The 57,671-nt window shown below is 68.1% G+C and carries 54 protein-coding genes (2 of these 54 cut by a window edge); 24 read left to right on the forward strand and 30 right to left on the reverse strand.

The window, feature by feature from the left end; all coding sequences use genetic code 11:
• Positions 1–793 carry the end of a discoidin domain-containing protein gene (locus Aple_RS13340; protein ID WP_155344860.1) on the forward strand. Its footprint begins 2,441 nt before the window's first position, so 793 of the gene's 3,234 nt are visible here — the last part of the coding sequence; the start codon falls outside the window, past its left edge; its stop codon occupies positions 791–793.
• Positions 794–835: 42 nt separating this feature from the next.
• Here the strand turns inward: Aple_RS13340 and Aple_RS13345 are convergent, their stop codons facing one another.
• From Aple_RS13345 to Aple_RS13375, 6 genes are all read right to left on the reverse strand, one after another.
• Positions 836–1,504, reverse strand: a complete 669-nt coding sequence (locus tag Aple_RS13345) for a response regulator (RefSeq protein WP_155344861.1) — start codon at positions 1,502–1,504, stop codon at positions 836–838.
• Positions 1,501–4,026 carry a DUF4118 domain-containing protein gene (locus Aple_RS13350; RefSeq protein WP_155344862.1) on the reverse strand — a complete coding sequence of 842 codons (2,526 nt, stop codon included), beginning with the start codon at positions 4,024–4,026 and terminating at the stop codon, positions 1,501–1,503. Before Aple_RS13350 ends, Aple_RS13345 begins: the two co-directional genes overlap by 4 nt.
• A 5-nt stretch (positions 4,027–4,031) precedes the next feature.
• A complete protein-coding gene (locus Aple_RS54395) occupies positions 4,032–5,015 on the reverse strand; it encodes a potassium-transporting ATPase subunit C (protein ID WP_170321449.1) in 984 nt (327 codons plus the stop codon).
• Positions 5,016–5,147: 132 nt separating this feature from the next.
• Entirely contained in the window at positions 5,148–7,205 is a 2,058-nt protein-coding gene (gene kdpB, locus Aple_RS13365) for a potassium-transporting ATPase subunit KdpB (protein ID WP_155344863.1), read from the reverse strand.
• Positions 7,205–8,839, reverse strand: coding sequence for a potassium-transporting ATPase subunit KdpA (gene kdpA / locus Aple_RS13370; RefSeq protein WP_155344864.1), 1,635 nt, complete (start codon positions 8,837–8,839; stop codon positions 7,205–7,207). Before kdpA ends, kdpB begins: the two co-directional genes overlap by 1 nt.
• Positions 8,840–8,929: a potassium-transporting ATPase subunit F gene (locus Aple_RS13375; RefSeq protein WP_155344865.1), complete on the reverse strand. Its 90-nt coding sequence runs from the start codon at positions 8,927–8,929 to the stop codon at positions 8,840–8,842.
• 202 nt (positions 8,930–9,131) lie between these two features.
• On the opposite strand from Aple_RS13375, the gene Aple_RS13380 reads away from it, so the two are divergent.
• The 3 genes from Aple_RS13380 to Aple_RS13390 all read left to right on the forward strand — a co-directional run bounded on the left by Aple_RS13380 (position 9,132) and on the right by Aple_RS13390 (position 11,880).
• Entirely contained in the window at positions 9,132–9,611 is a 480-nt protein-coding gene (locus Aple_RS13380; RefSeq protein WP_246264431.1) for an NUDIX domain-containing protein, read from the forward strand.
• A 71-nt stretch (positions 9,612–9,682) separates the two neighbouring features.
• The gene (locus Aple_RS13385) at positions 9,683–10,132 is read left to right on the forward strand and encodes a hypothetical protein (RefSeq protein WP_155344867.1); all 450 of its coding nucleotides are present in this window, start codon (positions 9,683–9,685) and stop codon (positions 10,130–10,132) included.
• 2 nt (positions 10,133–10,134) lie between these two features.
• Entirely contained in the window at positions 10,135–11,880 is a 1,746-nt protein-coding gene (locus Aple_RS13390) for a cytochrome c oxidase assembly protein (RefSeq protein WP_155344868.1), read from the forward strand.
• Between the two features lie 108 nt (positions 11,881–11,988).
• Here Aple_RS13390 and Aple_RS13395 read toward each other — a convergent pair whose 3' ends face one another.
• From Aple_RS13395 to Aple_RS13415, 5 genes are all read right to left on the reverse strand, one after another.
• Positions 11,989–13,794 (reverse strand): alkyl/aryl-sulfatase, encoded by a 1,806-nt coding sequence (locus tag Aple_RS13395; protein ID WP_155344869.1) that lies wholly within the window; start codon positions 13,792–13,794, stop codon positions 11,989–11,991.
• A gap of 436 nt (positions 13,795–14,230) precedes the next feature.
• Positions 14,231–14,845 (reverse strand): TetR/AcrR family transcriptional regulator, encoded by a 615-nt coding sequence (locus Aple_RS13400; RefSeq protein WP_155344870.1) that lies wholly within the window; start codon positions 14,843–14,845, stop codon positions 14,231–14,233.
• 47 nt (positions 14,846–14,892) lie between these two features.
• A complete protein-coding gene (locus Aple_RS13405) occupies positions 14,893–15,765 on the reverse strand; it encodes a helix-turn-helix domain-containing protein (protein ID WP_170321450.1) in 873 nt (290 codons plus the stop codon).
• Positions 15,746–16,273: a DUF6879 family protein gene (locus tag Aple_RS13410; protein ID WP_155344872.1), complete on the reverse strand. Its 528-nt coding sequence runs from the start codon at positions 16,271–16,273 to the stop codon at positions 15,746–15,748. Before Aple_RS13410 ends, Aple_RS13405 begins: the two co-directional genes overlap by 20 nt.
• Positions 16,274–16,278: 5 nt before the next feature.
• Positions 16,279–16,470, reverse strand: a complete 192-nt coding sequence (locus tag Aple_RS13415) for a hypothetical protein (RefSeq protein ID WP_155344873.1) — start codon at positions 16,468–16,470, stop codon at positions 16,279–16,281.
• A 522-nt stretch (positions 16,471–16,992) separates the two neighbouring features.
• Here Aple_RS13415 and Aple_RS13420 point away from each other — a divergent pair.
• From Aple_RS13420 to Aple_RS53225, 6 genes are all read left to right on the forward strand, one after another.
• Positions 16,993–18,021 (forward strand): hypothetical protein, encoded by a 1,029-nt coding sequence (locus tag Aple_RS13420; protein WP_155344874.1) that lies wholly within the window; start codon positions 16,993–16,995, stop codon positions 18,019–18,021.
• A gap of 21 nt (positions 18,022–18,042) precedes the next feature.
• Complete coding sequence (locus tag Aple_RS13425) at positions 18,043–18,987, forward strand: DNA polymerase domain-containing protein (RefSeq protein WP_155344875.1); 945 nt, start codon at positions 18,043–18,045, stop codon at positions 18,985–18,987.
• Positions 18,988–19,215: 228 nt separating this feature from the next.
• Positions 19,216–20,229 (forward strand): zinc-dependent alcohol dehydrogenase, encoded by a 1,014-nt coding sequence (locus Aple_RS13430; RefSeq protein ID WP_155344876.1) that lies wholly within the window; start codon positions 19,216–19,218, stop codon positions 20,227–20,229.
• A gap of 99 nt (positions 20,230–20,328) precedes the next feature.
• Positions 20,329–20,646 carry an antitoxin VbhA family protein gene (locus Aple_RS13435; protein ID WP_155344877.1) on the forward strand — a complete coding sequence of 106 codons (318 nt, stop codon included), beginning with the start codon at positions 20,329–20,331 and terminating at the stop codon, positions 20,644–20,646.
• Positions 20,643–20,798 (forward strand): hypothetical protein, encoded by a 156-nt coding sequence (locus Aple_RS53220; RefSeq protein WP_218038307.1) that lies wholly within the window; start codon positions 20,643–20,645, stop codon positions 20,796–20,798. Before Aple_RS13435 ends, Aple_RS53220 begins: the two co-directional genes overlap by 4 nt.
• Positions 20,795–21,022: a Fic family protein gene (locus Aple_RS53225; RefSeq protein WP_218038308.1), complete on the forward strand. Its 228-nt coding sequence runs from the start codon at positions 20,795–20,797 to the stop codon at positions 21,020–21,022. Before Aple_RS53220 ends, Aple_RS53225 begins: the two co-directional genes overlap by 4 nt.
• A 34-nt stretch (positions 21,023–21,056) precedes the next feature.
• Here Aple_RS53225 and Aple_RS13445 read toward each other — a convergent pair whose 3' ends face one another.
• Positions 21,057–21,272 (reverse strand): RNA-binding S4 domain-containing protein, encoded by a 216-nt coding sequence (locus Aple_RS13445; protein WP_155344879.1) that lies wholly within the window; start codon positions 21,270–21,272, stop codon positions 21,057–21,059.
• 16 nt (positions 21,273–21,288) lie between these two features.
• A complete protein-coding gene (locus Aple_RS13450; RefSeq protein WP_155344880.1) occupies positions 21,289–21,774 on the reverse strand; it encodes an anthrone oxygenase family protein in 486 nt (161 codons plus the stop codon).
• A gap of 100 nt (positions 21,775–21,874) precedes the next feature.
• On the opposite strand from Aple_RS13450, the gene Aple_RS13455 reads away from it, so the two are divergent.
• The 6 genes from Aple_RS13455 to Aple_RS13480 all read left to right on the forward strand — a co-directional run bounded on the left by Aple_RS13455 (position 21,875) and on the right by Aple_RS13480 (position 29,196).
• Positions 21,875–23,587, forward strand: coding sequence for a phosphatidylglycerol lysyltransferase domain-containing protein (locus tag Aple_RS13455; protein WP_155344881.1), 1,713 nt, complete (start codon positions 21,875–21,877; stop codon positions 23,585–23,587).
• Positions 23,588–23,596: 9 nt separating this feature from the next.
• Positions 23,597–24,409, forward strand: a complete 813-nt coding sequence (locus Aple_RS13460; protein WP_155344882.1) for a PIG-L family deacetylase — start codon at positions 23,597–23,599, stop codon at positions 24,407–24,409.
• Between the two features lie 41 nt (positions 24,410–24,450).
• A complete protein-coding gene (locus tag Aple_RS13465; RefSeq protein WP_155344883.1) occupies positions 24,451–26,340 on the forward strand; it encodes an ABC transporter permease in 1,890 nt (629 codons plus the stop codon).
• 137 nt (positions 26,341–26,477) lie between these two features.
• Positions 26,478–27,032 carry a carboxymuconolactone decarboxylase family protein gene (locus tag Aple_RS13470; RefSeq protein WP_155344884.1) on the forward strand — a complete coding sequence of 185 codons (555 nt, stop codon included), beginning with the start codon at positions 26,478–26,480 and terminating at the stop codon, positions 27,030–27,032.
• Between the two features lie 98 nt (positions 27,033–27,130).
• Positions 27,131–27,673, forward strand: coding sequence for a carboxymuconolactone decarboxylase family protein (locus Aple_RS13475; RefSeq protein ID WP_155344885.1), 543 nt, complete (start codon positions 27,131–27,133; stop codon positions 27,671–27,673).
• On the forward strand, positions 27,673–29,196 hold the full coding sequence (locus Aple_RS13480) for an NAD(P)-binding domain-containing protein (RefSeq protein ID WP_155344886.1): 1,524 nt from the start codon (positions 27,673–27,675) through the stop codon (positions 29,194–29,196). Before Aple_RS13475 ends, Aple_RS13480 begins: the two co-directional genes overlap by 1 nt.
• Here Aple_RS13480 and Aple_RS13485 read toward each other — a convergent pair.
• On the reverse strand, positions 29,176–30,324 hold the full coding sequence (locus Aple_RS13485) for a carboxylate-amine ligase (RefSeq protein ID WP_155344887.1): 1,149 nt from the start codon (positions 30,322–30,324) through the stop codon (positions 29,176–29,178). The genes Aple_RS13480 and Aple_RS13485 overlap by 21 nt on opposite strands.
• Positions 30,325–30,470: 146 nt before the next feature.
• Here Aple_RS13485 and Aple_RS13490 point away from each other — a divergent pair, with 146 nt between their 5' ends.
• Entirely contained in the window at positions 30,471–31,352 is an 882-nt protein-coding gene (locus Aple_RS13490) for a DMT family transporter (protein WP_246264433.1), read from the forward strand.
• On the opposite strand, the gene Aple_RS13495 is transcribed toward Aple_RS13490, so the two are convergent.
• The 3 genes from Aple_RS13495 to Aple_RS13505 are packed head-to-tail and all read right to left on the reverse strand — an operon-like array spanning position 31,347 to position 35,058.
• Positions 31,347–33,599 (reverse strand): xanthine dehydrogenase family protein molybdopterin-binding subunit, encoded by a 2,253-nt coding sequence (locus Aple_RS13495; RefSeq protein ID WP_155344888.1) that lies wholly within the window; start codon positions 33,597–33,599, stop codon positions 31,347–31,349. The two genes, Aple_RS13490 and Aple_RS13495, sit on opposite strands and share 6 nt — an antisense overlap.
• Complete coding sequence (locus Aple_RS13500; protein WP_155344889.1) at positions 33,596–34,588, reverse strand: FAD binding domain-containing protein; 993 nt, start codon at positions 34,586–34,588, stop codon at positions 33,596–33,598. Before Aple_RS13500 ends, Aple_RS13495 begins: the two co-directional genes overlap by 4 nt.
• A complete protein-coding gene (locus Aple_RS13505; RefSeq protein ID WP_174889821.1) occupies positions 34,585–35,058 on the reverse strand; it encodes a 2Fe-2S iron-sulfur cluster-binding protein in 474 nt (157 codons plus the stop codon). Before Aple_RS13505 ends, Aple_RS13500 begins: the two co-directional genes overlap by 4 nt.
• A 126-nt stretch (positions 35,059–35,184) precedes the next feature.
• Between Aple_RS13505 and Aple_RS13510 the strand changes: the two genes are divergently transcribed.
• On the forward strand, positions 35,185–35,829 hold the full coding sequence (locus tag Aple_RS13510) for a TetR/AcrR family transcriptional regulator (RefSeq protein ID WP_155344891.1): 645 nt from the start codon (positions 35,185–35,187) through the stop codon (positions 35,827–35,829).
• Here the strand turns inward: Aple_RS13510 and Aple_RS13515 are convergent.
• The 13 genes from Aple_RS13515 to Aple_RS13575 all read right to left on the reverse strand — a co-directional run bounded on the left by Aple_RS13515 (position 35,826) and on the right by Aple_RS13575 (position 50,722).
• Positions 35,826–36,488 carry a potassium channel family protein gene (locus tag Aple_RS13515; RefSeq protein ID WP_155344892.1) on the reverse strand — a complete coding sequence of 221 codons (663 nt, stop codon included), beginning with the start codon at positions 36,486–36,488 and terminating at the stop codon, positions 35,826–35,828. The genes Aple_RS13510 and Aple_RS13515 overlap by 4 nt on opposite strands.
• Positions 36,481–37,839, reverse strand: a complete 1,359-nt coding sequence (locus tag Aple_RS13520; protein WP_344317388.1) for a TrkH family potassium uptake protein — start codon at positions 37,837–37,839, stop codon at positions 36,481–36,483. The genes Aple_RS13515 and Aple_RS13520 overlap by 8 nt, the downstream gene beginning before the upstream one ends.
• A gap of 100 nt (positions 37,840–37,939) precedes the next feature.
• A complete protein-coding gene (locus tag Aple_RS13525) occupies positions 37,940–38,302 on the reverse strand; it encodes a fluoride efflux transporter FluC (protein ID WP_155344894.1) in 363 nt (120 codons plus the stop codon).
• Positions 38,299–38,745, reverse strand: coding sequence for a FluC/FEX family fluoride channel (locus Aple_RS13530; protein WP_155344895.1), 447 nt, complete (start codon positions 38,743–38,745; stop codon positions 38,299–38,301). Before Aple_RS13530 ends, Aple_RS13525 begins: the two co-directional genes overlap by 4 nt.
• A gap of 16 nt (positions 38,746–38,761) precedes the next feature.
• Positions 38,762–39,856, reverse strand: a complete 1,095-nt coding sequence (manA, locus tag Aple_RS13535; RefSeq protein WP_155344896.1) for a mannose-6-phosphate isomerase, class I — start codon at positions 39,854–39,856, stop codon at positions 38,762–38,764.
• A gap of 24 nt (positions 39,857–39,880) precedes the next feature.
• Positions 39,881–41,824: a cellulase family glycosylhydrolase gene (locus Aple_RS13540; RefSeq protein ID WP_155344897.1), complete on the reverse strand. Its 1,944-nt coding sequence runs from the start codon at positions 41,822–41,824 to the stop codon at positions 39,881–39,883.
• Between the two features lie 11 nt (positions 41,825–41,835).
• Positions 41,836–42,792, reverse strand: a complete 957-nt coding sequence (locus tag Aple_RS13545) for an ROK family protein (RefSeq protein WP_155344898.1) — start codon at positions 42,790–42,792, stop codon at positions 41,836–41,838.
• A gap of 59 nt (positions 42,793–42,851) precedes the next feature.
• On the reverse strand, positions 42,852–45,254 hold the full coding sequence (locus Aple_RS13550) for a glycoside hydrolase family 2 protein (protein WP_155345004.1): 2,403 nt from the start codon (positions 45,252–45,254) through the stop codon (positions 42,852–42,854).
• Between the two features lie 5 nt (positions 45,255–45,259).
• Positions 45,260–46,039, reverse strand: a complete 780-nt coding sequence (locus Aple_RS13555) for an ABC transporter ATP-binding protein (RefSeq protein ID WP_155345005.1) — start codon at positions 46,037–46,039, stop codon at positions 45,260–45,262.
• Positions 46,039–46,980, reverse strand: a complete 942-nt coding sequence (locus Aple_RS13560) for an ABC transporter ATP-binding protein (RefSeq protein WP_155344899.1) — start codon at positions 46,978–46,980, stop codon at positions 46,039–46,041. The genes Aple_RS13555 and Aple_RS13560 overlap by 1 nt, the downstream gene beginning before the upstream one ends.
• Positions 46,981–47,886 (reverse strand): ABC transporter permease, encoded by a 906-nt coding sequence (locus tag Aple_RS13565; RefSeq protein WP_155344900.1) that lies wholly within the window; start codon positions 47,884–47,886, stop codon positions 46,981–46,983.
• On the reverse strand, positions 47,883–48,878 hold the full coding sequence (locus Aple_RS13570; protein ID WP_155344901.1) for an ABC transporter permease: 996 nt from the start codon (positions 48,876–48,878) through the stop codon (positions 47,883–47,885). The genes Aple_RS13565 and Aple_RS13570 overlap by 4 nt, the downstream gene beginning before the upstream one ends.
• Positions 48,879–48,967: 89 nt before the next feature.
• A complete protein-coding gene (locus Aple_RS13575; RefSeq protein WP_155344902.1) occupies positions 48,968–50,722 on the reverse strand; it encodes an ABC transporter substrate-binding protein in 1,755 nt (584 codons plus the stop codon).
• A 354-nt stretch (positions 50,723–51,076) separates the two neighbouring features.
• On the opposite strand from Aple_RS13575, the gene Aple_RS13580 reads away from it, so the two are divergent.
• The 6 genes from Aple_RS13580 to Aple_RS13605 form a co-directional block, all read left to right on the forward strand.
• Positions 51,077–52,087 carry a LacI family DNA-binding transcriptional regulator gene (locus tag Aple_RS13580; RefSeq protein ID WP_155344903.1) on the forward strand — a complete coding sequence of 337 codons (1,011 nt, stop codon included), beginning with the start codon at positions 51,077–51,079 and terminating at the stop codon, positions 52,085–52,087.
• Between the two features lie 121 nt (positions 52,088–52,208).
• Entirely contained in the window at positions 52,209–53,576 is a 1,368-nt protein-coding gene (locus tag Aple_RS13585; protein ID WP_155344904.1) for an LCP family protein, read from the forward strand.
• Between the two features lie 88 nt (positions 53,577–53,664).
• Positions 53,665–55,032: an LCP family protein gene (locus Aple_RS13590; RefSeq protein ID WP_155344905.1), complete on the forward strand. Its 1,368-nt coding sequence runs from the start codon at positions 53,665–53,667 to the stop codon at positions 55,030–55,032.
• A 133-nt stretch (positions 55,033–55,165) separates the two neighbouring features.
• Entirely contained in the window at positions 55,166–56,245 is a 1,080-nt protein-coding gene (locus Aple_RS13595) for an ABC transporter substrate-binding protein (protein ID WP_155344906.1), read from the forward strand.
• Positions 56,242–57,033: an ABC transporter ATP-binding protein gene (locus tag Aple_RS13600; protein ID WP_155344907.1), complete on the forward strand. Its 792-nt coding sequence runs from the start codon at positions 56,242–56,244 to the stop codon at positions 57,031–57,033. Before Aple_RS13595 ends, Aple_RS13600 begins: the two co-directional genes overlap by 4 nt.
• On the forward strand, positions 57,023–57,671 hold the 5' portion of the coding sequence (locus Aple_RS13605; RefSeq protein WP_155344908.1) for an ABC transporter permease. The gene runs 221 nt beyond the window's last position; only the first 649 of its 870 coding nucleotides appear in the window; its start codon is at positions 57,023–57,025; the stop codon falls past the right edge of the window. Before Aple_RS13600 ends, Aple_RS13605 begins: the two co-directional genes overlap by 11 nt.

A 57,671-nucleotide genomic window follows, 5' to 3' on the forward strand; every position in this document is an offset into this window, starting at 1 on the left:
CGGGTTCCCCACCAACGAACCGTTCTGGGGCGGCAACACTTCCGCCTCCGACTGGTACGAGGTGAACTTCGGGGCCGCGCGGACGTTCAACGAGGTGCGCGTGCACTTCAAGGACAGCCGTCCGGCCAATGCCACCTATCGGGCGCCCGCGTCGTACAACATCCAGTACCTCAACGGCAGCACCTGGACGAACGTGCCAGGTCAGAACAAGACCCCGGCCGCGCCGCGGGCCAACTACAACCTGGTGCAGTTCCCGGCGATCAGCGCGCAGCGGGTGCGGATCGTGACCACCAACGCCTCCGGGTCGCGGAGCGGGCTCACCGAGGTGAAGATCTTCAACCGGGGCGGAGTGGTGCAGCCGCCGAGCAATCTGGCGCAGATCGCCACGCCGACGGCGTCGTTCACGTCTTCGTGGGAGAGCGTGGCGGCGGTCAACGACGGGATCCAGCCTCCGTCGTCGAACGACACGGTCAATCCGCGCTGGGGTTGCTGGCCGAACACCGGCGAGCAATGGGTGGATCTGACCTGGCCGTCGGCGCAGACGCTGAACCGGGCCGAGGTGTACTTCTTCGACGACGAGCAGGGGATCGACATGCCCGCGTCGTGGAAGTTGCAGTCCTGGAACGGCAGCGCGTATGTGGACGTGCCCGGGGCTTCCGGATACACGCTGACCAAGAACGCGTTCAACAACGTGACGTTCACGGCCACCAGCACGACCCGGTTGCGGGTGCTGCTCACCGGTAACGGGAGCAACTCCGTCGGGTTGCTGGAGGTCAGAGCGTACGCGCCCTGACCGAACCGAGCAGGGGGCGTGCCCGACCCCGGCACGCCCCCGTCACGGCAGGTAGCGGTAGCCCATGCCCAGTTCGGTGATCAGATGGACCGGGTGGGCGGGGTCGCGTTCGAGTTTGCGGCGCAGTTGCACCATGTACTGCCGCAGGTAGTGGGTTTCCTTCAGGTATTTCGTGCCCCAGACCTCGGTCAGCAGCTGGCGCTGGCTGACCAGGCGGCCGGGGTTGCGCAGCAGGATCTCGAGGATGTGCCATTCGGTGGGCGTGAGCCGTACGCCGCCGGAGACGGTCTTGTTGGTCAGGTCGATGGTGTGGTCGCCGAGCTGGACGGCGGCCAGTTCGGCCTCCTGGGCGCGTGTCCTGCGGGTCACGGCGCGGACCCGGGCCAGGAGCTCCTCGATGTTGAAGGGCTTGGTGACGTAGTCGTCGGCCCCCGCGTCCAGGGCCTCGATCTTGTCCTGGTTCCCGGCCCGGCCGGACAGGACCACGATCGGCACCGTGGTCCAGCCGCGCAGGCCGTGGATGACGTCCACCCCGTCGAGATCGGGCAGGCCCAGGTCCAGGAGCACCAGGTCGGGGTGCCACTGGGCGGCCTCCCGCAGGGCGGCGCTTCCGTCGGCGGCGAGGGCCACCTCGTACTGCCGGGCGACCAGGTTGATCCGGAGCGCGCGGAGGATCTGCGGCTCGTCGTCGACGATCAGGATGCGGGTCATGCGGCCGCCATCGGCATGGTCACGATCATAGTAAGACCCCCGCCGGGGGTTTCATCCGGATTCAGCGCGCCACCCATGGCCTCGGTCAGCCCGCGGGCCAGCGCCAGGCCGAGGCCGACTCCCGAGTGGTTGTCCCGATCGCCGAGGCGCTGGAACGGCAGGAAGACACGCTCGTGGGAGTCGGCCGGAATGCCGGGCCCCCGGTCGATGACGCGGATCTCCACATGCTCCTCGTGCCAGCTGCCGGAGACGAGCACCTTGACGCCCGGCGGGCTGTGCCGGATCGCGTTGGAGATCAGGTTGACCAGCACCCGTTCCAGCAGGCCGGGATCGGCCATGATCTCCGGCAGGTCGATCGACACGTCCGTCTCCACCTGGTCGCTCAGCGGTCCCAGGTCGTCGATCGCCCGGGGCACCACCTCGTCCAGGGCCACCCGCTGGAGCGAGACGCCCAGCGCGCCGGCCTGCAGGCGGCTCATGTCGAGCAGGTTGGCGATCAGCCGGTCCAGCTTGGCGAGCGACTCGTCGGCGGTGGCGAGCAGCTCCTTACGATCCTCGGGCGACCAGTCGATGGCCGTGTTGCCCAGGCTCTCCACCGCCGCCTTGGCGGAGGCCAGCGGGGTGCGCAGATCATGGCTGACGGCGGCCAGCAGCGCGGTGCGCATGCGGTCGGCCTCGGCCAGCGGCTTGGCCCGCTCGGCCTGCTCGGCCAGCCGCTGCTGCCGCAGCGCGACCGCCGCCTCGGCCGCGAACGCCTCCAGGATCCGCCGGTCGGAGGCGTCCAGCAGCCGCCCGCGCGCGGCCAGCACCAGCTCCTCGTCGATGACCACATCGGTCTCGGCCACCGCCGGGCAGGTGGCGGGCTCCCCGCCGGAGGTCGCGACGATCCGCCAGGCCGCCGGATCGCTCTGATCGTCTGGGGTCGCCGCCGCGCCGCGCTCCAGCAGGGTGACCGAGGTCAGGCCGAACATCTCGCGGAGCCGGCCCAGCAGCGACGGCAGCGCGGCCTCGCCCCGCAGCACGTATCCGGCCAGGGCCGAGAGCGTCTCGGCGTCGGCGCCGGCCCGCGCCGCCTCCCTGGTACGGCGTGCCGCGACGTCCACCACCATGCTGACCATGATCGCGACCAGCACGTAGACGCAGAGCGCGAACACGTTCTCCGGATCGGCGACGGTGAGCTGATTCGTCGGCGGCGTGAAGAAATAGTTCAGCAGCAGGAACCCCACCACCGCCGCCGTCACCGCGGGCAGCATGCCGCCGACCAGCGCGACCGCCACCACCAGCACCAGGAACAGCAGGATCTCGCTTGGCAGTGTGATCATGTCCCGGACCGGGAGCAGGGCGGCGCTGAGCAGGGGCAGGCCGAGCAGGGCCAGCGCCCAGCCGCCGATCCGCCGCGTGCGGGTCAGCGCCGCCCGCTGCCGCGCGCCGGATTTGCCCTTCTTGATGTGCGGGTGGGTGACCATGTGCACGTCGATGGAGCCGGAGCGCGAGGTGGTCTCCATGCCCACGCCTCGGGCGAGCAGCTGGGCGAACCGACCGCGCCGGGACGCGCCCAGGACCAGCTGGGTGGCGTTGACCCCCTTGGCGAAGTCGATCAGCGCGCCGGGCACGTCGTCGCCGACCACCTGGTGGTAGGTGCCGCCGACGCTCTCCACCAGGGCGCGCTGCCGCACCAGGTTGGCCGGGTCGGCGTCGGCCAGGCCGTCGGCCCTGGTCACGTGCACGGCGAGCAGGTCGGCGCCCTTGGAGCGGTCGGCGATCCTGGCCGCCCTGCGGATGAGCACGTCACCCTCCGGGCCGCCGGTGAGCGCGACGACGACCCGCTCGCGCGCCTCCCACGTGCCGGCGATGCCGTGTTCGGCGCGGTAACGGTCGAGTTGTTCGTCGACCTTTCCGGCGACCCAGAGCAGGGCGAGTTCCCGCAATGCGGTCAGGTTGCCGACGCGGAAGTAGTTGGCGAGGGCGGCGTCCACCTTCTCGGGGGCGTACACGTTGCCGTGGGCCATCCTGCGGCGCAGCGCCTCGGGGGCCATGTCCACGAGTTCCACCTGGTCGGCGCGGCGGACCACCTCGTCGGGGACGGTTTCCCGCTGCGGCACGCCGGTGATGGCCTGGACCACGTCGTTGATGGACTCCAAGTGCTGGATGTTGACCGTGGAGACGACGTCGATCCCGGCTTCGAGGATCTCCTCGATGTCCTGCCAGCGTTTGGCGTTGCGGGAGCCCGGCACGTTGGTGTGGGCGAGCTCGTCGATCAGGGCGAGCCGGGGGGCGCGGCGGATGACCGCGTCCACGTCGAGTTCGGTGAAGGCCGCGCCGCGGTGGATCATGGCGCGGCGCGGGATGATCTCCAGTCCGTCCAGGAGGGCGGCGGTACGAGGGCGGTCGTGGGTTTCGACCAGGCCCACGACCACGTCCCGGCCGCGTTCGACGGCGCGGCGGCCCTCGTCGAGCATGGCGTAGGTCTTGCCGACGCCGGGGGCCGAGCCGAGGTAGACGCGCAGGCGCCCGCGGAGCATGGCCATCACCTGGCCTGGTCGAGGGCCAGGTTGAGTTCGAGCACGTGCACGGCGGGTTCGCCCAGGAATCCGAGGGCGGGGCCGGTGGTGTGCGCGGCGATCAGGGCGAGGACCTTTTCGACGGAGGTACGGCGTTCGCGGGCGATCCGGGGAGCCTGGAGGCGGGCGTATTCGACGGAAATATCGGGATCCAGTCCGGAGCCGCTGGCAGTGACCGCGTCCGGGGGCACGGCAGCACCGCTGAGGTTGCCGCCGAGCTTGCCACCGACGTCGCCACTGACGTCGCCGCTGCCACTGCCGCTGCCGCTGCCACTGCCGGTGACGTTGCCGCTGCCGCTGCCGGTGCCGGTGACGTTGCCGCTGCCGCTGCCGGTGCCGGTGACGTTGCCGCTGCCGCGAACCGGAACCGTGCGTCCAGCCGCGTAATCCTCGCCCGGCCGGGCACACTCCACCGCCATACCCCGATATTTCGGAATAAAGGGGGTGGTGGGGCAGGGCTGGTTGACACTCACCACCCGGTGGGGAAAGACCTTAAGCACCGCACCCACCCCCTCGTCCGTGCAGTACGGCCGTGCGCCGGACACCCCTTCGAGCTCCCCCGCCGCCCTGCTCCGGGCGCAAACCTGAGTCAGCAGGCTCTTTCGGCCCGCATGACCTGGCACGGGAAGGGCGTCCACAATGTCCTCAGGGCCCAGATTACTGGCCGCGGTGGACAGCATGTCGTACCCCTCCCCGGCCTCCGACGGGCGAGTCTGAAAGTAGCGGGCGAGCGGTTTGCCGTCCTTGCCGGTGAAAAGTTGCCCAACGAGCGCACTGCCAACGGTCTTGCCCTCTTTCCGGACAAGCGACCCGTTGGCCTGATGGTGGAAAAGGACCTGGCCGACGCCCATCACGAGCAAGGGGTAGATCACTCCGGTGAGCACGGTCAGCACCACGATCGCGCGAATGGCAACCAGATGCGAGCGGGTCCAGTGGGGCAGGCGTTCCATTCACGACATCCCTGGAAGTCGGCTGGGGCTCGGGCAGTTCGAACGGCGCGGGCGTGGGCGTTGCATTCACGTCGTCCCTGAAAGTCAGCTCAGGCTCGGACAGTTCGAACGGCGCGGATGTGGGCGTTGCATTCACGACATCCCCGGGAGGTGCTGGAGCATGAGGTCGATGAGTTTGATGCCGATAAAGGGGGCGATGACGCCGCCGAGGCCGTACCGGTAGAGGTTGCGGGAGAGGAGGTCGGCGGCGCTGGATGGGCGGTAGCGGACGCCGCGTAGGGCGAGCGGGATGAGGGCGACGATGATGATCGCGTTGAAGACGACCGCGGAGAGGACGGCCGACTGGGGGGTGGCCAGGCGCATGATGTTCAGGGCGTCGAGGCCGGGATAGACGGCTGCGAAGATGGCCGGAATTATCGCGAAATACTTGGCGATGTCGTTGGCGATGGAGAACGTGGTCAGCGCGCCTCGGGTGATCAGGAGTTGCTTGCCGATCTCGACGATCTCGATGAGTTTGGTGGGGTTGGAGTCGAGGTCGACCATGTTTCCTGCCTCCTTGGCCGCCGAGGTGCCGGTGTTCATGGCGACTCCGACGTCGGCCTGGGCCAGCGCGGGGGCGTCGTTGGTGCCGTCGCCGGTCATCGCGACCAGTCGCCCGCCCGCCTGCTCCTTCCTGATCAGGGTGAGTTTGTCCTCGGGGGTGGCCTCAGCCAGGAAGTCGTCGACCCCGGCCTCGTCGGCGATGGCCTTGGCGGTCAGCGGGTTGTCGCCGGTGATCATCACGGTTCTGATGCCCATCCGGCGCATCTCGTCGAAACGTTCGCGCATGCCCTGCTTGACGACGTCCTTCAGGTGGATGACGCCCAGCACGCGGGCCTTGCCACCGGTGATCTCGCCGACGACCAGCGGGGTGCCGCCGGTGGCGGAGATGCCGTCCACCAGGTGACCGACCGCCTCGGTGGGACGGCCGCCGTTGTCGCGGACCCATTTCATGACCGCCGCCGCCGCGCCCTTGCGGATCTGCCGGTCGGCGACGTCCACGCCGGACATCCGGGTCTGGGCGGTGAAGGGCACCCAGCGGGGCTGGATGAGTTCGCGTTCGCGCAGGCCGAAGGCCTCCTTGGCGTACACGACGATGGAGCGGCCCTCGGGGGTGTTGTCGGCGAGGCTGGCCAGCTGGGCGGCGGCGGCGAGTTCCGCCGGGGAGATGCCGGGAGCGGGGACGAAGGCGGCGGCCTGCCGGTTGCCGAGGGTGATGGTGCCGGTTTTGTCCAGTAGGAGGGTGCTGACGTCGCCGGCTGCCTCGACCGCGCGGCCGGACAGAGCCAGCACGTTGCGCTGCACCAGGCGGTCCATCCCGGCGATGCCGATCGCCGACAGCAGCGCGCCGATGGTGGTCGGGATGAGGCAGACCAGCAGCGAGACCAGCACCACGCCGCTGACCCCGTTCGCGGTCAGCGCGAGCGAGTCCGGCACGCCGGGGTTGATGTTCCTGGCATGGATGGCCATCGGCTGCATGGTGGCCGTGGCCACCAGGAAGATGATCGTCAGCGCGGCGAGCAGGATGTTGAGCGCGATCTCGTTGGGCGTCTTCTGCCGGTCGGCGCCCTCGACCAGGGCGATCATGCGGTCGATGAAGCTCTCGCCGGGCTTCTGGGTGATCCGGACGATGATCCGGTCGGAGAGCACCTTGGTGCCGCCGGTGACGGCCGACCGGTCACCGCCGGATTCGCGGATGACCGGCGCGGATTCGCCGGTGATAGCCGACTCGTCCACTGAGGCGATGCCCTCGACGATGTCGCCGTCGCCGGGGATGATCTCCCCGGCTTCGACCACCACCAGGTCGCCAGGGCGCAGGTCGGAGGCGTTGACCACGCCTCCGCTCTCGTGGAGTCTGGCCGTGGTGTCCCTTTTGGCGGCGCGCAGGCTGGCGGCCTGAGCCTTGCCCCGGCCTTCGGCGACGGCCTCGGCCAGGTTGGCGAACAGCACCGTCAGCCAGAGCCAGACCGCGATGGCCCAGGCGAAGAACGACGGCTCGGCCGCCGCCAGGATCGTGGTGGCGAGCGCGCCCACCTCGACGATGAGCATGACCGGGTTGTGCCACAGGGTCAGCGGGTTGAGCTTCCTGACGGCGTCGGGAATGGAGGTGAGGAGCTGCCGAGGGTCCAGAAGCCCGGCGGCGACCGCCATCAGCGCACTCCTTCCGCGAGCGGGCCCAGCGCCAGGGCGGGCAGGAAGGTCAGCGCGACCAGGATCACGGTGACGCCCGCGACCAGGCCGACGAACTGCGGCCGGTGTGTGGGCAGCGTGCCCGCCGACACCGGTACGGCCTGCTGCCTCGCCAGCGACCCGGCCAGCGCGAGCACGAAGATGATCGGCAGGAACCGCCCGAAGGCCATGCAGAGACCGAGCGCCACGCAGTACCAGGGCGTGTTGACGGTGACCCCGGCGAAGGCCGAGCCGTTGTTGTTGGCGGCGGAGGTGAAGGCGTAGAGGATCTCGGAGAAGCCGTGCGGGCCCGAGTTCAGCATGGCCGCCAGGCCCGCCCGGTTGGCCATCGCGACGCCGGTGCCGGTGAGCACCAGGACGGGGGTGACCAGAAAGTAGAGGGAGGCCAGTTTGATCTCCCGGGCGCCGATGCGTTTGCCCAGGTATTCGGGGGTTCTGCCGACCATCAGGCCGGCGATGAAGACGGTGATGACGGCGAGGATGAGCATGCCGTACAGGCCGGAGCCGGTGCCGCCGGGGGCGACCTCGCCGAGCATCATGTTGAGCAGCGTCATCATGCCGCCGAGCGGGGTGAAGGAGTCGTGGGCGGAGTTGGTCGCGCCGGTGGAGGTGAGCGTGGTCGCCGCCGCGAAGGTGGCGGAGTCGGCGACGCCGAACCTGGTCTCCTTTCCCTCCATAGCCGCGCCTACTGCTTGAGGGACGGTGGCGTCGCCGCTGAGTTCGAAAACGTTGAGCAGGATGACGCTGAGCACCGCGAGGGTGGCCATCACGGCGAGGATCGCGTAGCCCTGGCGGAGCTGGCCGATCATCCGGCCGAAGGTGCGCGGGAACGAGAACGGGATCAGCAGCAGGAGGAAGATCTCGATCCAGTTCGTCCAGGTCTGCGGGTTTTCAAAGGGGTGGGCGGAGTTGGTGTTGTAGAAGCCGCCGCCGTTGGTGCCGAGTTCCTTGATGGCCTCCTGGCTGGCCACCGGGCCGCCGGTCAGGTGCTGGGTTCCGCCCGCGAGGGTGGCGATCTCGTGCGGGCCGGTGAAGTTCTGCACGACGCCGCCGGCCACCAGGATCAGCGCGCCGATGAACGCGATGGGCAGCAGGATCCGTACGGTGCCCTGGATCAGGTCCGCCCAGAAGTTGCCGATGGTCTCGCTGCCGCGCCGGGCGAAGCCGCGGACCAGGGCCACGGCCACCGACATGCCGACGGCCGCCGACACGAAGTTCTGCACGGCCAGGCCGGACATCTGGACCAGGTGGCCCATGGTGTGCTCGCCCGCGTACGCCTGCCAGTTGGTGTTGGTGACGAAGCTGATCGCGGTGTTCCAGGCCACGTGGGTGGGGACCGCGTCGAAGCCGAGGGAAAGCAGGAGGTGGTGCTGGAGGCGCTGCAGGCCGTACACGACCAGGATGGAGATCAAGGAGAAGGCGAGCAGGGCTCGGGCGTAGGCGGGCCAGCGTTGTTCGATGTCCGGGCGCACACCGAGCAGGCGGTAGAGCACTCGTTCCCGGCCGGGAGGGCGGCTGTAGACGCGGGCCATGTAGTCGCCCAGCGGCTTGTGAACGAGCGCGAGCGCGAGGATCAACGAGGCGATGAAGAACATCTAGAACCGCTCGGGAAACAGGAGCGCGGCGACCATGAAGATCGCGAGCAGGATCGCGCCGACGAGGCCGATGGCGTTCACGGCGCTCACAGCCGTTCCACCGCCTTCACGACGAGCCCGAAGACCACGAAGATCACGATGGTCAGCATGAGGAAGATGAGGTCGGCCATCCTCGTTCCTTGGCTAGTCGGATCATGTACATGACCAGCAAAGACCGTGAATCAGGCGCCAATGCCCCACTTGACGCTTCCGATACAGCGTCCCCTCATGTCTTGACGTTACTCTGACGTCCGTGAACACCCACTGCTCCTATTGCGGCACGGCTTTCGCGCCGGATCAGCCGTGGCCGCGGGCGTGCGCGCACTGCGGTAAGACCAGCTATCGCAACCCGCTGCCGGTCGCGGTCCTGCTGCTGCCGGTGGACGATGGCCTGCTGGTGCTGCGGCGGAACGTCGAACCGCACATCGGCGCGCTCGCGCTGCCGGGCGGGTTCATCGAAGTGGGCGAGACCTGGCAGGAGGCGGCCGTCCGGGAGCTCCGGGAGGAGACCGGGGTGGTCACCGCGGTGACGGGGGTGCGCCTGTTCGACGCGTTGAGCGCGCCCGACGGGACCGTGCTGATCTTCGGGCTGGGGGCGTGGACGCCGGGCGTCGCGCTGCCGCCGGTCGCGGCCACGGCCGAGGCGAGCGAGTTCCTGGTCATCGACAAAGCGCAGGAGCTGGCGTTCCCGCTGCACACGCAGGTGGTGGCGCGCTACTTCACCGGAGGGTGAACGCCGGGGCGGGCTGAGCCGTACCTTCCAGCGCGGGGCCGACCGATGTCCCGCGTCAGGGAAGTGATCTCATGACGGTTCTGCGCCAGGTGGTCAGCCGGTTGTGCTGGACGGTAGCGCTGGTGGGCTCGGTGCCCCTGATCGCCGGGTCCCTCAGCGGCAACAGCAGCGCGGCCCAGCTGCCCGCCGGGCCACACCAGCATCATCAGGCCAAGCCCGCAGGCGGCCCGGCCACGTTGGAGGAGCTCGCCACCAAGATCGGGTGTTCGCTCTCGATCCAGGGCAAGGGCAAGGACATGCGGCAGGGGTCGTGCGCCGGGACCGGCAGCCCGTTCACGCTGGTGTCGTTCGACACCGACGCCGGGCAGAAGGACTGGCTGACGGCGGCCGAAGCCTACGGCGGGACCTATGTGATCGGCACCCGGTGGGTGGTGGTCGGCCTGCCCGAGATGGTGGAACCGCTGGCCGAGAAGCTCGGCGGGCGGCTGGAGCAGGCGGAGCACGGCGGCGGGCACTCCTGATCATGAGGAGCCGACTGGTCGGATTCGGGGTGCTGTTCGCCGGGTTCGGGGTGTTGCTGGTCGCGTTCTGGTTCGGCGGGGATCGGAATCTTCCGGCCATCCGGGGGTTGCCGTCGCCGGGGCCGCTGACGTCGTGGGGACTGCCGGTGATGCGGCTGCTGCACGACCTGTGCGCGGTGGCGACCATGGGGTCACTGCTGGCGGCCGTGCTGCTTGAGGACGGGCGGTCGATCCTGCGACGGGCGGTGCCGCGCTGGGCGCTGGCCTGGGCGGCGAGTGCGGCGGCGACCGTGCTGCTGACCTTGTCCGACTTCGTCGGGGTGCCGGTGGGCGAGGCGTTGCGCTCCGGGGCGCTGTCGACGTTCCTGCTCTACGTGCCGCAGGGGCTGGCCTTTCTCATCGTGTACGGCCTGACGCTGGCGATCACCCTGCTCAGCTTCCTGCGCGCGAAGCCGTGGTTCCTGCTTTTGTTGGCGCTGGTGGCGCTGCTGCCGCCCGCGTATGCCGGGCATTCGGCGTCGGCCGCCGACCACGATTTCGCGATCTCCAGTCTGATGTTGCATCTGACGGCGGTGACGCTGTGGGTGGGCGGGCTGTTCGGGTTACTGGTGTTTCTTCGTAAGTCGGAGCAGCCTCTCGCGGCGGTGCGGAGGTTCAGCACGATCGCGTTGTGCTGTTACGGGGCGGTCGCGATCTCCGGGGCGGTGAACGCGTGGGTGCGGCTGGGGTCGCTGTCGCAGCTGTTCGGGTCGCGGTATGGGCTGCTTGTGGTGGGCAAGATGGTCGCGCTCGTCGTGCTGGGGTTCTTCGGGTGGCGGCATCGGAGGTCGACGATCGTCGCCATGGAGGCGGGGGTGCGGGCGCCGTTCCTGCGGTTGGCCGGAGGTGAGCTGGTGCTGATGGCGGCGGGGATGGGGTTGGCGGTCGCGCTGTCGCGGACGCCTCCGCCGCCGGGTGGGGACAGCACGCATGCGGTGCTGGGGTTCGATCTCGCGCCGTTCACGGCCTGGGGGCTGGTTTCTGAGATGCGGTTGGATCCGTTGTTGCTGCTGGTCGTGGTGGCGGCGGGGGTTGGTTATGTCGTGGGGGTACGGCGGATGCCGTCGTGGCCGCGGTGGCGGACGGTGGCGTGGTTCGCCGGGCTTGTTGTCGTCGCGTACGGGATGGTGGGCGGGGTTGGGGTTTATGCGCGGGCCATCTTCTCGGTGCACATGGTGCAGTACGCGTTGGTCGGGACGGTTGGGCCTGTGTTGCTGGCGCTGGGGATGCCGCTCGCGTTGATACGTCGACCTATACGGATTTATCCGGCGGTCGCGGCGGTTGCTTACGCGTTGCCGTTGCCGTTGCTGTTCCTGACCCCGTTGTACGAAATTTCGCAATCCGTACTGGTCGTCCGGCTGATCGTGATGATTTATCTGGCTATTTCGGGCGCGGTGTTCTTTGTGGTCGTCCGGCCGTGGGCGGCGACGGGAGTGGTCGCCGGGGTGCAGGGGGTCGTGGCATTCCTGCTGCTCATCGGCCCGATCCAAGGGCAGGCGTGGTTCTCAGGGCTGGAGCTCGAATGGCTGCCGGCGGCGCAGGCCGACCAGAGGCTCGGGGCGCTGCTCTACGCCGGAATCACGCTGGTCGCGCTGCTGGGAATCACCCAACCGGCCTGGTCCAGGCGCGGGGGTCGGAGAGATTCGGAACGGAATCCGGCGTTAACGCGGATCCCGGTGGTCAGCGAGTCCGGCACTGTCGGCGGCTGATGCCGAGCAGACGCGCTTGCGTCGGGGCCGACGATCCTTCGATGCATGCGGGTCCCGTCGCGAAGCTGCGAGAGCCGACCGGGTGGACGTTACGGTTCTCGTTCGCGGTCAGGGGGTGACGATGGCGAAGTCCGGCGTGGGCTCCTCCAACACGGCGGTCAGCCGTTGCAGGACGGTCATGTCGCCGTCGTGGTCGATGCCGTCGGCACCGGCGTCTCCGGCCAGCAGGCCGAGCAGGCGCTGCCTGGTCAGCCGGAGCGTCAGGTCCGCGCCGTCGCCGGCCGGCGAGTTCTCGTGGATCAGGGCGCCGTTGGACATCGTGGTGCGGTGGTGCTCGTCCAGGTCGGTGAGATGCCAGTCGATCGCGAAGCGCTCGTTCCAGGCCCTCGGTCCGTGCACGCGGATGGCGATGGAGTCGAAGATCTGCTCCGCGGTCAGCGCGCTGAGCATGTCCGGTGAGGTGGTGTCGGTCACGCGAGCCGAGGCGCGGCCGGTTAGCTCGGTGGCGCCGGTCAGGAAAAAGTTGCGCCAGGTGGCGTTCTCGGCGCCATGGCCCATCCGCGTGTAGACCTGGGCCAGAAGCCCGCGGGCCGCGGAGTCGTTCTCATTGGCGAACACCGCATGGTTGAGCAGGGTTGCCGCGAAGCGCAGGTCGCCCTCCTGGACGTAGCGCTCGGCCAGCCCCACCACTGCGGAGGCGCCGCCAAGGCATTCGACGTAGCGGCGCGCCTGCTCGACGGGCGGGTGCTCCCACAGATGGGCCGGGTTTCCGTCGAACCAGCCCAGGTAGCGCTGGTAGATCGCTTTGATGTTGTGGCTGACCGAACCGTAGTAGCCATGGGTGTGCCAAGCCTGCTCGAGAGCGGGCGGCATCTGCATGACCTCGGCGATTTCGGGGCCGGTCATGCCGCGGTTCAGCATGCGCACGGTCTGGTCGTGCAGGTAGGCGTACAGGTCGCGCTGCTGGGACAGGAAGGTGACGATGGCGTCCCTGCCCCAGGTAGGCCAGTGGTGGGAGGCGAACGCCACGTCCGCCTGGTCGGCGAACAGCGCGATGGCCTCGGTCAGGTAGCGGGCCCAGATGTGGGTGTCGCGGACCAGCGCGCCGCGCAGGGTGAGCACGTTGTGCAGGTTGTGGGTGGCGTTCTCGGCCATGCACAGGGCGCGGCGGTCGGGGAACAGAAAGTTCATCTCCGCCGGCGCCTCGGTGCCGGGGGTGAGCTGGAAGACGATGCGGACACCGTCGACCGTCTCCTCCTGCCCGGTGTGGGCGATGTCGAGGGTGGGCGGGATGAGCGAGACGGTGCCGGCCGAGGTGCCCATGCCCAGCCCGCAGCCGAGCTGACCTTCCGGAGAGCGGGGCAGGAGCTGGCCGTACATGTACAGGGCGCGGCGGTTCATGGCGGTGCCGACGTAGACGTTCTCGGAGACGGCGTGCTCCAGGAAATGGGCGGGGGCGATGACGGGGATGTCGGCGCCGTCAGTGACGCCGCGGGCACCCCCGAAGTGGTCGGCGTGGGAGTGGGTGTAGATCAGACCGGTGACCGGGCGCTCACCTCGGTGGTCGCGGTAGAGCCGCAGCGCGGCGGCGGCGCACTCGGTGGAGATGAGCGGGTCGATGACGATGACGCCGCGTTCGCCCTCCACCAGGGTCATGTTGGACAGGTCGAGACCGCGCACCTGGTAGATGCCGTCGGTCACCTCGAACAACCCTTGCTTGGCGCAGAGCCGCGCCTGCCGCCACAAGCTCGGATTCGCGGCCTGCGGGCAGTCGCCGCTGAGGAAATCGTAGGAGTCGTTGTCCCAGATGACCTTGCCGTCGGCCGCCTTGACCACACCGGGGGTCAGTTTGGCGATGAAGCCGCGCTCCGCGTTGTCGAAGTCGGTCCGATCGTGAAAGGGAAGGTCTGCCATGGGACGGTCGTGCCCCGGGCCGCCTCCGATAAGGCAAGGAGAGCCTCAAGAAAGAACGGGTCGGCCTTTGCCACGACCGTGCCGTTACCGTGCCGTCGGCTCTGACGGCACCGGTAGTCGCCGTTGCGCTGGTCATGCTGAACGGTCATGCTGAGCGCGATGACCCAGCCCACCCACGATGCCCTGGAGCACGCCGAAGGCCACCACGCGGAGGGTGGTGGCGGCCCAGCCGGCTAGCGATGATCACCACGCCCGAACCCGCCGGATAATGGGTCAGCATGGGAGTGGACAGCAGCCCCATCAGCACCCCGCGTACCCGATCACTAGGAAGACAGCGATCAGCAGCGCGAGTTGCGCCGCCGAGCCTGTTGACCAGCAGGAACCTCGTTAACGCCAATCTCTCTGACCCCCGGCGCCTTGCGGGCACCTCCGAGATTCACGTTCCGTATGCGGCGAGGAAGACTCGCACGCCCTCGTCGGCGTAGTGCTCGAACTGGGCCTGGGTGAATTCTTCCGGGCTGAACATCAGCTGATTGAGCGGGATCGACAGGACCAGCCAGTTGAAGTGCTGGGCCGCCAGCAGCGGGTCGGGGGTGCGCAGGAGGCCGCGGCGGGTGAGTTCCTCGAACTGCGTGGCCAGCGTGGTGTGGGCGCGGCCGGGGCCTGAGGCGTACCAGGTGGTGGCCAGGTCGGGGAAGCGGTCGGCGACCGCGATGATGACGCGGCGCATCTGGACCAGGTGTGGCTGGAGCACGATGGTGATGTGCCTGCGGGCGAAGTCGCGCAGGTCGGCGGCGATGTCGTCACTGCTCGCCAGGGCCTGCACGTTCGTCTGCGTCTGCGTCTGCGCCTGGGCGATGTCCGCGGTGATGATCTCGATGAACAGGCGTTCCTTGTCGATGAAGTTCTTGTAGACGGTCTGCTTGGAGACGGCGGCCAGAGCGGCGATCTCGTCCATGCTGGTGCCGCTGTAGCCGTTGCGCAGGAACAGGCTGCGGGCGGCGTCCATGATCGCGTGATGCTTGCGAACGGAACGGGACTGGCTGCTCATGTTTGAAGGGTACTAGACTGTCCAGTACCCAGTACTAGTCCCACAGATCAGCCAGGTGAGGGATCACCGGCAACCCCTGTGAGCCCGTCGATAGCGCTGGCGATCAACATACGCGCCGCCCGTCCATACTCAGCCACACTGGTGTAGAGATCAAACATATGCTCATGCTGGCCGACTTCCTCGGACAATGTCAGCGTTAATTCCGCACTGTATGTCTCTACCAGTACAACTCGGCGATCAAGAATCCAAAACCCGTTCAACGGGGTATAGGGCAGCCTGGCCTGCATGGGAATGATTCCTAGGCGGACGCGAGGCATTGCCGCTGCGGCCATGAGACGATCCAACTGACCCAACATCACATCAGGAGTGGCCATGCCTAGCTTAAGAGCAGCCTCCAAAATGATGAAGTGGAACGTCCGAGAGTTGCTGTAGAGGACGTCTTGGCGGCGAAGTCGCACACTCACCCCCTCATCGATGTCATCTGGCGTTCCGTAGAACGCTACAGATTGAGTGAGACGTTCGCGTGCATACTCGCTTGTTTGGAGAAGACCGGGAATAACGCATGGCTCGAATACACGAAAATTCGTGGTGTTCGTCTCCGCTGCCAGCCAACTCTGTTGCTTAACCTTTGTACCGAGCCGCAGTTGCCTACGCCACTCACCGTAGAGGGTGTCCACCGCCCTGAGGGAGGCGATCAGGTCGCTTTCCTCGTTCGGCCGCCCTACTGCATCGCACCAGGCACGAATGTCGTCCTCGGATGGTGTCTGCTTGCCACTCTCTATCTTCGAAACCTTGGAAGGCTGCCAGCCATACCGGGCGGCTAGTTGCCGCCCGGTCAATTTGGCATCAAGCCTCAAACCTTTGAGCCTTGCTGCAATTGCTTGGCGGGCGCGAGCAATATCACGCACGAGCTTCGACAAACTCCTCACGTGCTGTGGAGTTGGCCCATGCAGAATCCCGCCAAGATCGATACTTGTCGACTTCTGCCGGATCGGCGATAATCTCTGCCCCTAGAAGAATGTCGTCTGGTGTGTAATGGACCAGCGCCACGCGCTCATCATCGAACAGCCACCAGTCCGAAACCGGGAGACCAATTTTCTCGGCTTCGACCCTCTCCATGTACCGTATGTGGTCGCCCGCAGCAATGTTGTGTTCTGCTGCCATCAGGCCGAACCGCGTGTAGTCCGAAAACGGACGCGATACCACCCGGACCCGCCGCATAGTGCGACCTGCCTGGACATGCTCGCCTACCAGAGCGATCCAGAACTGGAGCCAGCCCATGTCGACAGGCTCCCCTGCGAGGAAGCAGCGAAGCGGCTCCTCCTCGTTCTTCGCGAGGTGATACCGCTCACGTGACTCCAGTCGGAACGCGGAGACGTTGAAGGAGTGGAAGAGAGCGTCGAAGTTCTCGCCGGACAGCAGGTTCACGTGGATCACCTTAGAAACCGGAACAGCTCCTTGGGAACCTCGACGAACGCTTCCCCGTCGAGGATGTCGCGCGCTTGGGCCAGAGTGGCCCTGTCGGTGATCTGTATACCTTGGATGACCACTGTCCCGCGGTCGGTCTCGTAGATCGAGGGGCAACCACCGCTGGATGAAGTACTTCCGACGAACTCGAGCTTCATGTGCTTCTCCCGTGAGCGAGTTGCTTTGGATTGCTCGAACGCCTGGATCTTTTGCCGGAATCTTCGGATCGTCAACCCCCCATGGCGCGCTTCGGCGCCTTCAAAAGACACCAGAGGCTTCTTCGACGACCCGCATCTGGCCTACATCTCCGCCGCGTCACTGGACGTGACCTCGCGCTAGGGCACCCGGAGCAAACGCCGCACGAGGCAGCCCTATCCCGAGTCCCCGTCTCCAGCCGTCCGCCCTTGCGCTCTCTCAAATCCGGTAATTACAGGTCAAACAGGGATCGAACGACCGTCCCCAAATAGCTTGTCTCCATGGGTAGGAGAAGCGCAGGGCAACCACGGCGACGGCGGGGTCGGGCGGAGCCCGAGGAGAAACGAAGGGAGGGTGGGTGGGAGAAACCACGTAGGCGCTGGCGGCAGTTCTGACCGAGTTCTCCCTGAGTAAGTCATTTTCTGATCAAGTGCCGGAGCGCTTGCCGGGGTGGTAGGGGGTCGGCTTCTTACGCTCGTCCAGACATGTCCACATCTCTGGTTTCGGGGGCGGGGAAGTTGCGAATCATCAGATATCTGGCGGTCTCCGCCATGGCGGGACTGGTGATGATCGGATTCCTGGGCCTCACGCCGGCCGGGGCGGATGAGGGTTCTGGGCCGATCGGGATCCGGCTGATGGACGCGCCGGCCGTGCGCCGGGGTGATCCGCGTGCCCGGATTCACATCGTCGATCACCTGTCGCCCGGTGCCACGATCAGCCGCCTGCTCCAGGTGACCAGCACATCACCGCGCCCACAACGCGTGCATCTCTACCCGGGCGCGGCCAGCGTGGGCAGACACCGGTTCATCTCCGCACCGGACCGCCTCGGCAACGAACTCACCGAATGGGTACGGTTCGACCGCACATCCCTAACGCTTCCGCCCCGCAGCAGCACCACCGTCAAAGCCACGATCAAGGTCCCCCGGACAGCCTGGCGCGGCGAACGTTACGGCGTGCTGTGGGCCGAAGCCGAACCACTCGGAGACATCGAGGAAACCCACCGCGTAGGAGTCCGGATATATCTGGACGTAGGAGCCGGTGGCGAACCACCAACGGACTTCCGGATCGAGCAGTTGATCGCGCTTCGCAGCCCCACCGGGCGTCCCGAGTTCCGCGCGGTCGTCCACAACAGCGGCCAGCGCGCAGTGGACATGTCCGGCACGCTCCGCCTGACCGACGGCCCCGGCGGCGCGAGCGCGGGCCCGTTCCCGGTCAACCAAGGCATCTCCCTGCCCCCCGGCGGACGCGGACGCGTCGTGATCCCCCTGGCCAGCGGCCTCGGCGACGGCCCCTGGCAGGCCACGCTCTACCTGGCCAGCGGCAGAACCCAGCGCAGCGCCGACACCACGATCACCTTCCCCAAAGCAGGCGAGGCTCCGGTGGTGAAACTGACCGGCATACTCGGCACCGCCGTGGCCGTGACCCCGCGCAACGGCGCGCTCGCCGCCGGCGGGGTCCTGGTCATGCTGATGTCAGGCTTCGCCCTGTTCCGCAGGCTACGCGCGAGCCGATGACTCGATGGCATAGTGGACAAAGTGACCAGCGATGAGACGCGGGACGGAGTCTCGCTGACCAATCTCGACCAGCCGCTGTTCGACGGTTCGAACGCGACCAAACGGGATCTGGTCAACTACCTGGACGCGGTCCACGACCGCATCATCCCCGCCCTACGCGGCCGCCCCCTATCCGTGATCCGGGTACGCCCCGGCCAGCCCCCCTTCATGCAGAAGAACGTCCCCAAATACACCCCCACCTGGGTGAAAACCGTCCCCGTCTGGGCAGAAGCCTCCCACCGGGAGATCTCCTACGCCCTATGCGACGACCGCAAGACCCTGCTCTGGTTCGGCAACCAACGCGCGGTCGAATACCATCCCGCCCTCTTCCGCGACTCCCACTTCACCCACCTGATCCTCGACCTCGACCCCCCGGAAGGCGAGTCGTTCCCCCTGGTCATCCAGGCCGCCCGCCTGGTACGGCAAGCCCTGGACGACACCGGCCTCACCGGCGCCGTGAAGACCAGCGGCGCAAAAGGCGTCCACATCTTCATCCCAGTCGCCGACGGAATCCCGATCGAGGACCTGGCCGCCGCCACCCGAGCCCTGGCCGCCCGCGCCGAACGCGTGGACCCCACGCTGGCGACGACGGCATTCATCCGCGAGGACCGCGCAGGCAAGGTCTTCCTGGACTCCACCCGAGCAGGCGGCGCAACCGTGGCAGCCGCGTACAGCCCACGCATCCGACCCGGCACTCCAGTGTCATTCCCGGTGGCCTGGGAGGACCTGGATCAGGTCGTACCAGGAGATTTCACCATCCACACCGCGCCGGACCTACTCGGCGACAGAGATCCATGGGCGGAACGCATGCCGGAACCCCAGCGGCTTCCAGCCGATCTGATCGAGGAGGGCCACACGATCCCGGTCGCCCGCGTACAGGCCATGCACGAAGGCAAACGCCGAGCCCGGGCCCGGCGCGAGGGATAGTGGTTCACGGCAGGCCGGGACTCGGTCTGCCGGAATCGCAAGCGACGGGGTCGCCGATCTGAGGGCGGCCTCGAAGGCGTCGTCTGGGGCACCGCGCCGCATCCACTCCCGATAGGCGTCCCAGTCCTGACCGGCGTTCCACCCAGAGCTTCGCAATTCGGCCATTTAGCACTCAACTATCTGAACGTATACGGTACACGTGTGCACCAGATCACCCCCAGTTTGTAGATGCGCGCCTTCGTCATCACCGGCCCGCGCACCGCCGAGGTCCAGGACGTCGAGCCCCCCGTCCCCGGTCGGGACGAGGTGATCGTGGACGTCGAGCGGGCCGGAGTCTGCGGGACCGACGCCGAGTTCTTCTCCGGCGAGATGGCCTACGTGCACTCCGGGGACGCCCCGTACCCGATCAGGATCGGCCACGAGTGGATGGGCGCCGTCTCGGCCGTCGGCGAGGGCGTCGATCCCGGCTGGCTCGGCCGCCGGGTCACCGCCGACACCATGCTCGGCTGCCGCCGCTGCGCGCGCTGCGCGGCGGGGCGCCAGCACCTGTGCGCCGACCGCTACGAGATCGGCATCCGCGGCGGCTGGCCGGGTGCCCTCGCGGAACAACTCCCGGTCCCCGTCACCGCCCTGCACGCCCTGCCCGACAGCGTCGACGCCACCCTCGGAGCCCTGGTCGAGCCAGGCGGCAACGCCCTGCGCGCGGTCCGCGCCGCCGAGATCGCGCCCGGCGAGCGCCTCCTGGTCCTAGGACCCGGCACGATCGGCCTGCTCACCGCCCAAATCGCCGCAGCCAAGGGAGCCGAAGTCCACCTCCTCGGCCGCGACCTCCCCTCCCGCGACTTCGCCCGCTCCCTCGGCTTCCCGCACGTCTGGACCGCCGACACCCTCCCCACCCTCCGCTGGGACGCCATCGTCGACGCCTCCACCGCGGAAACCCTCCCCGCCCTCGCCCTCGACCTGGTCGAACCCGGCCGCCGGGTGGTCTGCATCGGCATCTCCAGCGACCCCAGCCTGCTCGACACCCGCACCGCCGTCCTCCGGGAGATCACCATCGCCGGTGTGCTCAGCGCCTCCGGCGGCCTCACCGAAACCATCAACCTGTACGCCTCCCGCGCCGTCGACCCTCGCCCCCTCGTCGCCACCACCATCAGCCTGGACACCCTCGCCGACGTCCTCGCCGGATCCCGACCACCCGAATGGGGCAACGCCCCTAAAATCCACGTGGACCCCCGCCGCTGATACCCAACGTCGGCTACGTCAGAAGAGCTACGGTCCTGGATCGGCCTTTCCCGCAGCTGGCGCGGAGCAAATGTGTACACAATCAGGTACACTTTAGGAATGTTGATCGAGACGCTGTCCGTACGGGAGGCCCGCGAGCAGCTACCCAGCGTACTGGAACGGTTCCGCAACGGTGACCGTAGGCCGGTGGGCGTAGGCTCGCATCGCAAGACCGAGGCAGTCATGGTTCCGGTCGAGGTTTTCGACGAACTGACTGCTGAGAGGGCTCGGTCGCTGACGCAAGCATCGGCATCGGTGCGGGCTGAAGGGCTCACGGTAGGCGCCGATGTCGAGGCCATCGCCGAACGGTGGGCGCGCGGCGAAATCAGCACCGTGCAGATGCGTGAACTGGTTCGGCGGCTGTACGACGCACCGTGAGCATCGATCCATACCTCGACCCAGCAAGCGGTGTGCTGCGCAACAACCTCGGCATCTCCGACCTGCGGCGCCTGCGTACGGTGGAGGCGGGCCTGACGCTGACGGCGCTGGCGGACCTGGGCACCCAGGTCATAGCTGCGTTGACCGGTTGACTCATTACTTCGCCGAGGTCAATGCGATCCACCCGTTCCGTGAGGGCAACGGTCGGACGCAGCGCGCCTTCTTCGGTCAGCTCAGCCGCGAAGCGGGTTGGCCCATCGACTGGTCTGGTCTCGACCCGGATGTCAACGAGGCCACATCGATGGCTTCACTGCGCGGTGACAACGGCCCGCTTCGCCACCTCCTCGATATTCTGGTGGTTTCTCGGCCGTGGTGACCGGCTGGAGGGGGGCGTCAAACGGACGTGCGAGCTACCCGGCCACCACGAGGATCTCGAAGCCGTCGCCGCTGACGATTTGGCCGTCGCGGATCTTGCAGCGTTTGCGGAGTTCGAGTTCGCCGTCTACGAGGACGTTGCCCTCGGCGATGAAGTGTTTGGCCTCGCCGCCGCTTTCGGTGATGGCGCAGTATTTGAGCAGGTCGCAGAGGGCGATGTAGTCGGATGCCAGGGTGAAGGTCTCGCGCACCCATCCAGGATAGGTCTCACCAGGTGCAGGCCCAGAAGGCCAGGGCCAGGGCGGCCACGAGCAGGCTGATGGCGCTGAACACGGTCCGGAGCGTGTTCCAGCGGTTCCAGCGGGGGGCGAAGGCCGCCCAGACGTCGGTGGCGGGGCCGGTCGCGCGATCGAGGGCGTTGTTCAGGGGGATGTTGACGGCGATGGTGGGGATGAACGTGCCCGCGAGGTAGGCGGCGGCTGCGGCCAGGAAGAGCACTCCGGGGAGGGGGTGGCCGTCGATCAGCACGAGGACGCCGGTGATGATGCCGACCAGGGGCGTACCCAGGAATGACAGGAAGAAGACCGGGTTCTGGATCTTGATGTTGATCTGGCGCATCACCGGGACGGCGTGTTCCGGACCGGCGGCGTCCATGGCGAGCATCACCGAGACCGAGTAGGCGTAGAAGAGCCCGGCGATCCAGCCGGTGAGCACCACCGTCGCGAATGCCGCGATTGCCGTCAGGGCGAACATCTCGACCAACTCCCCTCGTTTCGGCTAACCCTATGAAACCCGCGTGCCGCGCGCATCGTCCCCGGGGCCGGATGATTAGCGTTGGTATGGGGGGGAACGGATGGCTGGTCGTTCGCGCGTGCCGCGGATGCTGTCGATATGTCTGACGGTGCTCGCGGTGTATTCGGCGGTGATCGCGCTGATCCCGCCGCTGCGGCGAGGCCTGAGCGGTTTGACCGAGTTCGTGGACAGCTGGCTCTTCCCCATCGCGCCCAACCTCGCCTATGCCGCGTTCACCGCGCTGCTGGCCGGCGCGCTGGCCCGGCGCAAACGGATCGCCTGGCGGCTGGTCATGGTCCTGCTCGGCATCTCCCTGGCACTCAGCATCGCGGGCGTGCTGGTGCTGCTCTACGTGCCGGGCGGTACGGTCGAAGGCAGCAAAACAACCCTGGCCGAGACGGCCTTCAGCTTGGTCGTGGTCACCCTGCTGCTGGTGTTGATGCTCTGGTCGCGCCAGGAGTTCTACGCCCGGGTCCAGCCCGCGTCGGCGCGCAAGGCGGTCCTGACCCTGGTCGGCCTGCTGGCCGTCTCGTTCGTGGTCGGATTCCTGCTGGTCACCGCGTTCTCCGGCACCCTGCCCGCGCACCGGCGGGCGGTGTGGACGCTCAGCCACACTCTCGGCGGCGTGTTCGACGTGCCCCACCCAGGCCATCCGCCGAGCTGGGTGTCGTTCCTGATCGGGCTGATGAGCGCGATCGCGCTGATCACCGCCTTCGCGGTGCTGTTCCGGTCCCAGCGGGCCAAGGCCGTGCTGGCCCCCGAGGACGAGGAGCGGATCCGGCAGCTCCTGGGCGAGCGTGATTCGCTGGCCTATTTCGCGACCAGGCGGGACCGTAGCGCGATCTTCTCGCCCAGCGGGAAGGCGGCCGTCTCCTACCGCGTCGTCAACGGCGTCAGCCTGGCCGGGGGCGACCCGGTCGGCGACCCCGAGGCGTGGGAGCACGCGATCCGCGCCTGGACCGACCAGGCCGCCGCGTACGGCTGGACGCCCGCCGCGATCGGCGCCAGCGAGGAGGGCGCCCGCGCCTACCAGCGGGGCGGCCTGAAGGTCCTCGAACTCGGCGACGAGGCGGTCATCGACGTGGCCGCGTTCACGCTCACCGGCCGGGAGATGCGCGGCGTGCGCCAGGCCGTCAACAGGGTCGAACGCGCCGGTTACACGCTGCGGGTGCGCCGCCACCACGAACTGAACCCCGAGGAGATGCGCACCATCATCGGCCGCGCCGAGGCCTGGCGCGACACCGAGACGGAACGCGGCTTCTCGATGGCCCTCGGCCGTCTCGGCGACCCGAGGGACGGGCGGTGCGTGCTGGTGGAGGCGCGGAAAGCGGACGGGGACGAGGCGGCCCTGCTGTCGTTCGTGCCGTGGGGAGCCACCGGTCTTTCGCTCGATCTGATGCGCAGGGACCGGAACGCTGAGAACGGCCTGATGGAGTTCATGGTCGCCGGTCTGGTCGAGGCGGCTCGGGGGCTCGGCGTGGACCGGATCTCGCTGAACTTCGCCGTGTTCCGGTCGGCGTTCGAGGAGGGCGCCAGACTTGGCGCGGGCCCGGTGATCCGGGCCTGGCGCCGCCTGCTGCTGTTTCTGTCCCGCTGGTGGCAGCTGGAATCGCTATATCGGGCAAACGTGAAATATCGCCCCGAATGGGTGCCCCGATTCCTCGCGTACGGGGACACCAGAGACCTGGTCAAGGTCGGCATCGCCTCAGCCGTGGCGGAGGGGTTCCTGCGCCCGCCGAGTCTGCCGCAGCTGCTTCGGCGCGGCGTGACTTAGGGTGGGCTGATGGATCTGACGTTGATGGCCGTGCACGCTCATCCCGACGACGAGGTGCTCACCACCGGGGGGATCCTGGCGCGTTACGCGGACGCGGGGTTCCGTACCGTCCTGGTGACCTGCACCAACGGCGAGGCGGGGGACGGACCCGGGGGAGTGAAGCCGGGTGAGGACGGCCATGACGCCGAGGCCGTGGCCGAGGAGCGGCTGGCCGAGCTGCGGGCGTCGGTCGCCCATTTAGGGATCGGTGACGTCGAACTGCTCGGCTACCGCGACTCCGGCATGGACGGCTGGGACACCAACAAGGACGCGCGGGCGTTCTGGAACATCCCGATCGAGGAGTCCACCGCCAAGCTCGCCGCGCTCATGAAGCACTACCGGCCGCAGGTCGTCGTCACCTACGACGAACGCGGCGGTTACGGCCACCCCGACCACATCCAGGCGCACCGCATCGCGGTCGCGGCCACCGAGGCCACCGGCATCCCGGACAAGCTCTACTACACCGGGATCCCCCGGAGCCGGGCCAGGGCGATGTTCGAGCACATGCGCTCGATCGGCATCGACCTGGGGTTCGAGCCGCCACCCGACTTCGGCACCCCGGACGAGCTGATCACCGCCACCGTGGACGTCACGCCGTACGTGGACCGGAAGATCAAAGCGCTGCGCGCGCACGCGAGCCAGAGCGACAACATCTGGCTGCTCCAGCTGCCGGATGAGGCCCAGCAGCTGGCCCTCGGGCACGAGGCCTTCGTCCGGGTCCGTTGCCAGATCGAGGCTCCTGACCAGGAAGACGACCTGTTCGCGGGTTTGACCGAGGGCTAGCACCCTGTCGAGGCCGGGCCACGCCAGCGGAGACTTGCGGCGTGATTCCGGTTGCGGTGGTCTGGCTGCGGCTCGAACTGGGCAGGCGCCTGCGGTCCCTGCTCGTGCTCGGGCTGCTGGTGGCGTTCGCCGGGGCGACCGTGCTGACCGCCCTGGCCGGAGCCCGGCGCGGCGACAGCGCGGTGGACCGGCTGCTCGCCGTAACGCTTCCTGCCACCGCCTCGGTCCTGCCCAACCAGTCCGGCTTCGACTGGGACGCCGTCCGCCGCCTGCCCGGCGTGGCGGCGGTGACCACGTTCCCCAGCTACACCGAACTCCCCATCGACGAAGCCCGCAGCGTCATCGCCTTCGAAAGCGCCTGCCTGGCCGCCTTCGGCCTCGCCGCCTTCCTGGCCGCCGTCGTCCTCATCGGCCAGGCCGTCATCCGGTACGGCGCAGCCGGCGCCACCGAACTGAACGCCCTGGTCGCGCTGGGCCTGACCCGCCGCCAGGGCGCCCACCTGAGCGTGCTCGCCCCCGGCCTGGCCGCCCTGGCGGGCACGGTCGTCGCCGTCGGCCTGGCGGTGACCGCCTCCGCCTGGATGCCGTTCGGCGCGGCGGCGGCCCGCGAGCCGAACCCCGGCGTGGACGCGGACTGGCTGGTCCTCGGTGCCGGATTCGCGGGCATTCCGGTCCTGGTGGCGGTCGCGGCCGGAGCCTCCGCATGGGCGGGCCTCACCGGTCCCGAGCGGCTGCGGCCCGGGCGGCGGTCGGCGCTGGTGACGGCGATGACCGTGCTCGGCCTGCCGGTGGCCGTGGTCGTGGGAGCCAGGTTCGCGCTGGAACCCGGGCGAGGGCGATATCGGGTGCCGGTCCGGCCCGCGTTGCTGGGGGCGGCGACGGGGGTGCTCGGGGTGCTGGCCGCGTTCACGTTCTCGGCCGGGGTCGCGGACGCCGCCAGGAACCCGGCCAGGTTCGGGCAGAACTACCAGCTGATGGCGGTCTTCGGCTTCGACGGGCGGGACTTCCAGCCGCCCAGGCCGGTGCTCTCCGCGCTGGCCGCCGATCCTGACGTGACCGGCGTCACCGACCTGCGGATGACCGCCGGGCGGATCGGCACGCTCACCGTGATGACGCACAGCTTCGACCCGGTCGGCGATCCGGTCCCGCTGGTGCTCACCGAGGGACGCCCGCCGGTCAACGGCGACGAGGTCGTGCTGGCCCCGACGAGCGCGCGGCGGCTCGACGCGGGCGTGGGCGACAGGGTTGCGCTCACCGGCGACCTGGGCACCCGCGAGCTGATCGTGACCGGCGTCGGCTTCGCCGTGGAGACCTCCACCCGGGGGTACGAATCCGGCGTGTGGGTCACCGCCGACGGCTACGACGGGGTCTTCCGCGGGTTCAAGGAGCACGGCAGCCTGCTCGCGCTCCGGGAGGGCGCCGACCCGGAGGCGGTCGCGGCCCGGCTGCGGACCACCGTGGGCGACGGACTGCTGGTCTTCACCCCGTTCGTCCCCCGCCAGTTCGGGGAGATCAGGAACGTCCAGGTGCTGCCGCTGGTGCTCGGCGCGTTCCTGGCTTTGCTCGCCGTCGGCGCGGTCGGCCACGCCCTGATCACCGCCGTCCGCAGGCGCGGCCACGACCTGGCCGTGCTGCGCGCCCTCGGCATGACCCGCGGCCAGTGCCGCCTGGTCGTCGTCACCCAGGCCAGCGCGATCACCGTGCTCGGCCTGCTCGCCGGGATCCCGCTCGGCATGGCCCTGGGCCGCATCCTGTGGCGGGCCGCCGCCGGGATCATGCCGCTGCAGTACCAGCCGCCCACCTCGCCGTGGACGCTCATCCTGATCGCGCCGCTGGCCCTGCTGATCGCGGCCCTGCTCGCGACCGGCCCCGGGCGGCATGCGGGCCATCGCAACCTCGGGCAGGCATTGCGCGTGCTCGACCGCGCCTGAAGACACCGGCGGAAAGCGGCCAAGCCCGCCGTGCCGGAGACGCGGCCATAAACACCCCGCATTTCCGGAGATGCGGGGAAATTTCTGCCGGGTGAATCTGGTCAAGTCACATGATTTCGTCTGCGGAGGAGGCGTTCATGCCACACATCACCCTCAACTCTGATGAACCTGGAATACGCGGGCTGTTCCGGTTCCGGCCAGAGACCGCACTACCCCTGAACGAGCTGGCGGAAGTGCTGTTGTGCGGGGAGAGCACGCTCTCCCGAGGCGAGCGGGAGTTGATCGGGGCGTACGTGTCGGCGCTGAACGCGTGCCGATTCTGCTACTCCACGCACGCGGCCATCGCGGCCGTACAGCTGGGGGAGGACCTGGTCCTGGTGGAGCAGGTCCGCGCGGACGTCGCCAGAGCCCCGATCTCCGACAAGCTCAAAGCCCTGCTGGCGATCGCCGGCGCGGTGCAGGAATCCGGCCAGAAGGTGTCGGAGCAGCATGTCACCACCGCCAAGGAGGCGGGCGCCACCGACATCGAGATCCACGACGCCGTGCTCATCGCGGCGGCGTTCTGCATGTTCAACCGCTACGTGGACGGCCTGGACACATTCGCCCCAGACGACCCGGCCGTGTACGCGGCCCGCGCTCAGCGCACCGACGGATATTTGGCCGTATTGGCCGATTCCCTTCGTTTGGGATAGTACGCAATGTGCGGCATGAATGGCCGGGGTTGACCAGTACGAGGTGATCACCCACCCTGCGTGTGGAGGCACCGCCTGCTGATCACCAAGGAGTGTTCATGCCGCACATAGCGCTGGGGAACGAAGCACCTGGAATCATCGGCCTGTTCGAGTACCGCCCGGAGACCGCCCATCCGATGAGCGCCCTCGCCGAGGTGCTGCTGCGGGGCGAGAACTCGCTGCCGCGCGGGGATCGCGAGCTGATCGCGGCCTACGTGTCCGCGCTGAACGACTGCCGCTTCTGCTACAACTCGCACGCGGCCTTCGCCGCCGCCCAGCTGCCCGAGGGCATGGACCTGGTCGAGCAGGTCCGCGCCGACCTGGGCGGAGCGCCCATCTCGGCCAAGCTCAGGGCGCTGCTGATGATCGCGGGCGCGGTCCAGGAGAGCGGCCGCAAGGTCGCCGAGGAGCACATCGCCGCCGCCAGGGACGCGGGCGCGTCCGACGTCGAGATCCACGACGCCGTCCTGATCGCGGCGGCGTTCTGCATGTACAACCGGTATGTGGACGGCCTGGCCGCACTCACCCCCGATGACCCGGCCGACTACGCGGTGATGGCCCAGTTCATCGTGGCCGCCGGATATATCCGGGAAGAGGCCTGATGCCCCGCTATCTCATCATCGGCGCAGGTCCCGCCGGTCTCCAGCTCAGCTACTACCTCAAACGCGCCGGCGCCGATTACGTCACCCTCGAACGCACCGAGGCCCCCGGCGCCTTCTTCAAGGAGTTCCCCCGGCACCGCCGCCTGATCTCGCTCAACAAGGTGCACACCGTCGAGGACGAGCCGGAGATCAAGCTCAGGTGGGACTGGAACTCGCTGCTCAACGACTCGCCCGACCTGATGTTCCCGAAGTATTCGAGCGAGTACCTGCCCGGCGCCGACGATCTTGTCAGGTATCTCGCCGACTTCGAGCGCGAGCACGAACTCAATGTACGTTTCATGACTCCGGTCGACCGAATTGAGAAGATCGACGGCCGATTCCACGTGCACACGCCCGCGGAGACGTACGTCGCCGAGTGCGTGATCGTCGCCACCGGCTGGGGCGGTCCGAACATTCCCGATATTCCGGGTATCGAGCTGGCGACCGGCTACGAGGACATGGAAGTCGAGGGTTCCGCCTACGCGGGCCAGCGGGTGCTGGTGATCGGCAAGGGCAACTCGGCCTTCGAGACCGCCCAGGCGATCCTGCCGCACGCGGCCATCGTGCACCTGGCCAGCCCGCACGGCGTACGCCTGGCCTGGCACACCAAACACCCCGGCGACGTGCGCGGCCAGTACGGCGCGTTCCTCGACAGCTACTGGTTCAAGACCCTGCACGGCGTGCTCGAATGCGACATCAACCGCATCTGGCGCGAGGAGGATCACTTCAAAGCGGCCATTACCTACACGCTGGCCAATGGCGAGCAGGCCCTTCTGGAGTACGACTCCGTCATCCGCTGCACAGGCTTCACCATGGATCGCAGCATTTTTGACGACTCCTGCCGACCCGACATGGCCCCCAATGGGCGGATCCCCGCCATCCGCCCCGACTGGCAGTCCGCCAACGTGGACGGCCTCTACTTCGCGGGTACGCTCATGCAGGCCCGCGACTTCAAGCAGGCGTCGTCGGCGTTCATCGACGGCTTCCGCTATAACCTGCGCACGATGACCGCCCTGCTGGCTGAACGCTACGAGAGCACGCCGCTGGATCGCCAGGTGATCCCGCTCGACCACGAGAAGCTCGGCGCGACCATGCTCGACCGCGTGAACTGGAGCTCCGCATTGTGGACCCAGTTCGAGTATCTCTGCGACGCGTTCGTGATCGACCGCGCCAGCGGGCAGATCCAGCATTATCAGGATCTGCCCGAGGACTACGCGGTCGAACGCTTCGGTGACCAGGAAGAACTCTTCACGATCACGCTGCGCTGGGGCCGCCAGAACTACGGCGACGTGTTCGCCATCCAGCGCGACCCCACGCCCGACATGGCCCACGAAAGCGCATTCCTCCACCCCGTGATCCGCTCCTGGCGCCACGGCGAGAAGGTCGCCGAGCGGCACCTGCTGGAAGACCTGCTGGCCGTCTGGCGCAACCCGGTCCGCCACGTGGAGCCGCTCTACGCCTTCCTATCCGAACAGCTGACCTGAGAAATCCCGCACGAGCTCGTCGACCACGTCCGCCGGTGAACCCCGGCGGGCGTGGACGGCTGCTTGCCGGGCCGCCCCCGTCCCGACCACATGCAACCGCGCCACCCGCTCAACCACCAGGTCACGATCCCCGGTCTCCTCCAGCGCGGGGCGAAGATGCGCCAGCAACGCGTCCACCTGCGCGGACGCCGGGAGCAGCCGCCCGCTGACCGGATCGATGGCGTCCCCGGCCAGCCCATCCCTGGCCGCCTGCCAGTACGACGCCCGCAGCAGCTCCCCCCGGATCCGCGGCCCCGGATCACCCCGTTCCACCCGTTCCAGCGCGGTCACCACCAGCGCCCGGACCACCGCGCCGAGCAGCGCGGACTCCCCGGCGGTGGCCGGCACGTCGGTCACCCGGACCTCCAGCGTGGGCAGCCGGGCCGACGGGCGGATGTCCCAGAAGATCGTGCCCGGGTCCACCAGGACCTTGGCCTCGGTCAGTTTGGCGATCACCTCGTCGTACTCGGCGGCCGAGGTGAAGTACGGCGGCGGCCCGGCCACCGGCCACTTGCCCCAGCTGAGCGTGCGCCAGCTGGCGTAGCCGGTGTCGCGCCCGCACCACAGCGGCGAGTTGGCCATCAGCGCGATCAGCGTCGGCAGCCACGGCCGCAGGTGGTTGCTGACCAGCACGGCACGTTCCCGGTCGGGCAGGTGCACGTGGACGTGGCCGGCGCAGATGCTCTGCTCGTCGTGGAGGGAGCGGTAGTTGGCGATGCCGATGCCGTACCGGGGATTCTCGGTGATCAGCGGCGGGACCACGTCGCCGAGCACGGCCGTGCCCGAGGCGACCATCCGCAGCCCCTCGCCGGCTGCGGCGGACGCCACGGCGGCGCGCATCTGGCTTAGCTGGGTCTCCAGCTCAGCGGTTCTGGCGCAGGGGCGGGTCTTGGCCTCCACCTGGTAGCGGGTGATCTCGGTGCCGACCTGCTCGCCCAGGGTCGCCGCCGCCCTGGCCACGACGGCGGCCGACCGCGGGGCCGCCTCCCGGGTCTCGGGGTCGACGACGAGGTATTCCTCTTCCACTCCGACGAGGGGACAGGCCGCGTCGAAGGGCACCACTTGCTCGATATCCGCCGTGGCAGTCATGCCGCTCCCTGTTGATGGCCGTACATATGACGCGCGTAGGGTATCCGCGCGTCCCGGCGCACGGGCGGATTCGCGGCGAGGTGCGCACAAATAGAGGTCCGAATATTGCGGTGCTCACCGACATGTCCGGCACCTATCGTCGGGGGGTGACTGAGACCGTGGCGATGGTGGACCGGCGGGCGCTGGCCGCCGTCGGGGTCACCCTGGTGTTGTGGGCTTCGGCCTTCGTGTCCATCCGCAGCGCGGTGGCGTTCTACTCGCCCGGCGCGCTCGCGCTCGGGAGGCTGCTCGCCGGTTCGGCGGCGCTGGTGGTCATCCTGCTGTTACGCGGCGAGCGGCTGCCGCCGAGGGCAGCCTGGCCGGGGATCGTGGTGTCCGGAGTGCTCTGGTTCGGGGTCTACATGGTGGCCCTCAACTGGGGCGAGCAGGAGGTCGACGCGGGCACGGCGGCGATGCTCGTCAACATCGGGCCGATCGTCATCGCGCTGCTGTCCGGCTTCCTGCTGAAGGAGGGCTTCCCGCGCCCGCTGCTGATCGGCCTGGCGGTCTCGTTCGGCGGGGCGCTCCTGGTCGGCTATTCGATGTCCGGCGCGGGTTCGTCCTCGGTTCTCGGCGTCGTGCTGTGCGTGGTGGCCGCCGTCTCGTACGCCATCGCGATCGTCGCCCAGAAGCCCGCGCTGGCGCACGCGTCCGCGCTGCAGGTGACCACGTTCGGCTGCGTGATCGGGGCGGTCATCTGCCTGCCGTTCGCCGGTCAACTGATCGATCAGGTCGGCTCCGCGCCGCTACCGGCTACGCTCAACCTGCTCTATCTGGGCGTGTTCCCGACCGCGCTGGCCTTCACCACCTGGGCGTACGCGCTGGCCAGGACCACCGCGGGCAAACTGGGCGCCACCACCTACGTGGTGCCCGCGATGGTCGTGCTGATGTCCTGGGCGTTCCTAGCCGAGGTGCCCGGCTGGCTCACCCTCGCCGGGGGCGCCCTCTGCCTGGTCGGGGTCGCGATCTCGCGCAGGCGGCCGTCATAGCAGTTTGTCCAGGGTGATCGGCAGGTCGCGGATTCGTTTGCCGGTGGCGTGGTAGACGGCGTTGGCGATCGCGCCGGCGACGCCGACGATGCCGACCTCGCCGATGCCGAGCAGGCCAAGTGGCATGGTCGGGTCGGGATCGTCCAGGTAGCGCACGTCGATCGAGGGGATGTCCGCGTGCACGGGCACGTGATATTCCGCCAAGCCGGCGTTCATGATCCGGCCGTTGCGCGGGTCGACCTGGGTCTCCTCGGCCAGGGCCATGCCGATGCCCATCACGATGCCGCCGCGCAGCTGGCTGGCCGCCGTCTTGGCGTTGATCACCTTGCCGACGTCGAAGACGCCCAGCCAGCGGGAGATCCGGATCTCGCCGGTGTCGGAGTCCACCCGCACCTCGCAGAACTGCGCGCCGCAGGCGGCCTTCACCCAGCGCCGCCGGTCCATCAGCAACTTGGACATGAACCTGACCTGGCCGGTGATCTCGCCGAGCCGGGTGTCGGAGCCGACCTGGGACTCGATCGAGGGGAGATCGGCTCGGCGCAGGATCTCCTGGTAGCTCTCACCCCGCGAACCGTCGTACAGACCGGCGTCTCTGGCCTGCACGTCCGCGAAGCGGCGGCCGCGCAGGGGAGAGCCCGGCGTCTTCCTCGCCACCGAGAACACCGAACGCCTGAGCTTCTCGCAGGCGGTGATCAGGCTGGCGGCGATGCTCGCCGTCTGCCCGGAACCTCCGGCACTGGGTCCTGTGGGCAGGGCGGTGTCGCCGTACTCCATGGTGATCGCCCCCAGCGGCACGCCCAGGGCGTCGGCCGCGATCTGCGCCTGGGCGGTCGATGTGCCCATGCCCATCTCGTGGAAGCCGCAGCGGATCAGAACGGTTCCGTCGGCCGACAGGCGTACTGTCACGTTGGCCTGGAACTGCCAGGCCGGGTGGTACGCGGAGGCGACACCCATGCCGATCAGCCACTTGCCGTCCCGCATGGAGCCGGGTTCCGGCGAACGTTCGCCCCAGCCGAACTCCTTGGCGCCTACTTCGTAACATTCGAGCAGCATGCGGTGAGCGAACGCCTTGCCGTCGATCGGGTTGCGGGCGGGCTCGTTGCGGGCGCGCAGTTCGATGGGGTCCATGCCCAGCTTGTACGCGAGCTCGTCCACCGTGGCTTCGAGCGCGAACGAGCCGATCGACTCGCCGGGGGCGCGCATGACCGTGTTGGAGAGCGCGTCCAGCTCGACCAGGTTCTGCTGGACCTGGATGTTCGCGGCATCGTAGAGGTGGCGGGTCTGCGAGGTCACCTGCTCCGGGCCGCCGCCGACCTTGCCGGTCTGGGTGATGCTGGTGTGGATGAGCGCGGTCATCGAGCCGCCGGCCTCCGCACCGATGGCCACCCGCTGGATCGACGGGGTGCGCCCGCCCACCGTGCGGTTGACTCCTTCCCTGGTCAGCATCAGCCGGACCGGCCGTCCCGTCACCTTCGCGGCGAGCACGGTGAGCACCGTGCCGGGCCACACCATGCCCTTACCGCCGAACGCGCCGCCGACGAACGGCGAGATCACCCGGATGTTCTGCTTGGGCACGTCGAACCGGACCGCCAGATGCCCCTGCGTCCACGCGACGTTCTGGCTGCCCTCGTGCACGATCAGCCGATCCTCGTCCCAGAACGCGGTGGTCGAATGGGGTTCGATCGCGTTGTGGTTGTGCCCCGGCGTCGTGTACCGCAGATCGAGCGAGAACGGCGCCGACGCCAGCGCCGCCTCGGGGTCGCCCTTCTTGGCTCCCCCCTCCGCGATCAAGCTGTTCTTCTGCGGCGTAGCGTTGCCTTCCTCGGCGGCGAAATCCACCGTGGCGGGAAGCTCGGCATACTCCACCTCGACCAGGTGCGCGGCCTCCCGCGCGGCTTCCAGCGTCTCGGCCACCACCACGGCGATCGGCTGCCCGTTCCAGTGGACTTCGTCGGTGTTCAGGTAGTTGACCGTCGTGCCGCTGGCGAGCGTGCTCAAATCCATCGGGGTCACCTTCGGCGCGGGCTTCATCGGCGGCGCGTTCTCGTGCGTGATCACCGCCAGCACGCCCGGCGTCTTCCGCGCCGCCGCCGAGTCGATCCGCGTGATCCGCCCGCGCGCGATCGTCGAGTGAACAAGAGCGGCATAAGCCACATTCGGGTACGGATACTCCGCCGAATACCGCGCCTCCCCCGTGACCTTGGCAGTGCCGTCAAGCCGATCGACCGGCTGTCCCACGTACGTCATGCCGCGCTCCCCTCCACGTGCAGCTGCCGCAGCGTCGCCGTGATCGCCCGCCTGGCCAGCTCGATCTTGAACGCGTTCTGGGACTGCGCCACCGCGCCCTCCAGCTCCGCGTCGGCGGCCAGCCGGAACCGCTCCTCCGTCGCCGGCGCGCCCATCAGCGCCCGCTCCGCCGCGTGCGCCCGCCACGGCCGGGCGGCCACCCCGCCCAGCGCCAGCCGGGCCTCGGTGATCACCCCGTCCCGGACCTCCAGCGCGGCCGCCACGCTGACCAGCGCGAACGCGTACGACGCCCGATCCCGCACCTTGCGATACCGCGACCGCGCGGCCACCGGAAGCTCGGGCAGCTCGATCGCGGTGATCAGCTCGTCGGCGGCGATCGCCGTCTCGTGCTGCGGGGAGTCCCCCGGCAGCATGTGGAAACCGACCAGCGGGAGCCGCCGCACCCCGCGCACGCTCTCCAGCTCGATCATGGCGTCCAGCGCGGCCAGCGCCACGCACATGTCCGAGGGATGCGTCGCCACGCAGTTGTCCGACGCGCCGAAGATGGCCGCGTTCCGGTTGAACCCGCCGATCGCGTCACAGCCCGCGCCCGGCTCGCGCTTGTTGCAGCGCGCGGCCAGATCCGCGAAATACGGGCAGCGGGTGCGCTGCAGCACGTTGCCGCCGACTGTGGCCATGTTCCTGAGCTGGCCGGACGCGCCGGTCAGGATCGCCTGGGCCAGCATCGGGTAGCGCGTGCGGATCACCCGATGGGCGGCGAGATGGCTGTTGCGGACCAGAGCGCCGATCCGCACTCCGCCGTCCGGAAGCTCCTCGACCCGGTCCAGCGGCAGCCGGGTAATGTCGATCACCGTGTCCGGGCGCTCGATGTTCTGCCGCATCAGATCCACCAGGTTGGTGCCGCCGCCGAGGAACTTGGCCCCCGGCTCGGCGATCGCGCGGACGGCGGTGGCCACGTCCTGCGCGCTCACGTAGGCGAAATCCTTCATCGGCTGCTCTCCTGGATCGCGGCCACGATGCCGTTGTACGCGCCGCAGCGGCACAGGTTTCCGCTCATGCGCTCCCGGATCTCCTCGGGCGTCAACTCGATCTGCTCGGCGGCCAGGTGGCCGGTCACCGCGCTGGGCGCGCCCGCCGCGTGCTCGGCCAGCATGCCGATGGCCGAACAGATCTGGCCCGAGGTGCAGTAACCGCACTGGAAGCCGTCGTGGCGGACGAACGACTGCTGGATCGGGTCCTCGACTCCCTCGATCGTGGTGATGTCGCGGTCGGCGTACTGCACGGCCAACGCCAGGCAGGAGCTGATGCGCTCGCCGTCCACCAGCACCGTGCACGCGCCGCAGGCACCCTGATCGCAGCCTTTCTTGGTCCCGGTCAAGCCGAGATGTTCCCGCAACGCGTCCAGCAGACTCACCCGCGGCTCGAGGTCGAGCTTCTCTATCGAGCCGTTCACCCGCATCCGTACGTCGACCACGACGCCCTCCCGATCGGTATGTCCCTTCTGCCGGACGCTAACAGAACACTGCTCTCTTAACAAGACGTAAAAGAACGGTCGTCTTTTAGTTGACTGTATGCTTGCGATGACATGGCACAGGTGACATTCATCCGGGCACGCCGCCCGGAGCAGAAGCAACTCCGGCGCGAGGCGATCCTCGCCGCCGCGCGCGAGCTGGCCCTGGAGGTGGGGGTCCAGCATGTGAGCCTGGGCAGCGTGGCGGCGGCCGTGGGTCTGGCCAAGTCCAATGTGGTGCGATATTTCGGGACTCGCGAGGAGATCTATCTCGAACTCGCGGCCGAGGCCTGGCAGGAGTGGGCGGACGCCGCGACTCCGCTGCTGCGCGCCGGCGGCGACCCGATCATGGTGCTCACCGAGACCCTGGACGCCCGCCGTCTCTTCTGCGACCTGCTCAGCCAGACCTCCACGACCCTGGAACACAACGTCTCGGTCGACGCGGCCCGCGCGTTCAAGCTGGTCGTGATCCGGGTCATCGCCGAACTCGGCGCCGAGGTGGGCGCCGCCCATCCCGACCTGACCGAGAGCGAGGGCACCGAACTGGTGATGGCCGCCAGCGCCCTCGCCGGGACCCTCTACCCGGTCGTGAACCCCTCCCCGATCATGACCGAGCTCTACGCCCAGGAGCCGGAGATCGCCGCCACCTGCCCCCAGATGATCCCGACCATGGTCCGGACCCTCTCCGCGATCGCGATGGGCCTGCCCCGCCTGCGTTAGGGAAGTTCGGCGAAACGTTCGACGTCCTCGGTAGGGCCGGAGACGATGATGATGTCGCCGTAGGAGAGTTCGGTGTCGGCGGTGGCGTAGGTGAACCGCTCGTCGGGGCTCTTGACGGCCACGATCGTCACGCCGTACTTGCGGCGGAGGTTGGAGCTGCCCAGGGGGATGCCGACGTATTCCTTCGGCGGGTGCGTCTTGGCCAGCGCGAAACCCTCGTCCACCTGCATGAAGTCCAGCATCCTGCCGCTGACCAGGTGGGCGACCCGCTCGCCCATGTCGTGTTCGGGGAAGACGACATGGTGGGCGCCGATGCGGCGCAGGATCTGGCCGTGCTGGACGGTGACCGCCTTCGCCCAGATGTCGTTGATCTCCAGCTCGACCAGCAGCGACGCGGTCAGGATGCTGGCCTCCAGGTCACCGCCGATCGCCACCACCGCCCGGTAGAAGTCCGACACCCCGAGCTGCCTCAGGGCTTCCATGTCGGTGGAGTCGGCGGTGGCGATCTGGGTGATCTGCCCCGCCAGGCCCTGCACGACCTTCGGGCGCCTGTCGATGGCCAGCACCTCGGTGCCGCGCCGGGTGAGCTCCAGGGCCAGCGCGGTCCCGAACCGCCCCAGCCCGATCACGACGACCGGGTAGCTCGACTTCTCAGCCAACGATGACCCTCTCCTCGGGGAGTTCGAAGCGGCGGGTGCGCTCCTTGAGCGCCAGCGCGGACCCCAGCGTCAGCGGCCCGATCCGGCCGACGAACATCAGCACCGCCAGCAGCACATGCACGGCCATGGACGTGTCCGCGGTGATCCCGGTCGACAGCCCGTTCGTCGCGAACGCCGAAATCACCTCGAACAACACCCGATCCAGACTGTACGGCGTGAGCACCAGCAGCACATACGTGGAAACGGTCACCAGGGCCACCCCGACCAGGGTGATCGTCACCGCCTGCCGCTGGGTGGCCTCCGCCAGCCGCCGATGCCCCACGTTGACCTTGTTCTCGCCGCGCAGCTCGGCCCAGATGATGAAGGCGAGCAGCCCGAACGTGGTCACCTTGATCCCGCCGGCGGTGCTGGCGCTGCCGCCGCCGATGAACATCAGCACGTCGGTGACCAGCATGCTGGACGGGTTCATGGCCGCGATGTCGACCGTGTTGAACCCGCCGGAGCGTGGCATCACGGCGGCGAAGAAGCTGGCCATCAGCTTGCCGGGGTCGTCAAGCGCGCCCATGGTCCTGGTGTTGTTCCACTCGGTGGCCAGGTAGATGAGCGTGGCTGAGGCGATCAGGATGACGCTGACGCCGACCGTGACCCGGGTCAGCACCGACCAGCGGCGGGGATGCCGCCAGGAGCGGGCCAGCTCGAACACGACGGGGAACCCGAGGCCGCCCGTGACGACCGCGATCGCGATGGGCAGGCAGATCCACGGATCGCTGACGAAGCCCATCAAGTTGTCAGGCCATAACGCGAATCCCGCGTTGTTGAACGCCGAGATCGCGTGGAATCCGCCCAGGTAGAGGGCGTCGCCGAATGACTCGTCATACCCGATCATGAAGCGGCCGGTGAGGAGGACGGCGGTGATCGCCTCGCCCGCCAGGGCGAACAGCACCACGTTGCGGACCACCCGCCGGACGTCGCTCATGCTCAGCGACTTGGTCTCGGTCTGCAGCGCGATCTTCGCCCGCAGGCCGAGCCGGCCCGCGAGCAGGACGGTGAACAGGGTGGCCAGGGTCATGATCCCCAGCCCGCCCACCTGGATGAGACCGGCGATCACCACCTCGCCGAACACCGACCAGTGCGTCGCGGTGTCCACCACCACGAGCCCGGTCACGCACACCGCCGACGTCGAGGTGAACAGCGCCGTCACCCAGTCCGCCGGCTCCCCCGTGGTGGTGGCCATCGGCAGGCTGAGCAACACCGACCCCAGCAGGATGGTGGCGCCGAACCCGGTAGCGACCACCTGCGTCGGATGATGGAACCGGTCAAGAAGAACAGACCCCCAACTGCGGCGTCTCACAACCGGATGCCCTTGCAACTCACGCTACAGAAGGTAGACCACATCTGGTGGGTTTAGGCACCTTTGATCATCACCGCCACCCGCCTTGGCTCGCAGCGGCTCAGCCTGTCAAGGCTTGGGCGATCATGAGGCCGAGGACTCCCGCACCGAGGCCGGCCACGATGCTCGCGGTGATGTTGGCGGCGGCGTAGAACCGGAAGCCCTCCTGGGTGAGGCGGAGGGTTTCGTAGCTGAAGGTCGAGTAGGTGGTGAGGGCGCCGCAGAAACCGGTGCCGACCAGAGCCGTCACCGGGCCGGAGGCGGGGAGGCCGACCACGAGGCCGAGCACGAATGAGCCGGCCACGTTGACCGCCATGGTGCCCCACGGGAAGACCGAATCATGGCGGGACTGGATGAACCGGTCGGTGAGGTAGCGCAGCGGTGCGCCGACCGCCGCACCGAGCACGACCAGCAGCGCGGTCACCGAACCAGCCAGGCAGTGAAGGTCATACCCGCCCAGGCGGCCAGGACCGAGCCCACCAGCGTCGCGGCCAGATAGATCAACGCGATATCGGCGGAACCCGCGATCATCGCCTGGTGGATGTCCAGGACATAGGTGGAGAAGGTGGTGTAACCACCCAGCACGCCGACCCCGAGGAACGGGCGCAGCAACTTCGCCGTCCACACCTCGGTGACCAGGACCATCAGGACGCCGATCAGCAGGCAGCCGGACACGTTCACCAGGAAGGTGGACCAGGGGAAGCCGCCGGGTGGGTGTGGGAGTGCCACGCTGATGCCGTACCGGCCGAGGGCGCCGAGCACGCCGCCGGCGGAGATGGCGGCGAGCACGGGGAACGGGGTCGGGCGCAGTTCGGCGCGCTCGGCGGGTACGTGGAGGTCGACGTCGGAGTCGATGGGTTCGCGCATTGCCCACCAGCATCGGTCACAGGCGGGGTTCCGCGCAAAACACCGTGCCGTTGCCGGAGAGTTCCAGGGCGCCGTCGGAGGCGGCGGCGAAGACGGCCTCCGCGGGGTGCAGTTTGAGCTCGTCCTGGGCGGCGTTTCGCACGCTTACGACGCCGTCCACGCAGATGAGGATGCGCGGCGTGCCGCCGGGGACGTGGTAGGCGTCGCCGGGGGTGAAGCGGCGGAGCTGGAACTCCGGTGACGGCGTGAGGTAGACGTCGGCCACCGGCTCGATGGCGGCGGGCTGCGCGGCGGGGTCGGTGATGCGGAGGAGCTCTTCGATGTCGATGGGCTTGGGGGTGAGCCCGGCCCGCAGCACGTTGTCGGAGCTGCCCATGATCTCCACGCCGAAGCCGTCGAGATAGCAGTGCAGCACGCCGGCGCCCAGGTAAAGAGCCTCGCCGGGGGCGAGTTGGTGGTGGCGCATCAGCAGCGGAGCCAGGACGGCGGGGTCGTTCGGGTACTGCTCGGCCAGCTGGGTGACCAGGTCGTGGTCAGCCGTCCGTACCAGATCCTGGACCAGGGCGGCACGCTCGTCGGCGGGCCAGCCGAGCAGGATGCGGAGGGCGGCGAGCACGTCGCCGGAGGCGAGGGCGTCGGCGACCGGGGTGAGGGCGGGCAGGCCGAGGGCGGCGACCAGGGTCGCGGCCTCGCCGGGCGGGCGGAACCCGGCGAGGGCGGAGAAGGGGGTGAGTGCGCAGATCATCTCGGGCTTGGGCCACGGATCGGCGTAGTTGTGGTCGCCCCGGAGGAAGCCTTCCGCGGCCTGCTCCAGCGACGGGTGGACCTGCATGGAGAGCGCCCGATCCACCGCGATCAACTTCAGCAGGTACGGCAACCGCTCCCCGAACCGCTCGATCACGGCAGCCCCGAGCTCGGCCACCGGATCCGCGGCGATGACGTCGTGCAACGCCCGCTGCGACCCGTCGCGCGGCAGCAACGACGGGCCGGAGGGATGGGCGCCGAGCCACATCTCCGCCTCGGGACCAGCCGCGGACCGCCCGGTCAGCGCGGCGATGGCCGTGCGGGAGCCCCAGGCATAGTCCTTGATCGGGTTGGTCAGCAGGTCCACGTGGCGTCCTTCGATCTAGAGCGGCTATTCAGCCCTAATGTTGTCAATGTCAAACGAACCTGGGCTAATCCACAGGAACATTCCCCGCACATCGGCGAGGTCCTCCAGTGAACAGGACATGGCCGAGGTGAGATCGATCTCCACGGGAACGACACTGTCCTGATTGGCCCAGGTGAAGGTGGACTGGCACCAGGTGAATCCTGGCCCGAACTGCAGGGCCACCGCCACCGACGTGCCCGCGGGACCGGTCTTCAGGTCCCACTTGAACTGCGACTTGTTGGCCAGGTTCACCGGTTCCGGGAATGTCGCCCCGAACCAGGCGCCGGTGGAGTTGATCCGGAGGCCGGAGACACCGTCGGTCGCGTACGCCGAGGTCTGCTCGACCGACCCCGCGTCGGGCTGCCAGTTGCCGGGAGCCCAGCCCTGCACGCCGTCCTCGAAGGAGAACAGCTTGATCGCGCCGGTCGGGTCGGGCTTCACGGTCACGGTGATGTTGGCCACGTTGGAGGTGCGCCCGGCCGCATCCTTGATCGTGTAGTGCGCGGTGGCGCGCCCGGCGAACTCGGCCGGAGGCGTGTATGAGACCTTGCCGTCGACCAGCGTGAAGTCCCCGGAACTGGTCTGCCGCCCAGCCGTAGCCGGATCCAGGTCGATCGTGCTGGCCTTCACATATGTCCGGTATGCGATGTCGTTGGCGGCCACGTCCAGGGTCGCCCCGGTGCCGAACTCGACAGTCGTGGCATCGTGATCGGCGACCGGCGGCAGGGAACGCTGCCCAAATGCGAGTTCGGTCCCCGCGTTGGTCAGCGTCTGGCAGACCGGCGACGGGCAGTAGACCGTGAAGCCGTCGTAGTCCGGATAAAGCGTGTTGTCGTCCTGGATGCCGGACAGGATCCAGTACAGCCAGCCGGTGCCGCCGGACGACCGCACCGCCTCGGTCCACTCTTGGTAGACGACGTTGCGGGTGGCCTTGTCGCGCAGGCCGAACTCGCCCAGCAGCGATGGCTTGCCGAGCTGGCGGGCCTTCTGGATGTGGCTTCTGATCCACTCGGTGCCCCAGGCGGCGTCCTTCAGCCAGCCGTCCGGGTAGAGGTGGAAGGACATCACGTCCACGGCGGGCAACTTGGTCAGCGCGGTGTTGTCGACGCCCTCGCCGCAGTTGATCGTCCAGTCCGAGCTGGTGGGGTCGGTGCAGCGGAAGCCCTCATCGCCGACGCCGACCAGGTGTTTGGCGTCCTTGGACTTGATGAACCTGGTCATCTCGTCGGCCCAGGTGGTGAGGGTCTGCGGGGTGCAGGTGGGCGACGGCGGGTAGAGGCCGGAGCCCTTGCAGCGCGGCTCGTTGCCGAGTTCCCACATCATGACCGTGGGGTCGTCCTTGTATTTGACGCCGGTCAGCGTGTTGGTGCGGTTGAGGACGTGGTCGATCCAGTCCTTGTACCAGCCGCGGATGGTGGGGTCGGTGTAGAAGTCGTCGTGGTTGTCCAGGCCGGCCCAGCGGACGTACTGGTCGATGCCGCCGAAGTCCGCCCAGTTGTTGGTGAACGGGATGATCAGCTTGATGCCGCTCTGCCGGGCCTTGTAGAGCACGTAGTCGAGGCGTTCCAGGCCGTCCGCGCCGTCGTTGTAGGCGGGGCGGGTGCCGTTCCAGTACTGGAAGTAGACGCCGTCGGCCTTGCCGGCGACCGAGTTGGTGCCGTCCTGGTTGCCGATGTCGAGCCAGCCCCAGGTGCGGATGACGTTGAACTTGGCGGCGGCGGCGTCGGCGAAGACGTCGTCGGTCATCAGGCGTGATTTGTAGTGCAAGTAGTAATTGTTCGTTCCCGAGAAGTGGAACTTCTTGCCGTTCAGCACCAGGTCAGCGCCCTGGCGTTTGACGAAGCCGTCGTTCTGGTGCGTCGCTGCGGCCGCTGGGGTGGCGATCAAGGCCGCCGATAACGCCATGGTCAGGATGGCGGTGAATCTCACGGGTTGCTCCTTCAGGATGGTCGATCCCCGAGAACGAGGGCGGCGGCGCCGTACAGGCCGGCGTCGCGGCCGAGTGAGGTGGCGTCCACGCGCAGGCGGTGCAGGAAGCCCAGGCCCGCCTGGCGCGCGATGGCCTGGCGCAGTGGGACCAACAGGGTCGGGCCCGCCGCGGCGACGCCACCGCCGATGACAACGTTGTCAATGTCAAAGAGGGCGGCGGCGGTGAGGATTGCCGTGCCGAGGGCGTCGGAGGCGCGCTGGAAGGCGAGCTTGGCCACGGGGATGCCGCGTTTGGCGTCGGCCGCCAGAGATCGCGCGTCAACCGCGCGCCCGGCCCAGAAGGCCGGTTCGACCGCCTGGCGCCAGCCGTTGTCCAGCGCCCAGCGCACCATGCTCGGCCCGCTGGCGATCGTCTCCACGCAGCCGCTCGCCCCGCACGGGCAGGCATCCCCATCCCGATCCACACTGATATGACCGATATGTCCGGCATTTCCGGTGGGGCCGAGGAAGGGCTGGCCGTCCACGACCATGCCGCCGCCGATCCCGGTGGAGACGACGATGCCCAGCAAGGTCTTGTACGGCCCCGCGTCCGAGGCCCGCTTTCCGTACGAGCCCTGCCACCACTCCCCCAGCGCCATGCACTGCGCGTCCCCGGCCAGCCGCACCGGCAGCTCGGGCAGTAACTCGCTCACGGTCTTGACCAGCGGGAACTCCCGCCAGGACGGGATGTTGACCGGGCTGACCGTGCCGCCGAGCACGTCCAGCGGCCCGGCCGACCCGATGCCCACCCCGGTCAGCCCCGACTCCCCGGTCAGCCCGGGCACCGCGATCCGGCCGACCAGTTCGGCCAGCGTCGCGGTCGCGTCCGGGCCCACCGGCAGTTCCAGCCTGGCGGTGATCACCCCGGTGGGCTCCACCATGGCCGCCGCGAACTTCGTCCCACCAATGTCGATCGCCAGAACAGTCATGTTCCGTCCCTCCGTTAAGAGAACTTTTCCGGAACCATCCCATATCGGGCGTTACGGCATCACACGTGGGCCTCGTTGACGCAGCGCAGCACCGGATAGGCGGTGAGCGCCTCCGGATCCACGTCTCCGGACACGTGGAAGGCAGCCGTCTCGCCGGGGAGCAGGGTGACGAGCTGGTCGTCCACGGTGGCGTCGGGTTCGAGCCGGTCGGGGAAGATCGCCAGCTCGCGGACGAGGGTCCTGGCGGTGACGGAGACCCGCAGCCCGCCGTCGGCCGGCTCGGTGCTCACCTCGAACTCGGCGGGCGGGAGATCGGTCGCCGGATCCTCGGTGAAGAAACGCAGCGCCCGGGCGTCACCCAGAACGGCGACCAGCAGTTCGCGGGCGGGTTCGGCGGCCGTCAGCGAACCGGGCAGGGGGATGGCGAGGGTGCCGCGCGCGGGCACGGTGACCGGGACGTGCTCCTTGGCGAGCGTCTCCCCGGCGATCGACTGCCGGACCACGGCGAGTTCCCCCGCCCACTCTTCGCCGGTGTCGTTGACCACGACGAGCACGTCGCCGTCCACCCCGTGTGCCGCCCCCACGGACGAGTCCTGAAATGTCAGCAATCGGTCGGCGAAGGCGCGGCGCATGCCGTACCAGAGGGGTTTGCGGCGGGCGTCGCCGTCGACGGCGGCCCAGGAGGTCACCGGCCAGCAGTCGTTGAGCTGCCAGACGATCGTGCCCATGCAGTACGGCGCCAGCGCCCGGAACCGCTCCACCCCGAACACCATCGCGCGTGCCTGGTTGAGCTGGGTGTAGTAGTGCCAGTCGTCGAAGTTCGACGGCTCCGGCAGATGCGAGCCCAGCCCGCGGAGCAGTTTCCCGTTGCCGTCCACGGCCTTCTGGTGGTGCATGACCCCCTTGGACGTGGGCGCCAGCGGCTCGTCGCTGACCGACCTGCGCAACGTCGCGTACGCCGGCGGCCCCTGGAACCCGAACTCCGCCACGAACCTCGGCTGGTAGGTCGCGTAGAACGTGTAGTCCTCCCGGTTCCACACCGTCCAGATATGCGTGGACCCATGCGCCGGATCGTTGGGCGCCGACTCGGGCGACCCGGAATAGGGGCTCCCCGGCCAGTACGGCCGCGTCGGATCCAGCTCCCGCACCACCCGGGGCAACAGCTCGTAGTAGAACCCGGAACCCCAGCTACGCGACTCCAGCTTCTCCTGCCAGCCCCAGTCCGCGTGGCCCTCGAGGTTCTCGTTGTTGCCGCACCACAACACCAGGCTCGGATGGTTGGCCAGCCGCGTCACCTGCTGCCGCGCCTCGGCCTCCACTTCGACCCGGAAGGGGCCTTCCTCCGGGTAGGCCGCGCAGGCGAACGGGAAGTCCTGCCACACCAGGATGCCGAGCGCGTCGGCCAGGGCGTAGAAGTCCTCGCTCTCGTAGAGCCCGCCGCCCCACACCCGCAAGGTGTTCGCCCCGGTTTCGACCGCCTGCTGGAACCGCTGCGCCAGCCGCTCGCGGGTCACCCGGTTGGGGAAGCAGTCATCGGGGATCCAGTTGAAGCCCTTCATGAAGACCGGCACGCCGTTGATGATGATCCGGAACGCGTCGGGTTCCAGTTCGACCGTGCGGAAACCGATCTCCTTCGTCCACACGTCGTCGCCGAGCTGCACGGTGAGCGGGTAGAGCGGCTGCTCGCCGTATCCGCGCGGCCACCACAGGTCGGGGTCCTGGACGGTGAGCGAGACCACTGCCGTGCGTTCGCCGGGCGCGAGCCGTACCTGCTCGGAGACGCCCGCGACGGACGCGGTCAGGGTGAGCGGGGCCTGGGTGGCGCGGTCGGCGGTGACGTGCACCTCGACCTGGCCGACGCCGTCGGCGACCGTGACCAGCGGGCGGACCTCGGCCAGCCGGGCGGTGCTCCAGGTGTGCAGGTAGATCGGCCGCCAGATGCCGGAGGTGACCACCGTCGGGCCCCAGTCCCAGCCGAAGTTGCAGGCCATCTTCCGGATGAACTGGTACGGCTGGCCGTACGCCCCCGGCCGGTCGCCGAGCGCGGCCCGCTGCCGCTCCGCATACGCGTACGGCGCCTCGAAGAGGATCTTCAGCGTGTTCCGGCCCTCCACGAGCAGGTGCTTCGCCGGAAACCGATAGGAACGATGCTGGTTCGCGGTCTGCCCGATCTGCACCCCGTTGAGGAGCACCGTAGCCACCGTGTCCAAGCCCTCGCAGACCAGATCGGCCCGCTCGTCCTCGGTCCCGTCCCAGCTGAACGCGGTCTCGTACGACCAGCCCGTCCGCCCGATCCAGGTCAGCCTGACCTCGTTGTCGTCCAGATAGGGATCGGCGATGATCCCCGCCGTCAACAGGTCGGTGTGCACGCATCCGGGCACCGTCGCCGGGAGTCCCGCCACGACCGGGCGTGACTGCCCGGTCGAGGAGACCGCCGTGACGGCCCAGCCTTCGTGCAACATCGTGATCACACGCCCTCCCACTTCCTGTGCAGTTGCGGCACCGAGGCGAGAAGCTTCCTGGTGTAGGCGTGCTCCGGCGTCTCGAATACCTTCTCCGTCGGGCCGTACTCGACGATCCTGCCCTGGTGCAGGACCACCGTTCGCTCGCTGATGTAGTTGCCGAGCGCGAGGTCGTGCGTGATGAACAGCACGCCGAGGCCGCGGGATTTCAGGTCGGCCAGCAGGTTGAGCACATCGATCCGGGTGGACGCGTCGAGCATGCTGGTGATCTCGTCAGCCACCAGCAGGTCGATGTCCAGCAGCAGGGCCCGCGCGATCAGCAGCCGCTGCAGCTGGCCGCCGCTGAGCTGGTGCGGGAACTTGTTCAGCACCTGACCGGCCTCCAGCCGGACGTCGTTGAGCGCGGAGGCCACCTTGTCCCGCCAGATCCGGTCCGGCTCCTTGGGGAAGTAGACCTCTTTGATCATGCTGAACACCCGGTCGGCTTTGAAGATCGGGTTGTACGAACTGAACGGGTCCTGGAACACGCCCTGGATCTTGCGGTAGTAGGCGCGCTTTTCCAGTTTGGTGATGTCGTCCCCGTCGACGGTGATCGTGCCCTTCTGAGCGGACATCAGCCGGAGCACCATCTTGCCGATCGTGCTCTTGCCGCTGCCGCTCTCCCCGATCAGCGAGACGACCTCGCCCCGGGCGACCTCGAAGCTCACCTCGTCCACGGCCGTCATGGTCTTGCCGCCGAAGGCGCCGACTCTGAAGACTTTCGAGACTTCCTGGAGTTTCAGCATCATGCCTTCCAGCACGCGACGAAGTGATCCTTCTCGACTTCGACGGCCGGGGGCTCCTCGCGGCACTTGTCGAAGGCGAGCGGGCAACGATCCTGGAACCGGCAGCCGACCGGCGGGTTGAGCAGCGAAGGCGGATTGCCGGGAATGCCGGTCAGCTTCTTCTCCGCGTACCGAACCCCGACCTCCGGCAGCGAGGAGATCAGCAGCTGCGTGTACGGATGCCGGGCCCGGTTCACAATCGTGTCGGCGGGGGCCTTCTCGGCGAGCTTGCCCGCGTACATCACCATGATCGTGTCGGCCAGCTGGTTGGTCAGCGAGATGTCATGGGTGATGAAGATCATGCTCTTCACGAAGCCCAGCTCGCGGAAGCCTTTCAGCGTGGTGACCACGGCCTTCTGGGTGGACACGTCCAGCGCCGAGGTGATCTCGTCGGCGATCAGCAGGGACGGGTTGAGCAGCGTGGAGATGACCATCACCATGCGCTGCTTCATCCCGCCGGACAGCTCCAGCGGATATTTGGTGAGCACCTCCCTGGAGAGTTCGACCAGGTCGAGCCGCCGGTGCAGCTCGTCGGTGTCCACCGTGACGCCACGCGAGTCGAGCAGCTCGCGGACCATCCGGCCGATCTTGCGGGTCGGGTTCATCGCGCTCATCGAGTACTGCGGGATGATCGACACCTCGGTGAACCGGAACGGGTTCATCTTGGCCGTGTCGCCGATCGGCAGGTTCTCGCCGTCGAGTTCGACCCGGCCGCCGACGAGTTTCATCCGGCCGTCCATCCGGATCAGCGCCTTGCCGAGCGTGGTCTTGCCACAGCCGGACTCCCCGGCCAGGCCGAGGATCTCGCCGTCCGCCACGGTGAAGCTGACCCCGTCCAGGGCCTTCACGTCGCCGCGAAGAGTCCGGTAATAGACCCTTAAGTCCTGCACAGTCAGGGCCATCTAGAGCTCCCTCAGCTTGGGGTTGAACACCTCGTCGAGGCCGACGTTCGCGACATAGAGGGCGCCCACGATGGCGGTGATCGCGGCGCCTGGCGGGATGAACCACCACCACATGCCCAGATGGAGCGCGCTCCACTGGTTGGCGTGGTTGAGCATCACGCCGAGCGACACGCCGTCGGTCGGGCCGAGGCCGATGAAGTCGAGGGAGGACGCGATCAGGATCGAGCTGCCGAACAGCAGGATGAACGTCATGAACAGGTAGGAGCTCATGTTCGGCGCGATCTCCCGCAGGATGATCCGGCCGGTGCGCACCCCGCTCAGCCGGGCCAGATCCACGAAGTCCCGGCTCCGCAGCGAGAACGTCTGCGCCCTGATCGCCCTGGCCACCCAGGGCCAGGAGGTGAGGCCGATGAACAGGGCCTGCATGCCGACGCTGCGGATGCCCAGGTAGGCGTTGATGATCAGCAGCACGGCCAGGGTCGGGATGACCAGGACCACGTTGGTGATCATGTTGAGGATCTCGTCGGCCAGGCCGCCCCGGTAGCCGGCCACGAACCCGATCACCATGCCGATGAGCGCGGCCAGGCCGCCGGCGAGCAGCCCGACCACGAAGGCGTTGCGCACGCCGTGCACGAACTGGGCCAGCACGTCCTGGCCGAAGGTGGTGGTGCCGAGCCAGTATTTGCCGTCCGGCGGCATCATGGGCTGGCCGACGTACTCCATCGGCGGTCGATCCACCAGGAACGGCCCGATGATGCCGATGAGGAGAAATATCGCGACAATGCCAGCGCCGAGCAGAAGCTTTCCGTTCCGTACGGCGAAGTAGAGGGCTTCCCGTCGCACGGTGACCGGCGGTGTGCCCGGATCCGGCCCGGTGATCGCGGTGATCGGATCGGTGGTGGTCATGTGGTCGCCCCTGCCATTCCCGCCCGGGTCCGCGGATCGACGATCACGTACACCACGTCGATCACGAAGTTGGCGATCAGCACGCCCAGGACGATGAACAGGAAGGTGCCCTGGAGGAGGAAGAAGTCCTGGTTCTGGATGGCCTTGAGGATCAGGCTGCCCAGACCCGGATAGGAGAACACGATCTCGGTGACCAGCGCGCCGGCCACCAGCACGCCCAGCTGCAGGGCCAGGCCGGTGATCTGCGGCAGGACGGCGTTGCGGAAGGCGTACCGCCGGATGAGCCGGTGCGGCGCGCCGAGCGCGGCCAGGTAGTTGGAGTAGTCGGCCTCAAGCTCGTAGATGATCATGTTCCGCATGCCGATCGCCCAGCCGCCCAGCGCCACCAGGAACAGCGACACGAACGGCAGTAGCCAGTGCTGGAACAGGCTCCCGACGAACTCCCACGACAGGTTCGGCTGCATCGCGAAGCTGTAGCCCCCGGCCACCGGCAACACCTGGAAGACGACCCCGAACCCCCAGCAGAGCAGGATCGCGATCCACATGTACGGCATCGCGGTCAGCACATACCCCACCGGAAGCACCGTGTTGTCAAGGATCTTGCGCCGGGCCGCGAGCGCGCCCGCCCAGTTCCCGACGAACCAGCTGAGCAGGATCGACGGGATCAGCAACCCCAGCGAGTACGGCACCGCGTCCATGATCACGTCGGCCACCGGCAGCGGGTACGCCCATATGCTGATGCCGAAATTTCCGGAGAACAGCGCGCCCCAGAAGTTGAAATACTGCGCCACGATCGGCTGATCGAAGCCAAAGAGATTGCTGTAGTACTGCTGCATCGCCGCCACGGCCTCCGGGTCGGAGATCCGCGCCCTGGCGACCATGCTCGCCACCGGATCACCCGGCATGAAGCGCGGGATCATCCAGTTCACGGTGACGGCGACGAAGAACGTGAGTGCGTAGATAAGCAGTTTCCGGCCGAAATATTGTCGCAAACCATCCTCCGGGGGATGTGTCCCCCAGCCTGGCCAGGCGGGGGATGCGGGCGGGCCGTGCGCGGCCCGCCCGATCCACTAGGTCCCGACTACGCGCCGGCGGGCTGGAGTTCGGTCAGCGTGAGCACGCCGCCCAGTTCGAGCCAGTTACGCCACATGGTGGGCGGCGTCTTGGGCGTGCCAGCGGCGTCGGACGGCCAGTTCTTCCAGACCGAGTTGCTGACCTGCGACCAGAGGCCGTTGTACCAGAGCGGGATGACCGGCATGTCCTCCAGCTGGATCTTCTGCAGCTGGGAGGTGATGGCCTTCATGCCCTCGACGTCGTCGGTCTTGGTGGCGTCGAGCCGGCCGACCAGGTCCCAGGCCTTCTCGTTCTCGTACCGGCCGAAGTTCACGGTGTTCTGGAGCTTCTGCACCGGCATGTTGAAGACGTAGTCGTAGTAGCGCTCCGGCGTGTTCGACAGCTGGCGCTCGTTGTTGATGAGCATGTCGAACTTGCCGGTGCTGCGCTGCTCGACCAGGGCGTTGTAGTCGGGGAACTCGGGGGTCAGGCTGATCCCGACGTCCTTGGCGCTGGTGGCAATGACCCGGATGGACTCCATCCAGTCGGTCCAGCCGGTCGGCACGATGATCTTCAGGTCGATCTTCGAGCCGTCCTTGTTGTTGACGAAGCCGTCGCCGTCGGTGTCCTTGTAGCCGGCGTCGGCCAATAGCTGCTTGGACTTGGCCGGGTCGTAGCTGAAGCCCATCGAGCCGGTCACGCTCTTGTCGACGTACTTGTCCCACTGGGGCAGCAGGCCGGTGGGGTCGGCGGGCTTGACCAGGTTGCCGTACACGTTCTCGACGATGCGCTTGGTGTCCACCGAGAAGGCCATGGCCTTGCGGAAGGCGGGGTCGTCCATCGGCTTCTTCTTGGTGTTCAGCACCAGCCAGGCCGTGTTGGCCGACAGCATGAACGGCGCGTCCGCGTAGTAGGTCGAGACGCCGAAGTTGCCCCTGACCAGGTTGGCCACGCCGGGCAGGAAGTTGTTGCTGAGGTCCAGGCCCTTCTGCAGCAGCAGACCCATCGCGACCTCGTTGCTGGAGTTCACGATGTCCACGATGTACTTGGGCTTGACGTCCTTGCCGAGGGCCTTGATCCCCCACCAGTCGTCACGCTTCACCCAGGACTGCCGGTCCTGGTCGTGGCTGTGGTAGTTGTACGGCCCGGTGCCGACCGGGTTCTCGTTGGCGAAGTCCACGACCTCTTCCGGCTTGACCGACTCCCAGATGTGCTTGGGCACGATCGCGCGCTGGTAGACGTGGTTGGCCCACTGCTGGTAGCGGGCCTCCTTGAAGGTGAACTTCACCGTCTGCGGGTCGACGACGTCGGCCGAGTCCAGGAACGTCCAGATGTTGTGGTACGGAACGGTCTCGATCTTGCCGAGCTCGAAGGTGAACTTGACGTCGTCGGCGGTCAGCGGCTTGCCGTCCGACCAGGTGATGCCGGAGCGGAGCTTCAGGGTGTATTCCTTGTCGCCCGTCCACTCACCGCTCTCGGCCAGCCAGGGCTGGAACTTGTCGGTGGTGGCGTCGTAGAGGAAGAGCGTCTCGTACAGCAGGCCCTTGGTTCCGGTGGCCGAGTCCCACTCGCGGAGCGGGTTCCAGTTGGCCGGCGGGCCCCACATCGTGCCGCTCGAGTAGAGCGTCTCGTTCCGGGGGAACGACTTGGAGTCTGCGGGAGCCGCCGCACTCGCCGCGGGGGCGGAACCTTGCGTCGATGGCGTCGTGTCTCCGCTCGAACAGGCGGCGGCAGCCAGGCCGACCACCATGAACGGGATCAGAAACCGAGTTCGGTTTCGCATCGTGTTGTCTCCTTCCTCCTCGCGGGTCAGACCGCGCGGAGGTCCGTACATCAGCAGGCCTAATCCCCGATGGATCGACCGTGAGAGGCGGTGCCTTCACCTCTCCTGGACCGTACGTGGGAGCGCTCCCACGTCAGCAAGCAGCACGCTCCCGGCCCCGAACAGCCTCCGCGTGTCGACTCCTTTCCCGTCGGTACGGGTGGCTGAACCGGATAAGTACCGTGACCGTAAAATCTGCATGACAGGGGTGTCAATAGGGGCGATATGAGGTGTGATGGCACCGAGACATTTGAAGTAAGGTGTGCCCTGTTCAAACAGGGACTAGACCGGTTCAGTGAACGTCAGGGTGGGTGTGTGAGAAGACCGACCATCGCGGACATCGCGCGGCAGGCGGGTGTGTCGAAGGGCGCGGTGTCGTATGCGTTGAACGGACAGCCCGGTGTGTCGGAGAGCACCCGGGCCCGGATCCTGGCGATCGCCGACGAGATCGGCTGGCGGCCGAACAGCGCCGCGCGCGCACTCAACGGCGCCCGCGCCAACGCGATCGGGCTCGCGCTGTGCCGCCCCGCCCGGATCCTCGGCATGGAACCGTTCTTCATGGAGTTGATCAGCGGTCTTGAGGCGGAGCTGTCGGCGCGGTCCTGCGCGCTGATGTTGCAGGTGGTCCGGGATCACGACGCCGAGATAGCGGTCTACCACCGCTGGTGGGGCGAGGGGCGGATCGACGGGGCGATCGTGGTCGACCTGCACATGGACGATCCGCGCGTCCCCGTGCTGGAGTCGCTCGGCATGCCGGCCGTGGTGGTCGGGGATCCGTCCGGGTCGGGGTCGCTGGTGTCGGTGTGGTCCGACGAACCGGCCGCGGTGCGGGAGACCGTGCAGTATCTGGCCGCGCTGGGGCACCGGCGGATCGCGCGGGTGGCCGGGCTGCCCAAGCTCATGCACACCGCGATCCGGGATCGGGCGTTCAGCGAGGCCGGGGCCGGGCTCGAATCGTGCGTGACCGTACACACCGACTACACCGGCGAGGAGGGCGCGCGCGCCACCCGCCGCCTGCTCAGCGCGCCCCACCGGCCGACCGCCATCGTCTACGACAACGACATCATGGCGGTGGCCGGCCTGTCGGTGGCCCAGGAGCTGCGACTGACCGTGCCAACCGACCTGTCCATCGTGGCGTGGGACGATTCCCCGCTGTCCCAGGTGGTACGCCCACCGCTGACTGCGCTGAGCCGCGACATCCCCGCCTATGGGGGACATGCCGCGCAACTGCTGCTGTCACTGATCGACGGCACCGAGGTGATGGCCCTGGAAGACCAGGCAGCACGCCTCAACCCCAGGGGAAGCACCGGTCCGCCCCCCGCCTAATTCACAACTTTTCCTGAATTTTCGGCGTCTAAGTGTGTGCTGGTGTTGTGGCTCGAATCTGGCGTTCAGGATCGGTCGCTACACTGCCGATTCTCGCCGACCCCCCTTCAGGAGTGAGCACGTGAGTGCTGTCGACGTGCGCCCGGTGCCGAAATGGCGGGCGTGGGTATGGGCATTCGTGGCCGCGGCTGTCGGCGTCCTGACCGGAGTGGTGACCTTCCTGGTCACCGGTGTCGTGACGCTCACCAGCAACGTGACCCGCCAGGTGGTCACCGAAGCGGACCTCGGCCCGCGCCCGGTGAAGATCGCCACCGAGGCGATGAACGTGCTGCTGGTGGGGTCGGACAAGAGGGACGGCGCCAACGCCCGCTACGGCAAGTTCGGCGGCGAGCGCACCGACACGATCATCCTCGCCCACGTCTCCCCCAAGCGGGACGGCGCGCTGCTGATCAGCTTCCCCCGCGACTCCCTGGTCGAGCTCCCCAACTGCCCGGCGCGCGCGGGCTTCCCCGGCCAGCGCGCACACATCGGCATGATCAACGAATCGTTCAACTCCGGCGGCATCGGCTGCACCTGGAAGACCATCGAGAGCCTCACCGGCATCCGGATCGACCACTTCGTGAAGGTCGACTTCACCGGCTTCAAGGAGATGGTGAACGCGCTGGGCGGCGTACCCATCTGCGTGCCGGCGCCTGGCATCGCCGACAAGAAGGCGCTGCTCACGCTGAGCGCCGGCCGGCACCTGCTCACCGGCGAGCAGTCGCTCGGCTACGTCCGCGCCCGCTACAGCCTGGGCGACGGCTCCGACATCGGGCGGATCCAGCGCCAGCAGATGTTCCTGGCCTCCATGGCCAAGAAGGCGATGAGCGGCGAAACCCTGACCGACCCGGCGCTGCTGTTCGACTTCCTCGACGCAGTCACTCGGTCGATCACCACCGATCCAGAACTTTCGGTCGGCGTCATGAAGGATCTCGCCCTCAGCGCGAAAGGCATCACCGCCGGTCAGATCAGGTTCGTGACCGCACCCTGGCGCTACTCGCTGAGTAGCCCCGGCCGGGTCGAATGGGTGCAGCCTCAGGCCGACCGCCTGTTCAAGATGGTCGCCTCCGACGCGGTCGCGCGCGACCTCACCACCGGCGAGCAGAAGATCCCCAAGTCCCAGGTCCACATCATCATCCAGAACGCCTCCGGCCGCGCCAGCCTCGGCTCGATCGCCGCCGCCAACCTGGAACAGCGCGGCTACCACATCGTCCGAGTCGAGCAGGCTCCCAAGTTCGCCGCGAAGACCGTGGTCAAATACACCCCCGTGGGCATGGCCCGCGCGTCCCGCCTGTTCCGCGAGATCCAGCAATCTACGACATTACGCATCGAATCCGGCACAACTCCGCGTGTGGTTCTGGTCCTCGGCGGCGACTGGCAGGGCTTAAAGCCGCCGAAGACTCTGGACGACATCGACAGCTTCGACGCAACTCACGACACGTGCGGTTGATCATCCAGGGGCAAGTGACACTACGCGATTAGCCTGTTACTAGCCCCGCGAGGTAGACATAGTGGGGCATAACGGACTGGGAGTGTGGATGGGTGGAAACAGGAGCCTCTGGCGTGCTTTGGGGCTGACTCTGGGTTCCGCCGTGCTCTGGGGTATCGCGCATCTGTGGGTCGGCCGGACGCGCACCGGCCTCGCCCTCGCCGCGATCTACACGCTTCTGCTCGCGACCGCCATCGCGGTCGCGACCAGCTTCCGCTCCACCGTGCTCGCCCTGCTGGTACGGCCCGGCTGGCTGACCGCCACCGTCGTGGCCACCCTGGTCACCGCCCTGGTCTGGGCCCTCGTGATCGTCTCCTCGTACCGGCTGGTCCGGCCGCAACCATTGCACGGCACCCGCCGCCTGTTCGCGGGCGGGCTGGTGGGCGGGCTCTGCCTGGTGGTGATGGCCCCTTTGGCGTACGCCAGCCGGGTCGCCTATGTCTCGCACGACCTGATGACCACCGTCTTCTCCGACAAGTCGGTCTTCCCGCCGGATCGGGGGGATCACTTCGACTACCTGGGCAGCAAGCAGTGGCTCAACATCCTGCTGGCCGGCGTCGACGCCGCGAAGAATCGCCCCGGCGCCCGCACCGACAGCATGACCGTCGCCAGCGTCAACACCAGAACCGGCCAGACCGTGCTGTTCAGCCTGCCGCGCAACCTGCAACAGGTCCCCATGCCGGCGGGCCCCGCCAGAACCGCCTTCCCGAACGGCTTCACCGGCGGCGGCGCCTCACCCGGCCTGCTCAACGAGGTCTACCAGTGGGCCGAGGACAACCCGTCCCTGGTCCCCGGCGTCCCCGACCGCCAACGGGGCATCACCCTGCTGAAAGCCACCGTCGGCGGCATTCTCGGCCTTCCCATCGACTACTACGCGATGGTCGACATGAAGGGCTTCGCCCAGATCATCGACGCCATGGGCGGCGTCACCGTCACCGTCAAACAGGACATCGTCTACGGCGCCTACCGCGAGGGCCTCGTCAAAGCCGGCACCCGCCGCCTCAACGGCGACGAAGCCCTCTGGTTCGGCCGCTCCCGCACCGACAGCGACGACTACGTCCGCATGGGCCGCCAGAAGTGCCTCCTGCACGCGGTCGCCAAGCAGGCCGACCCCCTCACCGTCCTGCGCGGCTTCGAACGGATCGCCACCGTCACGAAACGCTATGTCTCCACCGACATCCCCCAGTCCCTCCTCCCCTCCCTGGTCACGCTCTCCACCAAGCTCAAGCTCACCGAGATCCGGAGCCTCCAGTTCGTCCCCCCGCTGATCAGCACCGCCAACCCGGACTGGACCTTCATCCGCCAGAAGGTCGAGGACACCCTCAACACCCCAGCGCACCCTGAGATGCCCTCGAAGCGCACCCTCACCTTGGCTCCAGCCCCCGACACCGTCTCCCTCGACGCAACCTGCGGCTGACCCACCCCGTTATCGCGCCCGACTCCCGCCGCTCACGGCCCGATAACGAATCCCCACCAAACTTGACGGAAATCTGGGGATCGCTTTAAATACAGATAACCCGACTTATTTAGTAGGAATCAGGGAGAAGCGCATGGATGCTCGCAGGATTCGCGGAGTGGCGGCCGCGTTGGTCGCAGTGGCGGTTACCGCGCTCGCGGCCGCCTGCGGCGGGGGTGGGGACTCCGCTGGGACGACGGCCGGGAGCGGGGAGCCGGCTCCGGCGGCGACAGGGGAGGTTCGGCTCGGCTTCTTCCCGAACATCACCCACTCGACCGCGCTGGTGGGGGTCGAGAAGGGGTTCTTCACCAAGGCGCTCGGCAGCGGCGTCACGCTGAAGACCAGCACCTTCAACGCGGGACCTGCCGCGATCGAGGCGGTCTTCTCGGGGGCCATCGACGCGACCTACATCGGGCCGAACCCGGCGATCAACGCCTGGGAGAAGTCCAAGGGCCAGGCCATCAAGATCGTCGCGGGCGCCGCGTCCGGCGGGGTCTACCTGGTGGTGAAGCCGGAGATCAACACGATCGAGGACCTCAAGGGCAAGAAGGTCGCCACCCCGCAGCTCGGCAACACCCAGGACGTGGCGCTGCGCTACTACCTGGACGAGAAGGGCATCAAGACCGACACCAAGGGCGGCGGCGAGGTCTCGATCGTGCCGCAGGAGAACTCGCTGACCCTGCAGACGTTCGCGACCGGGGACATCGACGCCGCGTGGGTGCCGGAGCCGTTCGCCAGCCGGCTGATCCAGGAGAGCGGCGGCAAGATCCTCATCGACGAGCGTGACCTGTGGCCGAACAAGCAGTTCGTCATCACCCACCTGATCGTCCGGCAGGAGTGGGCCAAGGAGCACCCTGACCTGCTCAAGAAGCTGATCGAAGGCCACGTCGAGTCCACCGCGTACATCAAGTCCGACCCGGCGGGCGCGGCGGCCGCAGTGAACAAGCAGCTGGAGTCCCTGACCGGCAAGCCGCTCAAGCCCGAAGTGCTGGACACCGCGTTCAAGAACATCGAATTCACCAACGACCCCATCGCCTCCTCTCTGATCGGCAGCGCCGACCACGCCATCAAGGTCGGCCTGCTCCAGCCGGTGGACCTGAACGGGATCTACGACCTGACCGTGCTGAACCAGATCCTGGCCGCGAAGGGAGAGACGGCGGTGACCGACAAGTGACCGCTCCTACTCAGGAGCTCGGTTCCGGCCGGACGGATGGGCAGCGGCCCGCCGTCCGGCTGGACGCCGTCTCCAAGGTGTACGGCCGGGGCGCGAGCAGCCTGCTCGCCCTCGACCAGGTTTCGTTAGACGCGGCCCAGGGCGAGTTCGTCTGCCTGCTGGGCGCCTCCGGCTGCGGCAAGAGCACCCTGCTCAACCTGGTCGCCGGCCTGGACCGCCCGACCACCGGCACGATCGACACCGGCGAGCGCAAGATCGCCATGATGTTCCAGGAACCGGCCCTGTTCCCGTGGCTGACCGTCTCGGGCAACATCGAACTGGCGCTGCGCGTGCAAGGCCTGGACCGTACGGCCAGGCGGGCCAGAGCCGCCGAACTCCTGGACGTCGTGCACCTGGGCGGCTTCGCCAAGAAACGCCCGCACGAGCTGTCGGGCGGCATGCGCCAGCGGGTCTCCCTGGCCCGCGCCCTCGCCCAGGAGGCCGACCTGCTCCTGATGGACGAGCCGTTCGGCGCCCTCGACGCGATGACCCGCGACCTGCTGCACGACGAACTCGAACGCATCTGGCGGGAACGCAACCTCGCCGTCCTGTTCGTCACCCACAACGTCCGCGAAGCCGTACGCCTCGGGGACCGGGTGGTGCTGCTGTCCAGTCGGCCCGGCCAGGTCATCGAGGACTATCCGGTACGGCTGCCGCGCCCGCGCCGTACCGAATCGGCGGAGGTGGCCGAGCTGGCGGGCCGGATCACCGAGCGGCTCAAGGAGGAGGTGAGCCGTCATGGCCGTTGACGCGCCCGACCGGCTGAACGAGCAGATCGCCGGTCTCGACGCGCTGGAGATCCAGGTCAAGCGCAAGCGGGGCATCCCGGCCCTGCTGTGGGGCCGGATCTGGCCGATGCTGATCGCGGTCGGGATCGTGCTGGCCATCTGGGAAGGCGTGGTGCTGGCCGGTTTCTGGCCGGAGTACGTTTTCGCCGGGCCTTTCACCGCGCTGCAGGAACTGGGCGCCCGGCTCGGCACGGCCGAGTTCTGGCACGCGATCGCGACCACGATGCGCCGCGGCATCACCGGGTTCGCGCTGGCCATCCTGGCCGGCGTGGTGGTCGGGGCCGCGGTGTCGCGGGTCCGGCTGCTCCGGGCCGCGTTCGGCTCGCTGATCACCGGGCTCCAGACGATGCCGTCCATCGCCTGGTTCCCCCTGGCCATCCTGCTGTTCGGCCTGAACGAGAGCGCGATCACGTTCGTGGTGGTGCTGGGCGCCGCGCCGTCCATCGCCAACGGGCTGATCACCGGGGTCGACTACACGCCGCCGATCCTGCTGCGCGCCGGGCACGTGCTCGGCCTGCGCCGGGTCGCGCTCTACCGGCACCTGATCCTGCCGGCCTCGCTGCCGTCGTTCCTGGCGGGGCTCAAGCAGGGCTGGGCGT

The sequence above is a fragment of the Acrocarpospora pleiomorpha genome (genome assembly GCF_009687885.1).
Classification (GTDB): Bacteria; Actinomycetota; Actinomycetes; order Streptosporangiales; family Streptosporangiaceae; genus Acrocarpospora; species Acrocarpospora pleiomorpha.

Coding starts and splice junctions, on each gene's coding strand:
- Aple_RS13345 (WP_155344861.1), bottom strand. CDS start 1,504: ATGACCCGCATCCTGATCGTCGACGACGAGCCGCAGATCCTCCGCGCG.
- Aple_RS13350 (WP_155344862.1), bottom strand. CDS start 4,026: ATGCTCCGCGGGCGCCTGCGCGTCTACCTCGGCTCGGCCCCCGGCGTC.
- Aple_RS54395 (WP_170321449.1), bottom strand. CDS start 5,015: ATGGAACGCCTGCCCCACTGGACCCGCTCGCATCTGGTTGCCATTCGC.
- kdpB (WP_155344863.1), bottom strand. CDS start 7,205: ATGGCGGTCGCCGCCGGGCTTCTGGACCCTCGGCAGCTCCTCACCTCC.
- kdpA (WP_155344864.1), bottom strand. CDS start 8,839: ATGTTCTTCATCGCCTCGTTGATCCTCGCGCTCGCGCTCGTTCACAAG.
- Aple_RS13385 (WP_155344867.1), top strand. CDS start 9,683: ATGACGGTTCTGCGCCAGGTGGTCAGCCGGTTGTGCTGGACGGTAGCG.
- Aple_RS13390 (WP_155344868.1), top strand. CDS start 10,135: ATGAGGAGCCGACTGGTCGGATTCGGGGTGCTGTTCGCCGGGTTCGGG.
- Aple_RS13395 (WP_155344869.1), bottom strand. CDS start 13,794: ATGGCAGACCTTCCCTTTCACGATCGGACCGACTTCGACAACGCGGAG.
- Aple_RS13400 (WP_155344870.1), bottom strand. CDS start 14,845: ATGAGCAGCCAGTCCCGTTCCGTTCGCAAGCATCACGCGATCATGGAC.
- Aple_RS13415 (WP_155344873.1), bottom strand. CDS start 16,470: ATGAAGCTCGAGTTCGTCGGAAGTACTTCATCCAGCGGTGGTTGCCCC.
- Aple_RS13420 (WP_155344874.1), top strand. CDS start 16,993: ATGTCCACATCTCTGGTTTCGGGGGCGGGGAAGTTGCGAATCATCAGA.
- Aple_RS13430 (WP_155344876.1), top strand. CDS start 19,216: ATGCGCGCCTTCGTCATCACCGGCCCGCGCACCGCCGAGGTCCAGGAC.
- Aple_RS13435 (WP_155344877.1), top strand. CDS start 20,329: ATGTTGATCGAGACGCTGTCCGTACGGGAGGCCCGCGAGCAGCTACCC.
- Aple_RS13450 (WP_155344880.1), bottom strand. CDS start 21,774: ATGTTCGCCCTGACGGCAATCGCGGCATTCGCGACGGTGGTGCTCACC.
- Aple_RS13455 (WP_155344881.1), top strand. CDS start 21,875: ATGGCTGGTCGTTCGCGCGTGCCGCGGATGCTGTCGATATGTCTGACG.
- Aple_RS13460 (WP_155344882.1), top strand. CDS start 23,597: ATGGATCTGACGTTGATGGCCGTGCACGCTCATCCCGACGACGAGGTG.
- Aple_RS13470 (WP_155344884.1), top strand. CDS start 26,478: ATGCCACACATCACCCTCAACTCTGATGAACCTGGAATACGCGGGCTG.
- Aple_RS13475 (WP_155344885.1), top strand. CDS start 27,131: ATGCCGCACATAGCGCTGGGGAACGAAGCACCTGGAATCATCGGCCTG.
- Aple_RS13480 (WP_155344886.1), top strand. CDS start 27,673: ATGCCCCGCTATCTCATCATCGGCGCAGGTCCCGCCGGTCTCCAGCTC.
- Aple_RS13485 (WP_155344887.1), bottom strand. CDS start 30,324: ATGACTGCCACGGCGGATATCGAGCAAGTGGTGCCCTTCGACGCGGCC.
- Aple_RS13495 (WP_155344888.1), bottom strand. CDS start 33,599: ATGACGTACGTGGGACAGCCGGTCGATCGGCTTGACGGCACTGCCAAG.
- Aple_RS13500 (WP_155344889.1), bottom strand. CDS start 34,588: ATGAAGGATTTCGCCTACGTGAGCGCGCAGGACGTGGCCACCGCCGTC.
- Aple_RS13505 (WP_174889821.1), bottom strand. CDS start 35,058: ATGCGGGTGAACGGCTCGATAGAGAAGCTCGACCTCGAGCCGCGGGTG.
- Aple_RS13510 (WP_155344891.1), top strand. CDS start 35,185: ATGGCACAGGTGACATTCATCCGGGCACGCCGCCCGGAGCAGAAGCAA.
- Aple_RS13530 (WP_155344895.1), bottom strand. CDS start 38,745: ATGCGCGAACCCATCGACTCCGACGTCGACCTCCACGTACCCGCCGAG.
- Aple_RS13545 (WP_155344898.1), bottom strand. CDS start 42,792: ATGACTGTTCTGGCGATCGACATTGGTGGGACGAAGTTCGCGGCGGCC.
- Aple_RS13550 (WP_155345004.1), bottom strand. CDS start 45,254: ATGTTGCACGAAGGCTGGGCCGTCACGGCGGTCTCCTCGACCGGGCAG.
- Aple_RS13555 (WP_155345005.1), bottom strand. CDS start 46,039: ATGCTGAAACTCCAGGAAGTCTCGAAAGTCTTCAGAGTCGGCGCCTTC.
- Aple_RS13560 (WP_155344899.1), bottom strand. CDS start 46,980: ATGGCCCTGACTGTGCAGGACTTAAGGGTCTATTACCGGACTCTTCGC.
- Aple_RS13565 (WP_155344900.1), bottom strand. CDS start 47,886: ATGACCACCACCGATCCGATCACCGCGATCACCGGGCCGGATCCGGGC.
- Aple_RS13575 (WP_155344902.1), bottom strand. CDS start 50,722: ATGCGAAACCGAACTCGGTTTCTGATCCCGTTCATGGTGGTCGGCCTG.
- Aple_RS13590 (WP_155344905.1), top strand. CDS start 53,665: ATGGGTGGAAACAGGAGCCTCTGGCGTGCTTTGGGGCTGACTCTGGGT.
- Aple_RS13595 (WP_155344906.1), top strand. CDS start 55,166: ATGGATGCTCGCAGGATTCGCGGAGTGGCGGCCGCGTTGGTCGCAGTG.